The sequence below is a fragment of the Clostridium lapidicellarium genome (assembly GCF_041224415.1).
Lineage (GTDB): Bacteria > Bacillota > Clostridia > Clostridiales > Clostridiaceae > Clostridium_B > Clostridium_B lapidicellarium.
Genome location: NZ_JBGFFE010000001.1, coordinates 288,358 through 346,028, shown reverse-complemented (window position 1 = coordinate 346,028; position 57,671 = coordinate 288,358). Strand labels below are relative to the sequence as shown.

The following is a 57,671-nucleotide window of genomic DNA, read 5'->3' as shown; positions in this document are numbered from 1 at the left end:
TGGTGAAGATTATAGATAATAACTAAGATTATAAAAAATAAAAATAAATAATTTGATAAAGGAAGGATTGGTAAAATGTTAAAGCCAGAAGGTATAATTACTCCTATAATTACTCCTATGATGGAGAATGAGGAAATCAACGAAGAGGAATTAAGGTTTCAGATTAATAGACTAATATCAGCCGGAATATATGGTATATTCTGTCTTGGTACGAATGGAGAGGCATATGCACTAAATAATGAAGAAAAATTAAGAGTGATAAAAATAACTGTCGATGAGGTTAACAAAAGAGTTCCAGTATATGTAGGTACAGGTTGTATAAGTACGAGGGAAACTATAAGTTTATCCCAGAAAGCTAAAGAACTTGGAGCAGATGCTTTATCAATTCTGTCACCGTACTATGTAGCTGTTACACAAGAAGATATATATAATTATTTTAGTGAAATTGCTGAAAATGTTAATCTACCCATTTTACTCTATAATATACCAGGAAGGACAGGTAATAATATAAACTATAAGACTGTTGCCAGGTTGGCAAAATATAAAAACATCGTAGGAGTTAAAGATAGTAGTGGAAATTTTGACAATACTCTGAGATATATAGAAAATACAGATGAAAGATTGTCAATACTATCGGGTAATGATTCTTTGATATTATGGACTTTGATGGCTGGAGGTTGTGGAGCAATAGCTGGAACTTCAAACTTGTTTCCTGAGTTGTTGGCTAAAATATATAAATTATGGAAAAAAGGAGATATTGTTCAAGCTAATATTTTACAAAAAAAATTGAGACCCATAAGAGATGTTATGCAGATGGGCAACCCTAATTCTGTTATAAAAAGAGGGATGAGTTTTCTTGGGTATAAAGTTGGATTAGCTAGAAGACCTGTAAGCGGGGTTAATGATAAATTGGATTCGGCACTAAAGAAAGCTTTAGAATTATATAAATAAAATATTGGATCTCAGGAGGTGAGAAAATGAAAAAAGTAGTTATTTCACATAGGCTCTATGAAGATGGAATGAAACTTCTAGAGGGAAATGTAGATATTAAAATAACTAATAACGGAAATGCGGAAGAAATAGAGTCTGATTTGGTTGATGCTGATGCCTTTATAATTCGAATAGGTCATATTGATAGAAAATCAATTATGAAGGCTAGAAATTTAAAAGTTATAGCTCGACCTGGAGTTGGTGTAGACAATGTAGATATTGATGCAGCTACTGAAAAGGGAATTCCTGTTGTTATTGCTCCAGGGGCTAATACGCGTTCTGTTGCAGAACATACTTTGGGTTTGATATTTGCTGCATCAAAAGATATTGTGCACAGTGATTTTGAAATGCGAAATGGTAATTTTGGAATAAGGAGTAGTTATAAAGCATTTGAGCTTTTGGGTAAGACTCTGGGTCTTGTAGGTTTTGGAAATATAGGCCGTGAAGTTGCGAAGTTATGTCAGAATATAGGAATGAAAGTAGTTGTATTTGATCCATTTGTAAAAAGTGAAATCATTGAGGAAAGTGGTTATAAATATGAAGACAGATTGGAAAAACTTTTACAAAAGTCAGATGTAGTTTCAATACATGTACCACTTACAGGCGAAACTAGGGGAATGATAGGCAAAAAAGAATTGAATATCATGAAATCAGATTCAGTTATTATAAATTGTTCTCGAGGAGGGATAGTTAATGAAAATGATTTAATTGAAGCTCTAAGAAATAATGTAATACATAGTGCCGGATTGGATGTGTTTTCAAATGAACCTTTAAGTAAGGAAAGTCCATTTTTCAAACTCAAAAATGTTATTGTTACTCCCCATATGGCGGCTCAAACTAAAGAAGCTGCTGCTGCTATGGCTACAATGGCTGCAAAAGGCGTACTTGATATTTTAGATAATAAAAAATATGAATATGTCGCAAATAAGGAGGTATATAACCATCCCAAATGGAGAAATATTCATTAATATATTGTGCAGCTGATATAAAAATTTAGTTGCAGGTCAATTAATATGTAAAAAAATTATAATTGGAGGGTATGTTATGCCATTGCTAATAGTTTTAATAGGGATTATAGTGTTGCTTATACTTATGATTCACTTTAAAATCAATGGGTTAATTTCGCTAATTGTAGTATCATTATTTGTTGGTATTATGGAAGGAATGCCAATATTAAAAGTTACTAAATCAATATATAATGGCGTTGGTGGACAACTTAGTAGTATTGCACTTATTGTTGCTTTTGGTGCTATGTTTAGTAAAATGTTGGATGAATGTGGAGCGGGTCAGCGTATTGCTATGACTTTAGTTCAAAAGTTCGGGTTGAAAAGAATTCAGTGGGCTATGATGATTACCGCTTTTATTCTTGGAATTACGATGTTTTATGAACCTGCTTTTGTTTTATTAATTCCTATTGTATATAGCATATCTAGTAAAACGAAAGTTCCGTTGATTGTGGCCGGTTTTCCAATGAGCGTTGGGCTATCTGTTACTCAATGTTTTCTTCCGCCCCATCCTGGCCCAACAGCTGTAGCTAATATGTATAATGCAAGTGTAGGAAAGACATTGTTATTGGGAATTATAATAGCAATTCCTGCTGCTTTAATAGTTGGAATTTTGTTTTCAAAAACAAAGCTTGTAAGAAATGCAAAGTGTTCTATACCAGAAGGATTAACTGCTGAAAGAGTGTTTTCTGATGAGGAAATGCCAAGCTTTTCAAGTAGTTTATCCATTGCGTTAATACCTGTAGTTTTAATGGCTTTTAATACGTTTGCTGAAATAATACTGCCTAAAACATCAAAAATATTAGTTTATACGGCTTTTTTTGGAGATGCCCCAATTGCTTTACTGATTGCAGTTCTAATTTCTATGATTGTACTAGGTATAAGGCGAGGTAAGGACTCCGATGAAATAATGAAAAGCTTTTCTGAAGGAGTAAAATCTGTTGCAATGATTATATTAATAATTGGTGCAGGGGGTGCCTTTAAACAGGTAATTGTTGATGCAGGGGTGGCAAATTATATTAAAAACATAGTTGGAAGTTTAAATGTTTCACCATTAATATTGGCATGGTCAATTGCGGCAACTTTAAGAATTTGTATAGGATCTGCTACAGTATCCGTAAATGCGGCAGCAGGAATTGTATTACCTCTGCTCTCACTTGGAAATGTAAATCCAGAACTTATGGTTCTAGCTACAGCTTCTGGTAGTTGTATTTGTTCGCATGTTAATGATCCTGGATTTTGGATGTTTAAAGAATACTTTAATATGCCATTAAGTGATGCATTTAGGACAAGAAGTACCTATACAACTATATTAAGCTTATGTGGATTAGCTGGAGTATTAATTCTTAACATATTTATTTAATGTAGTAAGTTATGAAATAGTTAAAATCTTAATATAATAGCTTTACTAGTGAAAGGATGAAACAGATGAAGAATAAAAAACCAATATTGGGTATTACCATGGGAGATCCTTCGGGAATAGGACCTGAGATTGCAGCCAAAACCCTGGCGAAAAAGAAGATATATGATATGTGCAGGCCTATTATTGTAGGTGATGCCAATGTTATGGTACAAGCAATAAAGATCACCGGTGTGGATTTGAAGGTAAATAGAGTTTACAATGTGGGTGATGCATTATTTAGATATGGCACTATGGACGTTTATGATCTCAAAAATACGGATATGGAGCAGCTTGTTTATGGAAAAGTATCAGCTATGGCAGGGAAAGCCGGTTTTGAAGCGGTAAAAAAGGTAATCGAACTTGCACTGCATGGAGAAATTGATGCTACCATAACAGGACCTATCAACAAGGAGGCGATGAACCTCGCCGGATTTCATTACTCCGGTCATACTGAAATATATGCCCATTATACCAAAACTAAAAATTATACTATGATGCTTGCATGCGGGAGTTTAAGGGTAGTACATGTATCTACCCATGTATCTCTGAGAGAGGCATGTGATCTTGTAAAAAAGAGCAGGGTGTTCGAAGTGATAAAGCTTGCGAATGAGACATGCAAAGATCTCGGAATATGCAGTCCTAGAATTGGAGTGGCAGGTCTGAACCCGCATGCGGGAGAAAACGGCATGTTTGGTTTTGAAGAGAAGCAGGAAATAGAACCGGCCATAGAAGAAGCAAGAAAAATTGGAATAAATGCCGAAGGACCCATACCTCCTGATACAGTATTTTCAAAAGCTAATGGAGGCCAGTATGATATAGTAGTTGCCATGTATCACGATCAGGGACATATTCCAATGAAAGTTGTTGGATTTAACTGGGATGAGCAAAGAAAAAAATGGACTTCGGTCAGCGGTGTTAATATAACTCTGGGTCTTCCTATAATAAGGGTTTCGGTGGATCATGGGACAGCCTTTGGAAAGGCGGGAAAGGGCACGGCCAATGAAGAGAGCCTTGTAAATTCCATAGAATACGGCGTTAAACTTGCCAATTCCAGAAAATTATAAATTGTACCAATGTAAAAATACCCGGGAATATTCGTATTCTCCGGGTATTTTGTAATTTGAATCTAAATGTCTGAACTTTTGATTGTCATGGGTTATAATAAAAGAGAATGTATATTTTAATTATTGAAAGTAGTGTGGAATAATTATGTGCGGTAAATTGAAAAAGGTCAGCAGGGGAGTCGATCCCGAGGACAGACGGTGGTTTTCAGAAGAATCCATTTCAAAGCTTCAAAAAGCTCAACAGGAAATAGAATGGCTTATTGACAGGGGTTACAAGGTATCTCCCGTTCTGAAGATGGTTGGGAATCATTATCAATTTTCTGTCCGGCAGCGAAATGCTTTAAAACGGTCAACTGCTTCTTCTGAAGAGGTGAAGTTGAGGAAGTCAAAATGTGTCTGCATTGATTCTTTGAAGGACAAATGCCTGTATATAGATGGATTTAATCTTATTATTACATTGGAGACGGCATTTTCAGGTGCCCCCGTAATATTGTGTAATGATGGAACCTACAGGGATCTGGCAGGACTTAGAGGAACTTATCGTATTATTGACAAAACCGATTATGCATTGGATGCTGTGGGGAGGAAGATTGATGACATGCAGATTCGCAGGGTAAACTTTCTTCTTGACCGGGGTGTGTCAAATTCAGGCAGGCTGAAAAAATTTATACTGGAATATTCTGTAAATTGGCATGCCTGTGTGGAAGTAAATCTTATGGATGATGTGGATTCTTTTCTATATGAGAAGGATAGAGTGGTGACAAGCGATTCCATAATACTTGACGAGTGTTTCAGCTGGTGCAATCTTGCAAGGACTACTATAGATGACTGTGTACCTTGTGCACGTATAGTGAATTTGGGCGGTGAAAACAATCAAAATTCAAAGTCCTGATCTGAGCTTTGAATTTTGGTTTTTATTTTAAAAATTTTTTCAAGACACCTTTCAGCTTCCCGGGGGAAAGTGGTTTTGAAATATAGTCATCCATGCCATTTTCGTCGTATATTTCCCTGTCTCCCGACATTCCGCAGGAAGTCATTGCCACTATAGGTATATGTTCCTGGCTGTAGGTTTCATTTTTCCTTATTATCTTTGAAGTTTCAAGCCCGTTTAATTCGGGCATCTGTACATCCATGAATATTAAATCCACATGAATGTCTTTTAAAAGTTTCAATGCCTGTTTTCCCGTGTAGGCGCATTTGTAGCTGTAATTTAGATTTTTTATCATATTGCAGGCTATTTTCATATTTATATCATTGTCTTCTACCAGGAGAATAGTCTTGTTTTTATTTTTTCCCGGATTGGGTGGAAAGTTGCTGGATTTTTCACTGAAATCAAGGAAAAACTCTGAGGTAAAATGAAATGTGCTTCCCTGGTTCTCCACGCTTTTGAACCATATATCACCGTTCATAATCTTTATCAGTTCTTTTGATATGGAAAGTCCAAGTCCCTTGCATGGGGAATTTTTGCTGTAGGATTCGTTTTTAATTCCGATGCCCGTATCTTTTATGGTAAATTTCAAGACTATTTTTTCGCTTACCTGGGATAATAGTTTGACTTTAAAGGATATTTTTCCGCTTTGTGTAAATTTGAGTGAGTTGTTGAACAGATTTATCAACACCTGTCTTAATTTCAATTCATCTCCGGCTATTTTATAAGGTATGAGAGAATCGATACAGTAGGTAAAACCTATATTTTTTTTCTCGCAGGCAAGTGAAACCTCCCGGACGAAAAAGTCTATCATATTTTTGAAATTGAATACTTTTATGGAAAGGTCGATATTGCCCGCTTCTATTTTGGATATATCTAAAATGTTGTTTACTATATCCAAAAGGTGCTTTGAAGAATTTTCTATTATTTCAATATAAGTCCTTTCGTCTTTTCCGATGTTCATCAATTCAAGCAGTTCTGTAGCTCCTATGATGCCGTTTAGTGGAGTTTTGATTTCATGACTTAGGTTGGCCAAAAATTGACTTTTGGCTTTATTTGCATTTTCCGTTTCCATTTTTGCATTTTTTACCTCCTGTCTGGCCTTATGAAGTTCGCGGCAGTTGGTTTTCAATTTTTCCTTTACGGTTAACAGTTCTTTATATAGGGAAGATAACTCTTCGTATTTATCTTTGTTTATTATAAATCTGTTCTGGCTTTTTCTGTTATTTGTTTTATCCATAAGTTTAAATTCCTCCCAAAATTATATTATATTTTTTCAATTAAAAATTTTTCCGCTTTATCCGGGGAAAGTGGTCTGCTGAAATAGTATCCCTGAATTATATTGCATCCAATTTCTGAAAGCAAGTTCAGCTGTTTCTTGGTTTCAACACCTTCGGCGATTATTTCATAATTCAATGATTTCGATAGATCAATCATGCATTTTATTATGGATTTATTTTTTTTATCATATATATTGTCAATAAATGACTTATCTATTTTTATTGTATTTATTGGCAGTGTGGTCAGGTAATTTAATGAAGAATAACCTTTCCCAAAATCATCTATGGAGATTTTGACTCCTGTTTTCAGAAGTTTGTTTATGGTTTCAATTTTATAATTGAATAGATCTATTAAAGTGCCCTCCGTTATTTCAATTTCCAGCAGGGAAGGGGGAATATTGTATTTTTCATATGTAGTTATGAATTTGTCTGCAAAATCATCTTTCTTTAACTGGATTGGGGAAACGTTTACCGAGATCTTTTTTAATATGTAGTTTTTTGAGCCCATTTCACAGATTGTCTTGCACACTGATTCCAGGACCCATTCTCCAATTTCTACAATATTTCCTGTCATTTCAGCTATGGGAATAAATTCAGAGGCGGGTACGAATCCGAGCCGCGAATTCTGCCATCTGAGCAGAGCTTCAAATCCTGTTATCTGATTTTTTGCAGTATTTACCTGGGGCTGGTATTGTATATAAAATTCTCTATTTTTTATCGCAGTTTTCAATTCCTCTTTGATATCATTTTTTCTGCGGTAGGAATTGAATATACTGCGCTGGAAAAAAGTGAATGTATTTTTCCCCTTAACCTTTGCCCGGTATAATGCTAGGTCGGCATATTTGTATAATTCGCTTATATCCCTGCTGTCTTTTGGAAATAGGGTGATTCCCATGCTTATTGTTACATGTATTTCATTGTTCTTGACTTCAAATGGATTTTTTAAATAGCAGAATATCTTCTCACATAACTTGAGCAGTTCATCAGGTGAATTGAATTTCTTAACCAATATCATGAATTCGTCTCCGCTTATACGGTACATTTTTCCAAAACCTTTTATACAGGCGACAATCAGCTGTGAAAAAATTATCAACAGCAGATCGCCGTAATCATGACCGAGAGTGTCATTTACCAGTTTGAAATTATCTATGTCTATGAACATCAATGCACCTTTTGAGGAATTGTTCAGGGCTGTTTTGAGGTCGTTTACAAATAAGAGTCTGTTTGGGAGATCTGTTAGGGAATCATAATATGCCAGGTGATTTATGTGTTTTTCCATTGCCTTTTTTTCCGTAACGTCTTTTATAGCTCCAGATATTGAGCTGATGTTTCCCTGCTGGTTTCTAAAAGCTTTTCCCCTTATGAATATGTATTTTACTTTTGCAGTATTGGTTGAAATTCTGAACTCACTTTTATACAGTGAAGCATTTCCGTTGAGGAAAAATATGAGATCATTTTTTGCACTTACCATATCGGCATTGACGGCAGTTTTCTGAATAAAATCAAAGGGATCCTCGAAATCACCCGCGATATTTTCAATTATACGATTAAAATTATTGGAAAAAAACAGTGTGTTATTTTCTATATTCCATTCCCAGAGCACTATATCTGCCCCTTTCAGAGCCCTTAAATAAATTTGTTCGTTTCCTTTATTATGACCATGCATGCTTAAACCTTCTTTCAGCTTGAATTTAAATGGATTTGCTTTTATCTGAAGGCAGTTCCTCAACAGATTTTAATTTTCTCTCTATAGTTCTGGATTTTCTTGAAGCTGTTTCTATAGTATTGCTGGCTTCCTGAAGTTTTTTCTGGGCTTTTTCAAGAATACCGCCAAATTTGGAAAATTGAGTTTTAACAGCACCTAAAAGTTCCCAGACTTCACTGGAACGTTTTTCGATTGCAAGAGTCCTAAATCCCATTTGAAGACTGTTTAAGAAGGCTGAAATTGTGGAAGGACCCGTTATTACGATCTTGTAGTCCCTCTGCAGTTTTTCCATGAGGCCGGCTTCTTTTACTACTTCTGAATAGAGGCTCTCTGTGGGCAGAAATATTATTCCGAAATCCGTGGTGTTTGGAGGATCTAAATACTTTTTATTGACATCCTGGGCTTCGGATTTTATTCTGGTAATAAGGGCTTTTTTCGATTGCTCAAATAGAGATTTGTCCCCTTTTTCTTCCGCGTCCAGTAATTTTTGATAATCCTCCTGGGGAAATTTTGAATCGATAGGCAGGTATATAAACTCTCTTTTCTCATCTTTAGATGGAATTTTAATGGCAAACTCCACTCTTTCACTGCTGCCTTTTTTTGTTGCAACATTTGTTTTATATTGTTCTTTTGTCAAAATATCATCCAATATGGAATTAAGTTGAATTTCTCCGAATATACCTCTTACCTTTATATTTGTAAGGGCTCTTTTTAAATCATCGACACCGTTTGCGAGGCTCCCTATTTCACCCAGCCTCTTGTAGAGTATTTCCAGCCTTTGACTTATGGATGAAAATGAGGTGCTGAGTTTCTTGTCAAGAGATTTGTTGAGTTTTTCATCCACCAAGCTTCTCATTTCATCCAGTTTTTTACTGTTCTCGTTTTGCAGTCCTAGAATTCGTGTTTCTATTGTTTCTCTCATTTTGTTAAGACTTTTTTCATTTGAATTTGTAAGTGATAAAAGCTGCTTTGAAAAACTGTCGAGCTGGTTTTTCTGTATATCGGAAATATTTTTAAGATTGTTCGAAAGCTCCATATTGCTCTCGGTTTTTAAAGAGCTGTTTTCCTGTCTGTTTCTCGAAAATTCATCTTTTATTGCAGAGCCCATATTTGTAAACAAATTTGATATATCTTTTGAATTGATATTATTGTTCCTCTTAACAAGCAGTGTAAATGTTAAAATTATATTTGCTATTATAAGTAATATAATGAAAATTTCCATAAAATCACTCCATTTGTCAGTCTACTGTATTAATTATAATATTGTTTTTTTAGAAAATAAATAGTTTAGTAGTATTGTATTGCAAATTTTGATAAAATTAATATATAAAGGGGTATTAGCCTGTTGGTTTATGTGATAAAATATCTTATATGAAAGAGAGAGGATTTTTATGGATGATAAAGAAAGCAGAATTGTAAATTTTAATGATATTAAAAATAAAGCCCGGGAAAAAGATGTTCAGAAATTTGAAGACTATGTGTATGGGCTTTCTTATGATATGTCTCAGGGAAGACTTTCTATGAGTGATTTTTATAAAAATATTCAAGAATATATGGAGAAAAACAACATATCTCAGGAAAAATTATTTAATATCCAGAAGGAACTTATGAAAAGATATGGATTTGACATGGAAGATGTGGCAAGGCAGATGAAAAGCATGGGCATTGATGTGCCTTCCATGGAAGACAGTAATAATTATGAAGACCTGAGGAAGAAGATGAGTTTTCAGGATAAATATAAAAGCAAAATGGGAAGCATGGTAATGGTTACCTATCATGTAAAAAGTTCCCTAAATGATTTGGATGTATTTATAAGTGATGAAAAACTTCTCTTGAAGAGCGGCGGGAAAATAGATCTTAAAGATCCTGAATTGAATGAATTCTTATGTTCTTATAAAAAAGTGGTGAAAAATAAAAAGCTTCAAGTATCTCTATGTGAAAATACAAAAACTTTTCAATATTGATTTCAGAGAAGGTGGTCCCTGTGGAAATATTTCCACAGGGACCACCTTGATTCTGGAATCTATAGTATGTCTTTCAACAAATTCATGTCTGTAATGGGTTTGCGGCAGGTGAAATTTTCACAGATGTATACGGTGGTTTTCCCCCTTATGGCCATGTAATTCTTGATGTAAGGAAATATATTTTCCAAATTCTCATTTAGATGGGAATACAAAATTGAAATGGAAAATGGATTATATTTTTTGTTTATCAGGGCCACTGCTCTTTTCGTGTCTTCAGTATTGCTGCCGACCGATAGAATAATTTGCCTGGTTGGATATTTGTAAAACAATAGTCCGCACAGTAAAAAGGAATATGACGAGGGGAAACTGTTTATCTCACCGGCAAAGTTTTTAAGTAGTTTTTCAATTTTATCCTTGAAGTCATATACCGGAGTTAAATGTGACAATCTAATCATATTCAGCAGGGCTGCAGAATTCCCGGAGGGAATTGCACCGTCATATATTTCTTTCGGCCTGGTGATCAGCTGTTCGCTGTCGCTGCTGTAGAGGAAGAAACCTCCGTCTTTTTCATCCCAGAAAAATCTTATGAGATCTTCATTTAACCCGAGAGCTTTTTCAAGGTATTCTGGATTGTAAGTCGATTCATACAGTTCTATAAGTCCCCAGATTAGGAAGGCATAGTCGTCCAGGTAACCGGCAGGGGAGGGTTTCCCCCTGCAGTAGCTTGCCAGCAGACGCCCGTCTTCTCCAGTTAGTTCCTTAAAAATGAAATCCACTGCTTTTTTTGCAGCTGCGGTATATTTTTTATTGTTCAAAACTCTTCCGGCTATAGACAGGGCTGCAATCATAAGTCCGTTCCAGGAAGTCAAAATTTTGTCGTCTTTAAATGGATGGACCCTATTTTTTCTTACTTCGAATAATTTTTTTCTGCAGTTTTTCATGGAGTTCAAGTCTCCATTTGGAATGGAAGAACCTACTAGATTGGGTATGCTTTTGCCTTTAAAATTGCCGGAAGGTGTTATGTTGAAATAGTAACAGAATTTATTGCCGTCTTTGTCTCCCAATATCTTTTTTATTTCCTCCGGAGACCATGTATAGAATTTGCCTTCCTCACCTTCGGAGTCCGCATCTTCTGCAGAATAAAAAACACCTTTATTTGAAGTCATGTCCCTTAAAACATAGGTGAGTATATCCTCTGCTGTTTCCGAATACCTTTTGTTTGATGTTATCTGGAAAGCTTCTGTATAGGCCATGGCCAGCAGTGCATTGTCATAGAGCATCTTTTCAAAATGCGGAACAATCCATTTTCTGTCCGTGGAATAGCGGCTGAATCCATATCCTACATGATCGTATATTCCGCCTCTTTGCATGCAGTCCAATGTTTTTTCCACCATTTCAAGGGAGGAGCTGTCTTTAGTTATGTAAAAATACCTCATGAGGAAAAAAAGATTATGGGGAATAGGAAATTTTGGAGAACTGCCAAATCCTCCGTACAGGCTGTCGAAACTGTGCTTTAATTCAGAAAAAGCCTCTTGTGATATGTCCTTTGAAATACCTCTTATGGGATTCTTATTTGATTTTGCTATTGAATTTATTATGGAGCCGCTTATCTCCGACAGCTGATTTCTATTGTCTTTCCAGGCTGAGGAAAGGTATTCGAGTATGCTTTTCAAGCCCAGAGATTCATCTATATCCTCATTTGGAAAATAAGTTCCGGCAAAAAAAGGTTTCTGATCCGGAGCCATTATTACTGTAAGAGGCCACCCGCCACTTCCTGTAAATGCTTGACAGACTTTCATATATACACTGTCTATATCGGGCCTTTCTTCTCTATCCACTTTTATGGAGACAAAATTATCGTTTAGTATTTTGGCCACATCTGAATCTTCGAAGCTTTCATGAGCCATAACGTGGCACCAGTGACACGTGTTTTTCATGAACCAATTCAGCTATACCCAATAGATAAAAAGACAGGCTTATCTTCTAACTTAGCCTTGTTAAATGCTTCATCTCCCCAGGGAAACCAGTCCACAGGATTATAGGCGTGTTGTAATAGATAAGGACTTTTCTCATTAATTAATCTATTGGGTATATTTGTTGAATTATTCATAACACCACCTCCTCTTTCTAAACTTGATTATAGTGTACCCTAAATAAAGTATAATATAACAGCCTCAAGCCTTTCGAATATAAAGATGTAAATTGGAGTGGACAGGCAACCCCCGGGGGTCATGAACAAATCGTGAACAAATACAGTGGGCAGAATCGGTGCCAGTTTGTAGAAATGAACTGGTGGCAAGGTTTATTTTGAGCGGAGTTTCAGCTGATGATTCGGAAATCGGAAATGAACCTGGATTTGTGTGAAATTAGGATTTACAGCTGCAAACTTTCATCAATTGTACATTGTCAATTGGCAATCGCATGTTCAGCTTCTAAGTCTATATCCTGCGCCCCAAACTGTTTCTATATATTGCGGATGTGATGGGTCAAACTCTATTTTTTCCCTTATTCTTCTTATATGTACTGTGACTGTGGCATTGTCTCCCATTGAGTCAAGTCCCCATATGTTTTCGAATAATTCTTCACGGCTGAAGACTATGTTGGGGTTTTGGGCCATGTAAAGAAGGAGATCAAATTCCTTTTGGGCCAGGAAAACTTCAGTTCCATTTACGAATACCTGCCTGGAGTCCTTTAATATTTCGAGCCCTCTTATGTTTAATTTGGAAAACTTTAAAGTGAATTTATTTTTTATCCGCTCATAGTTTTTAATGTGGGATTTTACTCTTGCAACCAGTTCGCTTGGGCTGAAAGGTTTTGTGATATAGTCATCCGCACCTAAAGTGAGACCCTTTATCTTGTCTATTTCCTCTTTTTTGGCGGAAACCAAAAGTACGGGAATGTCTTTTTTATCCTGTATGCTGCGCAGAATACTGTATCCGTCTATTTTGGGAAGCATTATGTCCAGAATTAAAAGATCAAATTCGAATTTTTTGAGTGTATTTAAGCCTTCCATGCCATCTGTACATATTGTAACTTCAAATCCTTCCAGTTCCAGGTAATCCCTTTGGAGTTCCGCTATGCTCAAATCATCTTCAATTATTAAAATTTTTTTCATAATTACCTCTCTTGTCCATAGTATTTGCAATTTTACCGAGGGATATTATTATGCTTGTACCATCGGTTCCATGGGAAATAGCCCATATTTTTCCATTATGACCTTCTACAATCTGTTTTGATATGGCAAGCCCCAGACCGCTTCCATCTATACTGTTTCTCGATGGGTCCTCCCTGTAAAATCTGTTGAAAATTTTATTTGCATTATTCTGGCTGATTCCGCAGCCATTGTCTCTTATTTCAATTATAATACTTAGATTGGTTTCTCTCAAAAATATAGTTATCTGTCCGCGGGTTTTGTCCATATATTTTTTTGAGTTGCCTATGATATTTAATATTACTCTCATAAATCTTTCTCTATCTATCATAACATATTTTGAATTTTTAAGATCATTTTCCAGTTTGATTTTTATGTTGGATTTTTCAAGCTCGGGTTCATTTTCTGAAATATAATAGTTGAAGTATTCTACAATATCTGTTTTTTCATAATTGAAGGGAATTTGTTTGAGATCTAGTTTGGAATATAAGAGCAGATCATCTATCATGGAGTTCATCTGCCCTGCTTTAGAATATATGGTTTTCAAATAGTGTTCCAGTTTTTGTGGAGTACTTGCCACTCCGTCCAAAATTCCCTGTACATAACCTTCTATAGAAGTTATGGGGGTCTTTAAATCATGGGATATGCTTGATAGGAGCATTTTCCTGTTTTCATCGTATTTCATCCTCATTCTCACAGAATCCCTGAGTTGTATTCGCATTTTTTCAAAATCAGCACAGAGTTCCCTTACCTCTCTGTCTCCGCTTTCCACAATTCTGAAATTCAGGTCACCCCGGCTTATTTCCGCCGTAGCTTTTTTTAAAAGGGTGATGGGTTCCAGTATCTTTTTGGAAAATATATAAGATATGATTACACTCATTGAAGCAAAACTGATAAGAAATGTAAGCAGTATGGTTATGATAAAATTTTTAAGAATATTCGATCTCACTGCAGATGGAACTAGAAATATAACTTTACCGGGAGTTCCGTCCCTGAATATCAAGGGGAATCTGTCAATTGAATAGTAAATATTATCTATCTGCAGATGATTTTTCAACTTTCTGTCCGATTCCCTCAAAGATTTTGCTATGTCGATTTTCTCCAGATCCTGTGAAGAAAATTCGACATTTCCGTTTTTGATTATTATAATTTTCCCGTTTACAGCGGAAAGTTTTTCAGTCAGATATTTTTGAAATTCCCGATCTCCCTTTATACTTTTGGTACCTGATTTTGCTATATCGTTGGTTACATCTAACAATTCCGATTTTACGATGGAAACTTTTTTGAAATCATTGTAAGTTATATTGGTGTTGAAAAATTTTGAGGAAACAAATATAAATATCAGGGCAACTATACCTGTAACCATGAGTGGAACTATTATTGTCAGGTTATTGTAGATGATAAGGCGTTTTTTTATATCCATTTTTATTCCTTTCATTATGTTAGAAATCTTTATTGTCAAATATGTAGTATCCAGCTGTATACAATATTATAGCATAGCTTAACATCATCATGAATTCCCGAAAAATTTTTAAAAGAGGAATATTGTCCATGATCCACAGATTATACCATCCGAACATGGATGTAAAGAAAATTCCAGAATAAGCAGGAAAGAAGATTTCCATTGATTTGAAGGCAATGAATACAAGTATCGACAGAAAGAATACTGCTATTCCATTTTTAAATATATTTGCAAGCAGGACAATCACAAGACATAGAATTACCATGGGAAAAAGGGTCACTATATAGGAAATTGTTATTTTAAATATGTCTGAAAGATTGAAGGAATTTGAATTAAATATAAGGCCCGATATTATGGAAAATATCATGGACAACACCAGTATGGAGAATATGAATATGCATATGGATGCTATTTTCGCCGAATACAGTTTCAATCTGGTAATGGGTCTTGTCAGGGTTATTTTCATGGTGTTTTGAGAAAATTCACCGCAGAAGCTATCTATAGTCACGAGTGCTACAAAAAGAGGAAGCAGGATGTTTATAATTATGGAAAGAATGAGCAGGGGAAATTCACTGCTGGAAACTCCCTGTACGCCAAAATTATTTCTTACAAGTGATATGAAAATCTGCCCGAATACGATAAAGATCAGGGAAAGTACGACTGCTGCCGCAGCTTTTTTCTTTTTATATAATTTTTCAATTTCGTTTATCAAAGCTTGTTTAAATTCTATCATTTCTCTCTACCTCACTGATAAAATAATTTTCAAGGGAAGCATAGCTGTTCAATATGTTTTCTGTACTGTCTACATTGATAACTCTGCCGTTGTATAGTATTCCAACATGTTTGCAGGTCAATTCAATGTCATGAATAAGGTGGCTTGAAATGAAGAAGGTGGTTCCCTCATTTTCTGCCAGGTTCTTGATGATATTTCGTACGTTTATCATTCCCTCCACATCCATGCCGTTTAAGGGTTCATCTAAAATTACGACTCGGGGCTTTGACAGGAGTGAGGATGCAATTCCGAGTCTCTGTTTCATTCCGAGGGAAAATCTTGCGGGTTTTTCATCCTTGTATTTCAGGAGCCCTACAGCGTCTAGAATTTCCATAATTCTGCCGGTATCCACATCTTTATAATATCTTGAAAATTGTCTTAAGTTTTCAAAAGCTGTTAAATATGGATAGGCTTCTGCGGTTTCAATGATGCATCCCACATTGTAGATTGCCTTTTCAAATTCTGTCAAAATACTGTGACCTAGTATCTTCACATCACCTCGATCCGGTTTCATGAGGCCTGTCATTATCTTCATGGCCGTGGTTTTCCCGGCACCGTTCGGTCCCAGAAAGCCGAATATATCCCCGCTTGAGATGTCAAGATTTATATTGTCTATACCTCTCCCGTTTTTATATGTCTTGCATAAGTTTTTTATTTCAATAGCGTTTTCCATTTATACACCTCTTTTTTTGGAAGATCTTCGGATGACACCGAAAATCTTCACCATAAAAATTGTTACTTGAATACTTTATTGTACTGGGAATCGTAATTTGTAAGGGCATTCCCATCTATGCTGAATTGTATGCCTGCATAGTTTGGGTTGAGATGTAAATTGCCTTTTACAGGTTCTTTTGAATCTGCAGCTGCAGTTATCTCTGCATTGAAATCATCACCGCCATTTTTTTGCTTGTCAAAATTGCCGCTGAAATTCAATTTCTGATTTTCGTCTTCATAGCCGCTTGTATATTTTGATTCATAAGTTCCGCTTACAGTATTGGTGTCTATTTTTTCGATAGTTATTGTACCTTCGCCGATTTTTATGAATTCCCCATTTTTTTCAATTACTATATTCTGAGTATATGTCCCAAGGTATTTTTCGGGATTTGATAATTTATTTACTTCAGAGGATTTGGCGGTTTGTACTATTGTCTTTTTACCTGAGAGATCAGGCTTTTTAATTGTAGTTGAATCTATATTGCTTGTTTTAAGCAGCAGTTCAAAAGTTAAATTGTGGTTTTGTCCATTTTTGTCAGTGCCTGAAATTATTCCCGAGCCGAGTACGGTTCTTATTAAGCCATTTTTGTCAACAGAAGCAGTTCCCCTGACATTTTTTACAAATATATTATTTGTAAGTTCGGGAACGTTGATTGTGTCGCCGGATCTTCTAATATCTTCGGCAAATGAATTTTTGAATTGAAGGGATACCAGTGCATTTATTAGCGACGGGATCTGAGTGCTGTTTAGGGAACCGGAAATTTCCCTTGAACCGTCCTGCTTTACGTTTACTGAAACAGAATCTTTGAGATTTCCAACAATGGCATCTGCTATCTTTTCAATATCTGAAGCCCTGTCTTCATCGAAGGGATTCGTCATACTCCAGTTTGTGCCGTCTGTATAATTGGTTACATAATAGGAGGGGGAGTCTTTGGGTTTATTTATTACACTGTTCCTGTCCATATAATAATAATTTTCAGCTTTTTTTGAGCCGCTGTAAACTGTACTTATATCCTCCTTTGATTTATTTGACAGATCGTATCTGGATATATTGTCACCGGAATATACTGTACTGGTACCGTCCTTTACGGCAAAGGACATATCTACAGTATAGCTTGAAAGTCCGCTGGTGCAGGCTTTTGCAGTGTATTTCACAGAATCCTTGAGCTGGTCATAGCCGCTTTTGGATGTAACTTCGGCAAAAGCTGTAGTGGCAAACATTACTATTCCTATGGTAAAACTTATTACCACAGCTGTTTTTTTACCTGGTTTCATTTTTACATCTCCCTGTATTTTATTTGGAAGTACCTCCTTATTATATTTTAAAATACATATCTCTATTTTATATAAACTAATTATAAACAAAACCTAAACTCTTTAACTGACCAAAAACGATATTTGTATTATAATAAAATCATTGGATTATAAAAGAAAGAAGTGATAGATGTGGAAAATAAAATTGTACAGGGTAAATCTACAGGAGAGTGGGAAAGGCAGTTTCCTGTAATAAGTGACATTGTATCTACAAAAGAAGTTTTTTGGGCGAACCCGAAGGTAAGAAAATTTTCAAGTGCCATGAAGAATATTTCGCTTGGCGAGAAGGATGTGAAGGATGCTGAAAAAAGGCTGAAAAGATTTGCGCCTTATATTATGAAGGTTTTTCCTGAGACACAGAAAACCGGGGGAATTATAGAATCTCCTACTGCAAAAATACCTTTCATGCAGAGAAAAATTGAAGCAATGTTTGACGAAAAACTGCCGGGACAGATGATACTGAAATGCGATAATGAGCTTGCCATTTCAGGTTCCATCAAGGCCAGAGGAGGTATTTATGAGGTACTGAAGCATGCAGAAGATCTGGCAGTTAAAAATAATCTGCTGAAGGAAAATGACGATTACTCTGTTATCGACAGCAGCGAATTCAGGAAGCTTTTTTCAAAGTATTCCATTGCAGTGGCGTCAACGGGAAATTTAGGCCTCAGTATAGGCATCATGAGTGCAAAACTGGGATTTAAGGTATATGTACATATGTCTGCAGATGCAAGACAGTGGAAAAAGGATCTTTTAAGGAGCAAAGGTGTGACGGTAGTAGAATATAAGGAGGATTACAGCAGAGCAATAGTGGAAGCAAGGAGACAGTCCCTTCAGGATCCAGACATGTATTTTGTGGACGATGAGAATTCTACCGATCTGTTTCTTGGGTACGCCGTAGCGGCTTACAGGTTAAAAAATCAGCTGGAAGAGATGAATATTGCAGTTGATGAAAATCACCCGCTGTTTGTTTATCTTCCCTGCGGAGTAGGGGGAGGACCTGGGGGAGTTGCCTTCGGACTTAAATTGGTTTTCAAAGACAATGTGCATTGCTTTTTCGCAGAGCCAACTCATTCGCCCTGCATGCTCCTCGGGCTTGTAACAGGCCTTCACGACAAAGTATGTGTCCAGGATTTTGGAATTGATGGAATCACCGAGGCAGATGGGCTTGCTGTTGGAAGGGCGTCCAAATTTGTGGGGAAGACTATGGAAGAACTGATAAGCGGCTGTTATACAGTAAAGGATGAAAAACTTTATATGCTTTTAAGCACACTTATAGATTCGGAAAATATTTCATTGGAACCCTCGGCTCTGGCAGGAGTACTGGGTTCGGTTCAATTACTTAAAAGTAAAGCTGGCAAAAAATATATAAAAGATAATAATCTGAAAGACAAAATGGAAAATTCCTGCCACATTGCCTGGGCCACGGGAGGAAGTATGGTTCCGGAGGAAGTAATGAAATCCTATTATAGAAAAGGCAGGGATATCCTCCATAGAAGATTCCCTGACAGATAACCTGAAATAAATATCTTGTTTTACCTGATACTTTCAATTTTGACATAATACTGTCCCTGGGGTGATTTTACAGGGACACTGTCACCTGTTTCATGTTTGTATATTGCAGAGCCCAGGGGGGATTCTATACTTATCCTGTTATTCATGGGATCTGCTTCTATGGTAGTTACTATTTCAAATTTTTCGGCTTTTTCTTCCCCTGAAAATTTCAGACATACTGTTTTACCGATTCCAACCTGATTTTTTGAGGTCGTATCTTTTATGAGCTTTGAAGTTCTTATCATTTTTTCGAGATAGCGTATTCTGCTTTCATTGTGGGCCCTGTCTCTTTTGGCGGCCTTGTATTCGAAATTTTCACTCAGATCCCCCTGGGCTCTGGCTTCTTTTAAGCTTTCATTTATATTGTGTCTTACTACTACTTTTCTATGTTCAATTTCCACTTTTAGTTTGTCTATAGCTTCTTTGGTAAGATAATTGTACACAGTTTTAAACACCACCTGAATTTATTGATTGTTTTATATAGATAATAACATTTCTATAATGGTATTTCCATTGTGCTTTATAAATTTTGATGGTATTTTATTATTGTAATTCAAAAATTATGATGAAAGAGGGAATACATATATGAAGTTGTTGATAAAAAAGATCAATCCGGAAGCCAGAATTCCTTTTTATGCCCACAGCGGAGATGCGGGGCTTGATCTGTTTTCGGTAGAAGAGGTACTTATAAAACCGATGGAGAGAAAACTTGTACATACTGGAATAGGTATTCAGCTGCCTTCAAATACTGAAGCCCAGGTGAGACCCAGAAGCGGGCTTGCCCTGAAATATGGGATTACACTTCTGAATTCACCGGGAACTGTGGATGAGGGATACAGGGGTGAGATAAAAGTACTCATGATAAACCTGAGCAGAGAATCTTTCCTGGTGGAAAGAGGAATGAAAATTGCCCAGATGGTGGTAAAACCTGTAAAACAAGTGTCTGTAGAAGAGGTGGATGAGCTAAGTAGCACGGATAGGGGACAAAAGGGCTTTGGATCCACGGGACTTAAATAGGGATATTGAGAGGGAGAAATTCTAAATCCACTGGGTTTTGCCCCAGGAAATTATTTCAGATACAGATTCTCTTAAGGATTTTAAAACTACGCCTGCTATCATTTCTCCCATTAGGACATGTTTTCCACAGTAATCTATGTTTTGACCAGTGCCTGTAAAAAGTACGCAGGAATCCGTACCTGTACCTGTTGCAGTTTTTTTACTTACAGGGCTCAATATATTGAAATCCTGCATTATGCAGGTCTTGGCTTCCGTGATTATCATGATGGCCTCTACCATGGCAGCTTTCGACAGTCTGGCATTTGTACCTAAAATTATATTTATAGTGCCGGGTTTTGGATTTTGTGAGTTAAAACTTTTCCAGTCAGCCGGATCTCCTGCCCTCCTTGCATTTGATATTCCCATGGTTATGAAACTCTGCACTATTACACCATTTTTATCTGCACGGACGCTTCTGAAGGATTTCATGTTTGCAGCAGTCATCATGCCCACAGATTTTCCCTTCCATTTTTTTGATTCTATATATTTCTCTATGGTAGTTTCCGGGGAGGGAAATTTATTGCTGCTGTCCGTACTTTTGTTTTGGGGAATTTTCATGTTGACTATATTGCTGGCTTTGGTGAAACCTCCGTTTAATATGGCGGAACTCAATATTTCCACTGGTTTTGAAAAATCAATATGGACATGATCTTTTGTTACTTCCAGTCCGGCGCTGTTGAACCCCAAATTCTTTCTTATCTCCCTAACTGAAATCAAAAGTCTGTCCCCTGTGATCTATAGTTAGACATTTTGTAGAAGAATGTTTTAAGAGTTCTGCAAAATCCCCGGTTATATAGGTATTGTCCCAAAAATGCATCGGTATGAAAAATTTAGGATGAATCTGGTCTATAAAATATTTTCCACCCAGGGAATAGCGCTCTTCCAGCCTTGGATCCACCGGGAAAAATGCAAAGTCAATTTTTTCACCCTTTATTTTCCCCACTTCCATCTTGAAATTTTTTTCAGCAGATATCTGTTCACCATTTGAATCTTCCTTCCACTGCCATAAATTCAGGTCGCCGGCATGAAATACAGTGATTCCGTCAAGCTTTATTAAAAATGAGATTCCCACATCGGTAGAACCATAAGCTTTTATATATATATCACCCAGATCCAGGCTTTCATAGCGGGAGAGCCTATAATAATTTTTAGGAGGCTTTCTTATTTTTATATCACTGCTCAATATGTACCTTGTCTCAGGATTTACTTTCTGCCACTTCAATATTATGGGATTGAAATGATCTGGATGTCTGTGTGAACAAAAAACCAGCAGGTTCTTTTTATCCCTTATGAGATCTTCTGAAATGAGCCCGTTTTCCAGAGTATGCTTGTGAGAATCAAAAGAATCCATATAGTAATCAAATATTAGAAAATGAGAGGGAGTTTCTACGGCAAAACTACTGTGGTACAGGTAATGAATTTTAATATTGTAATTTTTCATGTGTCCACCTTCTTTTTGATTTAAATTATTTTTATTATATCACAAAGGGAGGTCAGATTTTATACTGAGGTTAACATATGTGAAAATATAGGATATAATTATATCAAGCATGCTGCTGATTCAATTTATATTTATGGAGGATGATAAATAATGAAATTTGTATTTGATCACAATAATATAAATGTTTTGAATTTGGACAAAAGTATAGAATTTTATAAAAAGGCTCTTGGCTTTAAGAAAACCGGGAGAAAGGAAGCGGAGGATAAAAGCTTTACACTGGTTTTTATGGGAGATGGAGTAAAAAATTACAAAATAGAGCTTACCTGGCTCAGAGACAGAAAAGAGCCGTACAATTTGGGAGATAATGAGGTTCATATGGCAGTAAGAACGGACGATATAGAAGCTGCACATGAGTATCATAAAAAAATGGGCTGTATATGTTATGAAAACAAAAAAATGGGACTTTACTTCATATCGGATCCCGATGGTTACTGGACAGAAATTTTACCTGTTGAATCTTAAAATATGTAAATTTTCAATCTATTTGTACGAGAATTTATATAGGAATAAAATTATTGTGAATAAGACTTTTCCCCTGGGGTATAATTACAGAAAAACCAACAGGGAGGTAAAAGTTTTGAATAGTGTAACTCTTATTGGAAGACTTACTAGGGATGCAGAAATTATTAAAATGGAGAATAATTCTAGGAGTGTAATTAAATTTATTTTAGCTGTCAGCAGGGATTTTATAAACAGCAGCGGTGAAAGGGGAGCTGATTTTATTCCAATTTCCTACTGGACCAATAAAGGGGATAAATTGTGCTCTTACTTGAAAAAAGGAAGACTTTTAGGTGTCAACGGTAAAATATGCACTAGAAATTATGTAAAGGATGGAGTAAAAAAATTTTCTACTGCTGTAGAGGCAAATAGAATTCAGTTTTTAGAGTACAAGGGTGAAGCTTTGGCTTGATTTTTAAATTCAGGTGGAGTTTGATTGAGAATATTTTCTCCACCCGAATTTTATAAGAACTTGTTCCAAAATTTTCACTTATTGACATTAAATTATTTCAGCTGGTAGAATATAGAATAAAGTGATTTAAAGAGGGGTGGAAGTTATTATGGGAAGTGATAAGTCAGAAAAGATACTCATTGATAAAAATTGTATAAATACATTGATTCTGGAATTAAAAAATATAAAGATAAGCACTGGAGAAAAATCCACGAGGAAAGCAGCAGAAAAAATGTTGAATTTAATACAGGGAGAACTTGACGACAGCAATATTTCTCTTAAGCAGAGAATACTTGAAAAGATGAAGGAAACTAAAAGTACGGATCCAAATATGAATGCCAATTTATATATATTGTACAGGAATTTGGACAGCGGGCAGATAAGCGAGGAACAGGCACTGGAATTATTTAGAATGTATGTGAGAATAGAGCCTTATAATAGGACTATATAGAACACAAAATGAAAAATGTTTTAAATTCCACTAAAGCATTTTACAGTAGCTTTCGATAACATTAATGTAGTACGTCGAAAAGGCAAGTATCAACTGTGAAATTTAGAAGGAACTGCAGCCTTAAAATAAATAAGAGGAGTGGAATTTTATGAGAATAAGCTATAATATGCCGGCGCTGACTATGAATTTTCTTCAAAATCAGGCTCTGATTAGACAGAGTGAAAACTCATTCAGGCTGTCAAGCGGCTTTAAATTGAACACTGCCAGGGACAACCCCAGCGGAATAGTACAGAGCCAGAATTTAAAATTACAGATAGGTGGACTTCAAACTGCAGCTAAAAATGTCCAGGATGGCGTCAGCATGCTTCAGACTGCAGAAGGCGGTCTTCAGGAAATTACTGGAATGATTCAGAGGATAAGGCAGCTTACACTGCAGGCAGGCAGCGGAACGACTACACCATCGGATAGGAATGTGATACAAAATGAAATAGATCAGATGCTGGATGGAATAAGTACTATGGCAGATCAGACTGAATTCAACGGCTTAAAACTGCTGGGACAAAATGGGGGAAGTAAGTCTATAAGTGTGTCTGTAGGAGCTAATGCGGGAGAAAATACGGATATACCACAGCTTGACCTGACCAATAATGAAAACAGTGACGTCGCAGACCTGTATTCTATCAAAAGGGACAAAGGTAAGGATATATTGGATGGCAATGTAGGCGATACATTACAGGCCATAGATACGACCCTTACTAAAGTTATCTCCTTCAGGAGCAAATATGGTTCTCTGGAGAACAGGTTTGAGACCAATTATTATAATATGCAGGATTTGACTGACCAGATGATCGAGGCAGACAGCAGTTTAAGCGATGCGGATATGGCGGAGGAAATAACTGATTATTCAAGAGAGGGCATAATTATAGAAGCTTCCAATGCCATGATTGCCCAGGCAAATAAACTTCCCCAGGATGTGCTTAGAATATTGGAAAATGTCAAATAGTGTTTTTAGACTGTAAACTACTTAAATATAAAATATTTTATATTTAAGTAGTTTTTTGGCATTTTTTGGCTGAAGAATTGGATTTTAATATGAAATAACATAACTATAACACAGCTGTAACATAAGTAGCAGAAAATAGAAAATATAGTATATGTCTATGTATGTTATTAATGGTAGAAAAGAGGACATTTTTACAAAAATTATACTATGATATCGTAAATTTTTGTTTTTTAATTAAAATTTATATTAAATAGAAAAAATTTCATATAATTGTAGCATTAACATGCAATTTTGTGATATTATAGTTTATGTTGGAAAGCAATTTTAATTGAAAATAAAATATAATTAAAATTAAGACATGATTAAATTAAATATGACTAAAAATATTTCCTCTGTGAAATATTTTCTAGAAATTTGTGGAAAAATATATAAAATAATAGAAATGGAGGGATAATAGTTGAATGTATCTCAAGTGCCTAATGATGAACTGACGTATGACCTGCTGCAAAGGGGATTGGATGCATCCCAGGCGAGGGGTACTGCAATAGCCGATAACATATCTAATATAAACACAAAAGGATACAAGCGGAAATATGTTACCTTCGAGGAAAACTTAAAAAAAAGCATGGATGATCTAGAACTTAAAACGGATAATGAAAAACATATGAAAATAGGAAATGATTACGGTGACATAGATATGAATACGGACAACAGTACCAGTATGCGGGAAGATGGAAACAATGTTGACATAGATAATGAAATGGTAAACCAGTCAGCTAATGCTCTCATGTACAATGCACTTGTAAATCAGATAAACAGCAGGCTTTCTATGAGACAGTATGTAATAGATGGAAGGTAGGAGGATGTATTATGATTGAAGCTTTCAATACATTGAGAATAAGCGCCAGCGGGCTTTCTGCGGAAAGGCTCAGAATGGATACCATAGCTTCCAATATGGCCAATGTTGAGACTACAAGGGGTGCCAATGGACAGCCTTATAGGAGAAAGGTGGCGGTGTTTCAGGAAAATCTTCAAAGCGAGCTGAATAAAAATGGACAATACGAAGTTGTACCTAAAGGTGTCAAAGCTGTAGGAGTTGTGGAAGATGCTTCACCATTCAAGCAGGTGTATGATCCTACCAACCCAGATGCAGATGCCAATGGCTATGTATCAATGCCCAATGTAAATATATTGAATGAAATGTCGGATATGATGGTGGCTACTAGATCTTATGAAGCAGATGTAAGTGCCATTGATGCAGAAAAGAGCATGTTTTCAAAAGCTCTTGAAATAGGAAAATAGAAAGGGGAGTGAATACATATGAGAATAAACGAATTTGTGCCTGACAGCAAGGTGTTTGATTTTAACAAATCGGTGCAGGGCAGCAATTTAAAAAATGGAAATATAATTGGCAGCAATAAAAACAGCAGTGTAACAGGTGATACGAATACGAGCAGCAGTATATCGGATTTTGCGTCAGTGCTGAAGGACAAGCTGGATGATGTAAACAACCAGCAGATACAGGCGGATAACAGTACTAAAGAGTTTGTAGAAGGGGATAGAACGGATATACATAATGTCATGCTGGATACGGAACAGGCTAAACAGTCACTGGAGCTGGCAGTACAGATTAGGGACAAACTTGTGGATGCATACCAGGAATTGAATAGAACACAGTTTTAGAAGGAGTGCTTAATTGATGGGCAAGCTATCGCAATTTTTTAAAAACTTAACAGATAAATGGAAGAATTCTAGTAGAAATAGAAAGATAGCTTTTGGGATTATAGCCGTAGGAATTATAGCAGCAATTATATTTGGAGGAGTGTCTTTGGGAAAGAAAAAATATGCGGTGCTTTTCTCAAATATGAACCAGACTGACTCGGCAGCGGTGTATAAAAAGCTTCAAGATGACAAAATAGATGCCAAAGTAGAGGGAAATTCAATCTTAGTGCCTAAAGATGAAGTGGATGCTGACAGGATGAAAGTACTTTCAGAAGTGCAGCTTACCAATGGAAGTCAGGGATTTGAGCTATTTGATAAGAATAATTTGGGAAGTACAGATGCTGAAATCAAAATAAATTATCAAAGGGCGCTTCAAGGCGAACTGGAGAGAACGATAAAAGCTCTTCCTCAAGTTGAAGATGCCAGGGTGCATCTTGTAATTCCCGACGATACGGAATTTGTGAAAGATACCCAGCCGGGAAGTGCTTCTGTGACTTTAAAGTTGAAATCGGGACAGAATCTCAGCCAGGATCAGGTAAAAGCTCTGGTTGCACTTGTATCTGGTGGTGTAAAAAATCTGCCCAAGAAAAATGTGCAGATAATAGACGACAAAATGAATCTTCTAACCAGGGATTTGTATCAGGATAATGGCAGCGGTGCGGAAGACAGTACCGTTCCTGCTGAAAAACAACAAAAATTGCAGCAGCAATACGAAAAAGATCTTGAACAGAGACTTTTGAGCATGCTTGAAACTGTATACGGTAAAGGTAAAGTTCAGGTGAGGGTAAATGCAGATCTGGATTTTGATGCGGTGCAGCAGGATGCTACAACCTATGATCCAAACAGAACGGCAGTGGTGAGCGAACATACGGTAAACAGTACGAATACCGGCGGTACAAATAATGCAGGAGCCAGTCCTGTAGATAATAATATGAGCAACACCACCACTACTACAGGCAATAATGGGAATTCAACCGACAACGAGGTTACCAGAAATTATGATGTGTCCAAAACAGAACAAAAAACTATAAGAGCGCCCGGAAGTGTCAAAAGGCTTACTGCTTCTGTGGCATTGGACGGGAATGTGGATGATGCTACGAGAACTTCCATAAGAAATCTTGCAGTTTCTTCCATAGGGTACGATGCAAACCGTGGAGATACCATAAATGTAGAAGGTCTGCCTTTTGACACTACTGCACAGGACAATGCGAAAAAGGATATGGATGCCATGAACAAGGCAGAACAGCTGGCTAAGAGAAACAGGCTTATTGCCATCATAGGTGGTCTTGCGGCTGTGGCAGTTGCAGCCATAGTTGGAGTCATACTCTGGAGAAGAAAGAAGCGTGAAGAGGAAGAAGACTTGTTTGACGAAGAGATGGAGGAACCTCAGCCTATAAATGAAGCTGCAGAGGATGAAACCCAGGTTAAGGAGAAACCTAAATTTAAACCTGTGGAACTTGAGACGGAAAATGAAGATGTCCACCTTGAAAATGAGATAAAGAAATATGCCAAAGACAAACCTGATCAAGTCGCAGACATAATAAAGTCCTGGTTAGCGGAAGATGAGAGGTGATAGAAGATGGCTAGAGACAATCAAAAGAAATTAACTGGAGTGCAGAAAGCTGCCATATTATTTATAACTCTTGGACCAGAAGCCTCTGCAGGTATAATTAAAAAGCTGCCGGAAGCTGAGATACAAAAGATAACTTATGAAATAGCCAATATAAGTTCTGTAAAGTCAGATCAGAAAAAGGAAATACTGCAGGAATTCGTTCAGATGAACAAGGCCAAGGATTATCTGCTGGAAGGTGGAATAGAGTATGCCAAGAATCTTTTGTCAAAGGCTCTTGGAAGTCAGAGGGCGGCTGAAATATTGGATAAGGTTACAGAAGCAACCCAGCAATTTAGACCCTTTGCTATAGCTAGGAAAGCAGATGCCCAGCAGCTTTTGAATATAATATCTGATGAACATCCGCAGACTATAGCACTTATACTCTGTTATCTTCAGCCGGATAAAGCCGGCCAGATACTCTCGGCACTTCCGGAAGGCGAACAGGCAGAAGTATCCTATAGAATTGCTACAATGAGTACTACTTCCCATAAGGTGGTAAAGGAAATAGAGAAGGTACTTGATGACAAGCTGTCTTCCGTAGTCAAGTCCGATATGAGGGTAATTGGCGGTGTCCAGACTATTGTGGATATATTAAACCAGGTAGACAGGGCTACTGAAAAAAATATTACAGAAGGTCTGGAGAAGCAGGATGCGGAACTGGCGGAGAAAGTCAAGGAATCCATGTTTGTATTTGAAGATATTGTCACTTTAGATGATGTATCCATTCAGAGGGTACTCAGAGAGGTGGATTCAAAAGATCTTTCACTGGCGCTTAAAGGATGTTCCGAAGAGGTGGCTGAATGTATTTTCAGGAACCAGTCAAAGAGAGCTTCTGCAGCACTAAAGGAGGACATAGAATTTTTGGGACCTGTAAGGCTGATGGATGTGGAAAAAGCCCAGCAGGGTATTGTAAATATTATAAGGAGACTGGACGAAGCCGGAGAAATAGTTATGGCAAGAGGTGGAGAAGATGCAATCATCGTATAAAATTATAAAAGGTGACAGCATAGACGAGGAGGGCACTCAAAATATAGTGACTGTGTTTAAAAAGCATTCCCCTCCCAAACGCAGGCACAAAAATAAAGACAGCTCACCCTCAAGAAATAATTATGATAGTTTGCTGCATACCATGATGGAAAAAGCAGCCGAGGACAGAAAAAAAATAATTTTAAGGGCCAATGACGAGGCTGAAGAAATCAAAAAGAAAGCATATGATGCTGCCAGTAAAAAGGGTTATGAAGAAGGCAGGAAAAAAGGAAGAGATGCCGGCTTCAAAAGTGCATATGATGAAGGCTATGTAAAGAATGTAAAAAAGGCCGAGGCCGAAGGCGAGGATATAAGAAATAAAGCAAGTGCCGTATTGAAGAATGCAGTAGATGAAAAGAAAAGATATTTGACAGAGAAAGAAGAAGAGATCAAGAAATTTATAGTAAATGCAGTGGAAAGTGTCTTAAAAGATGAAGTTAGAAACAAGGACAGTTTGAATAAAATGGTGTTTGACGCACTTTCCCAGGTCAAGAATTCAAAAACTTTTATTATAAAGAGCAGAGGAAAGTACTGCGGCGAGTTTAAGAAGCAGGTGGATATGTGGAAGGAACAACTGCCCTTTAGGGGTGACATATTTGTAATATCGGATGAATCCCTGAAAGATGGCAGCGTAGTTATAGAGAGGGACAGGGGGAAAATTATACTGTCTGTAGATATAGCTATGAAAAAATTGAGGGAGATATTTGACAGTACAAGCAATTAGTGAATTTTTGCCGTGAGGGTGATGATTTGGTGATAAATTTAAACTTTCAGGAATTAAATAAAGAGGTAAGCAGGGCTAATTTTTCCTATCAGGAGGGAACTGTGAAAAAAGTCATAGGACTTACTGTGGAAGTTGAGGGGATAAAGGCCTTTATTGGAGAAGTATGCACAATATATAATGAGCAAAATCGTAAAATTGAGTGTGAAGTTGTTGGATTTAAGGAAAATGACATAATTCTCATGCCGTTGGGGGAACTTACTGGAATTTCCACGGGCTGCAGGGTTGTCCCTGAAAGAAGGCGCTTAAATGTACAGTGTTCCGAGGAACTGTTTGGAAAAGTTCTTGATGGACTGGGAAATCCTCTCCAGGGAGAACCAATAAAATCCGGAAGCTTTTATGAACTTGATGCAGAGCCGCCGAATCCACTTAAGAGAAAGAGAATAAACAATCCCATTTCTACGGGTATCCGTGCCATAGATGGTTTTTTAACCTGCGGGGAAGGCCAGAGGATAGGCATATTTGCAGGAAGCGGAGTGGGAAAGAGCACAACTCTCGGTATGATTGCAAGATATGCCGAGGCAGATGTTAACGTGATAGCACTTATAGGGGAAAGAGGAAGGGAAGTTAGAGATTTTATAGAAAAGGATCTTGGTGAAAGCGGTCTGAAAAAGTCCGTCATAGTATGTGCAACTTCCGATAAATCAGCACTTGTCAGGCTGAAGGGTGCTTTTACAGCCACTGCTATTGCAGAATATTTCAGGGATAAAGGCAAAAAAGTTATACTCATGATGGATTCTGTCACCAGATTTGCCATGGCACAGAGAGAAATAGGACTGGCTGTGGGAGAGCCTCCTGCTACCAAGGGATATACTCCTTCCGTATTTGCAAAACTTCCAAGGCTTATGGAAAGGGCCGGCATGTCGGATAGAGGATCTATAACTGCTTTTTATACGGTTCTCGTAGATGGAGACGACATGAATGAGCCCATTGCAGATGCAGTCAGGAGTATATTGGATGGGCACATAGTGCTGTCCAGAAATCTTGCCAATAGGAACCACTACCCGGCTATAGACATACTTGCCAGCATAAGCAGGCTCATGCCCGAGGTAACTACGGAAAAACACAGGGAAAATGCCTCACTGGCACGTGATATGCTGTCTACTTATAGAAACTCGGAAGACCTTATAAACATAGGCGCCTACGTCAAGGGTAACAATAAAAAAGTGGATAGGGCCATAAGATACCATGATGACATAGTTGGTTATTTAAAACAGAAAATGGATGAACACTCTACTTTAAAAGAAAGTGTAAACAGGCTGGAAAATATGTTCGATTAAAATTGGGGAGGAAAAACCTATGAAATATAAATTTAGATTGCAGAAACTTCTGGATATGAGGATTGACAGGGAAGATGAAAGCAAAGTGGAATTTCAAAAGGCCCAGAGCGAGAGGCTGAAGGTAAAGGAAAAACTTGACCAGCTGGAAGAAAAATATGATGAATATAAAAACAGACCTCTGCCCGTATCCGCCATGGAGCAAAAAATAACACACATATACATAAATACACTTGGGCTGAACATAGATGAAACCTCAAGGAAACTGGCCGTGAAGGAGAAAATTGTAAGTGGCAAGAGAGAGGAATTAAAACAGAGGCAGATTGACAGGAAAACCGTAGAAACACTTAAAGATAAAGGATACAGAAATTTTATAAAAGAACAGAATAAGCTCGAGCAGAAATTGAATGATGAGTTTGCCCTTCATAGTTTTATAAGAAATCTAAGGCAGGGTAATGATTTGACATAGATTGCCCGGAAAGGAGGTGAATTAAATGGCCGATTTAAGTGCTGCAGTACCGATAAATGTTACGGGAGTTTCTAAGGATACAGTTTCAAAAATTGCCGGCATCAGCTCCAATGTGAAAAAATCCGGCAGTACTTTCAAGGATGCCTTGAAAACTTCACAGACTGCTGTGGACGGTGTTTCAGCTGATATGGGAAATAAAAGTAAAACTTCATTTGAAAAACTGGAGGGACAGCTTAAGAAACTGGGGCTCAGTCAGGAAGACATAAAAAAGGTAGAAGATGAAGTTTCAAAAGGGAATGTAAATATCGACAGCTTATCTTATTTGCTCAATATTCTTCTTGCCTACAATGGGAATTTAAATGATATGGGAGATGAGCTCATTGATAAGATAAGTGACAGCCTGAGCGATAGTATAAGCAGCGACATTTTAAAAAATCTTCAGTCCATAATTTCAGAAAATATGACTTCAAATAAAAATATGTCGGGCAAGAATATTATAGACAAGATAGTGGAGAAAAATGTCGGCGGGCTGTCGGATATTCTGCAAAAGCTTGGAGCAAGTGAAGAATTCAGTGAGAAACTAACTGCAAAACTGGGAGACAGTATTCTGTCCAAAGTATCGCAGGGTGCAAATCTGGAGCAAAACATATACAACAAAATAAAAAGCGAGATAAATTCAGCTCTGGCTTCCCAGTTAAATAAAAGTAATACGGATTCCAGTCCTGTTGAATTTAAAATGCAAGATATTGCCCAAAAGGGACAGTCAGCTTTAATTGATGGAACTGAAGCATCTGCCGCTGCCGCAAATAAAAATGTATCCCAGGATAGTCAGCCTAATTTGGAAGATGTCACAGCATCTGTACAGGACAAAAGCATGTCCCAGAGTAATTCTGACAAGTCAGGCGGCAAAGATGCTGGAGATATGACAGGCAGTGAAGAGAAAATACTGAAAAATATAGTTCAGGATGGAAGAGAAGACAAAGTTTCCAGGGCCGCCAATTTCATGACACAGTTTTCAAACGTAAAAGGAAATAATACCGTGGGAAATCTGTCCAATCTGCCGGGACTGGTAGTGAATAAAAATTCCTTTGATTCCGATATAATAAAGGCCTTGAGGTACATGGACATAAATAATATAAAGACTATGACTGTCAAAATAAATCCAAAGGAACTGGGAGAGATCACAATAAGCCTCGTGATGGAAGAGGGAAAACTAAATGCGGTGCTCACTGCTTCCAACAAGGATGCCTATAACCTTTTGAATTCGAATCTTCAGGATTTATCCAACAGGCTTCAAACAAATGACATAAAAGTGCAGAACTTTTCGCTGAACCTGAATAACGGGGACACAACTTATTTCAGAGATGAAAGCGGAAGGGGACAGCAGGGCCAGAAAAATGGCCGGGAAGGAAATCTGTTTTTTGACAGCGGTGTATCCGACGTATCCGGCATATCTGATGGAAAGACATTCACGGACAATGATTACGGCGAAAACAATGTAAATGTACTAGCTTAATTTTAGAGAGGAGGTCGGGTGATAATGGCTATATCAGTCGATAATAATTTAAACCAAAACTATAATATGAATACAGCGGCGGCAACTTCGGAGAAAAACGACAGCTCTATAGATGACAATACTACTTCAGGAGTTTCATCCAGTACCGACAAGGGAACCAGCGTGGTGAGATCCAATGGAGAAATAGACAAAAATATGTTTCTCAAAATACTTGCGGCAGAACTTGCCAACCAGGATCCAACAGACAGCAATTCCGAGAGTGCAACACAGTATGTCAGCCAGCTGGCACAGTTTTCTTCACTTGAACAGATGGCCAATTTAAACAGCACCAATAAATTGAATTCGGCAAATTCTCTTATAAATAAATATGTCACTTTCAGTGATTTGGCCGATGATGGGGGCAATTACAGCGGACAGGTTGAAGGTGTTATAAAAGACGGTGACGACATAAGCTTGAATACCCTGATAGGGCAGGATTCAAACGGCAACGGCGTATACAAGTCTTTTAATCTGGATGATGTAGTTAAAGTAGACGACCTTGGAGATGCATTTGATCCAACTGCAAACAACAATTTGCTTTTAAATGCCACTTCACTCATAGGCAAAAAAGTGGAGATAAATGAAAAGGACAAGGATGGGAATGACTACAGCGGTGTAGTTCAATCTGTATCCCGGGGCACCGGCGGAGTTATCGTAAAGGTAAAAACCGGAGACGGCGAAACCAAGGATTTCTATTTTGATCAGGTTTCCAATGTGGAAAATGCCTAGCATGCAGGTGCAGCAAGTATATGGGATATAAGATCATAAACGGCAAACTGCATTTCGCACAGGATATAGCTGCTGCATACGGCAGCAGAAGCAGTGTAGATAGAGCCAGCCGCCGGGACAATGTATCTTTCAGGAATACTTTAAAAAAAGAGGTAGATAAATCAAGCAGTTTTACCATATCGAATCATGCTGCAGAGAGGCTGAAGAGCAGGCATATAGTGCTGGGTGAAAATGATATGGAAAATATAAATTCCGCCATCAACAGGGCGGAGGAAAAAGGATGCAGGGAATCTGCACTTCTCTACGGAAATACGGTGCTCATTACTTCCATAAAAAACAGGACTGTGATTACAGCCATGAACAAGGATTCGGATAACGACAGTGTTTTTACGAACATAGACAGCATGGTGATAGTGTAAATTAAATTATTTTGAAACTGGCCGGACCAATTAGCGGGAGCCAGGTTCTGCGGAATGAATGAAACAGGACGAATACATTTTATTAAATTGGAGGGAAATATATATGTTACCATCTTTGTATTCAGGAATAAGCGGCCTTAAGGCCAACCAGCAGAAATTGAACGTAGTTGCGAACAACATAGCAAATTCCACCACTACGGGTTTCAAGACCCAGAGCATGAATTTTGAGGATACGTTGAGTCAAAACCTTTCAGACCCAAGTGCTCCAGCTGCAAATACTGGTGGAGTCAATGGTAAACAAAGTGGTCTCGGAGTTAAAATCGGCGGTATAAATGCGGACTTTTCAGAGGGCAGTCCACAGACTACCAATAGAAATCTGGACTTTATGATAGATAAGGCAGGTGATTATTTCGTAGTTAAATCGGGTACCCAAGAGTATTATACAAGGGATGGATCATTTGTACTTGATAATCAAGGTAATCTTTTAACGACAGATGGATTGTATGTTCAAAAAACTGGTGGAGACAAAATCACAATACCAGTTGATGGAACTGTTGAGTCTTTTTCTGTAGGACAGGACGGAACTATAACTATTAAAAAAACTGGTGGTACTGTTGATGATACTCAGAAAATTAGGCTGGCAACTTTTCAAAATGAAGGGGGACTTAAAAAGATGGGAAACAATCTTTATTCTATGTCTTCAAACTCCGGCAATCCGATTTATAGTGATACTAATCCGGCAATCTTTGGGAACATCATACAGGGTTCCCTCGAGATGTCAAATGTGGATCTGGCACAGCAGTTTACAGATATGATAGTTGCCAGCAGGGCCTTTGAGGCAAATGGAAAGATAATAACGACAGATGACGAGATACTTCAGGATCTTGTTAATTTGAAGAGATAAAATTTGTTTGAATCTGGCAGATTTTCGGCTTATGCCGGAAATCGCCCTATTGATATTTGAATTTCAAATAAAAATACATATTGATTGTATCCAATACCCAATAATGTTAAAATTTATTCGAAATTGTTATTTCAGCTCACAACTTAAAACAAGGAGGTTTTTTATGATAAAACTTACGGGATTGGATGACAAGGAATTTGTTATAAATGCAGATCATATAGAAAAATTGACGCAGACTCCCCAAAGTGTGATAACTCTTACAAATGGAAACAAATATGTGGTGAAGGAGACAAATGACGAGATAATAAAAAAGGTCGTGGAGTATAAGAGAAAAATATACAGGGGGGATTATTCCAAATAGGCATTTTAAGTGGCTTGTACATAATATTGTAAGGAGGAAGTATCATGGAAGATGGAGTGGAAAAGAAAGGAAAATTGAATTTTAAAATAGTTTTGATAACATTGCTTGTTTTGATCTTGGCAGGTGCAGGAGCTTATTTTGGATACAGCAAATTTTTAAAGGGAAATGACAAGAGTCCCAATGTAGCTGCACAAAACAGCACCTCTCCGGTACAGACCCAGCAGGTGTCGAATCAAACCGGTCAGACTGCCCAGGGGGGCGGCAGCAGTTCAGGTTATCTGCAGCAGGTTGTTTCCAAATATACTTTTGACTTAAGTGATTTTACTGTCAACCTTGCAGATGAGGGCGGCAAGAACTATTTGAAAATAAGTGTGTTTCTCGGGTATGACGATAAGAAATTAACTGAGGAACTCACGGATAAGAAGCCCATGATAAGGGATGCCGTCATAGATATTCTGAGGGGCAAAAAGGTGGCCGACATAGATCCTAAATATATGGACAGCATAAAAATGCAGATCATACAGAAGATAAACCCTATGCTGGAAAATGGAAAATTGAATAACGTATATTTCAGCGATATACTTACCCAATAGATTCCATTGGAATGGAGAATTTTAGATGGACTTACAATTTTGGTGGATGCTGTTCAAGACAATTTTATCGCTGCTTTTCATAGTTTTTCTCATATATATTTTTACCAAATTTGGAGGTGGAAAACTTAAGAAAATTCAAGGCGGCAGATATATAAAAATACTTGAAAGAACTCAGATTTCCAAGGAAAACAGCTTGCTTGTGGTGAAGATTGGTGAAAAGGGATATGTGATTTCATCTTCAAGTGGAAGAGTTGATGTGATCTGTGAGCTGACAGGTGAAGAATTATCGAAGATTGAGGACACGAAAAATACTTGTGAGTATAAAAATTTCAGGGATTTATATACGAAAAGTGGACTTCAGAATTTAACAGACAAGATCAGCCGCAGTATTTCAGCTAAAAAATTCAAAGGGAAAAAGGAAGATAAAGATGGACGTTAAGCACAACAAAAGCATTATGGTTATTTCATTTTTAATATTTGTTTTTATTATTTTGGCAGGCTTTGAAGCACATGCGGCGGCTCCTACCGATTTTCCAATACCAAATGTAAATGTATCTGTGGACAATGCTTCCACACCGCAGCAGTATGTAGGTACTATAAAATTGCTCATAGTGCTCACTGTCTTGACACTGCTTCCGTCTTTCATAATGATGATGACAAGCTTTGTGCGAATTATAGTGGTGTTTGGATTCTTAAGAAGTGCCATGGGAACCCAGCAGTCACCTCCAAATCAGGTATTAGTGGGACTTGCACTTTTTATGACAATATTTATAATGCTTCCCGTTTATGGAAAAATAAATTCCACGGCCATACAGCCCTATTTAAACAATAGGATAACCCAGGAGCAGGCCATAGAAACAGGGGCCAAACCGCTGAGGGAGTTTATGCTGAAACAGACAAGGAAAAAGGATCTCAAGCTTTTTGTAGACAATGCCAAACTGAACTACAAGGTTACCAAGGACAATGCACCTCTTTATGTGGTGATTCCGGCCTACATTATAAGCGAACTGAAGACGGCTTTCCAGATAGGTTTTCTGCTTTATATACCTTTTATGATAATAGATCTGGTTGTATCCAGCGTACTTATGTCCATGGGAATGTTCATGCTCCCTCCGGTTATGATATCACTGCCTTTTAAATTGCTTTTGTTTGTCATGGTAGACGGCTGGTATCTGCTGGTAAAGTCTTTGATTATAAGTTTTTCGTGAGGTGAATTTAAATGAGTGAAAATATGGTAGTAGGGGTTATAAAAGATGCTATACAGACAGGACTTTTGATTTCAGCTCCAATACTGATAGTTTCAGTGTTGGTGGGTCTTATAATAAGTATATTTCAGGCGACCACACAGATACAGGAGCAGACACTTACTTTTGTGCCCAAGCTTATTGCTATTGCTGTGGTCGGGCTTTTTACCGGTGCATGGATGCTGAATATGATGGTTGGTTTTACTCAAAGGATTTTTACATATATAGCACATATAACCCAGTAGATTTGTCAGCGGCATTATAATTTGAAGTTAAGCAGTTACGGGGAGGATTGGTTTGATAAACACACTGTATTTTACAGCTTTGATACTTGTTAGTATTAGAATGTTTTGCTTTTTTATGATGGTTCCCATATTTTTCCCAAATGGCACTCCCAATATAGTCAAAGTGGGACTGGCACTGGTTATGGCATATATACTTTTACCGGGCATAGACTATTCTGCAGTGAACAATATAGACAGCACTATTCCGTTTGTGTATAACTGTGTGAATGAAGCTGCGGCAGGCCTTACCCTGGGTTTTTTGGTGAGTTTGTGTTTTACGGCTTTCAGGATTGCAGGAAGCTATATGGATCTGCAGGTAGGACTTTCCCTCATGAGCATGTTTGATCCCAATTCGGAAAGTACATCCACTCTTTTGGAACGTCTTATGTACTGGTTCAGCATGGTGGTTTTTCTGGCAGTAGATGGACATCACATGCTTATAAAATCGCTTATTGGAAGTTTTGATACTATAAAACTTGGGAGCTTTATGCTTTCCCAGGGTTCAATTACCCTCATAATAAAAGCTTTTATTACATACTTTTCCATAGCGGTGAAAATAGCAGTTCCCATACTTATCATAATGCTTGTGGTAAATTTGACCATGGCCCTCATAGCAAGGACTGTGCCGCAGCTCAATATAATGATACTGGGACTTCCAATACAGATACTGGTGGGCATGGCTTCTTTTTGTGTTGCACTTCCCATATTTCTACAGCTTATGGAGAAAGCTTTTTATGCCATACCGGATTCCATAAGGGGGTTTTATCATACCCTGCCTCTGCTTATAGTATTTGCTTCGGATGACAAAACTGAGGAAGCCACTCCCAGGAAAAAGAGTGACGCCCGGAAAAAGGGACAGGTTGCAAAAAGCAAGGAAGTTACTTTGGCACTTACTCTCCTGGCTTCTACGGTAGTCATATTGTTCCTGGGAGGATATATAGGTTCCCAGGCCAAGAGTACCATGGCGGCATTTTTGAACAGCTATCTTTTAACTTCTTTAAATTATAAGACTCTCCGGGGAATAGCCTTTATAACCGTATGGAGACTTGGACTTATGTTTTTGCCCATAGCTGTCCCAATATTGGTTATGGGAGTTATAGCAAATCTGCTCCAGACCCGCGGAGTCGTATCGATGCAGCCGCTGAAGCCGGATCTTTCCAAGCTGAACCCTATAAACGGCTTTAAAAGAATGTTTTCCGCAAGGGCCGTGATGGAACTGTTTAAGGACACATTGGTAATCGCCATAGTCGGAATTGTGGGATATAAATTTATAAAGGACAATTATGCATACATAATGACGCTGAGCAGTTTGAACTTTGAAGGTGTAGCCAAGGCCCTGTCCAAGCTCACTGTAGACATATTTTTTAGGATAACTGTGATAATGATTGCCATAGCTATTATAGATTACATATTTCAAAACTTTCAGTACAACAAGGATCTCAAGATGTCAAGAGAAGAGGTAAAGGAAGAGTACAAGCAGGATGAAGGAGATCCGCAGATTAAAAGCAAGATAAAGCAAAAACAGAGGGAAATAGGCATGAGGAGAATGATGCAGGAAGTACCTAAAGCTACGGTCGTGGTTACCAACCCCACCCATGTAGCTGTAGCTCTAAAGTATGAAGATGGTGAAAATGATGCACCGCTGGTGGTGGCAAAGGGGCTGGATGCAGTTGCCTTTAGAATAAAGAAAAAAGCTGTAGAAAATGATGTACCTATAATTGAAAATAAACCTCTTGCAAGACTTATATACGACGAGGTGGATATTGGCAGGGAAATTCCTGTAGAAATGTACCAGGCGGTAGCGGAGATATTGGCACTGGTTTACAAGATGAGGTGATATTTTGGAAAGAAGCAGAAGCAGATTTAAGTTAAAAGATAACGCAGGTGTACTTATGGCACTTATGGTGGTAATGATAGTATTTATGATCATAATTCCACTTCCGGCAAAATTACTGGATATACTTATTGCCTTTAATATAGCACTGTCCATAATTATAATACTTTTAACCATGTTCACTACGGAGGTATTGCAATTTTCGGTGTTCCCGACACTGCTCCTTGTAACTACGCTCTTCAGGCTGGCATTGAATATTTCTTCTGTAAGGCTGATACTCAGAGATGCCTATGCAGGGGAAGTCATAGATTCTTTCGGGGAATTCGTAGTTGGCGGAAGTTATCTGGTTGGAATAATAATATTTTTGATAATCATCATCATACAATTTATTGTAATAACCAATGGTGCCAACAGGGTTGCAGAAGTGTCAGCAAGGTTCACACTGGATGCAATGCCTGGAAAGCAGATGAGTATTGATGCGGATTTGAATTCGGGGCTGATAGACGAGAAAGGGGCGAGGGTAAAGAGGTCAAAGCTTCAGAGAGAAGCGGATTTTTACGGTGCCATGGATGGAGCTTCCAAGTTTGTCAAGGGAGATGCCATAGCCGCCCTGGTAATTGTAATGATAAATATAATAGCAGGGATAATTACGGGTATAGTCATCAAGGGAATGGATATTTCCCAGGCTGCCCAGACTTATACGAAACTTACCATAGGAGACGGTCTTGTGTCTCAGATTCCGGCACTTCTTATTTCAACAGCCTCCGGCATACTTGTAACCCGTTCTGAAAGTGACGAGGACTTTGGAACTCTGGCTGTCAAACAGCTGCTCGGATTTCCCAAGGTAATAGCCATAGCTGGTGCGGTTCTGCTGTTTCTGGCTATAATACCCGGACTTCCGCACCTGGCATTTTTGATACTTGCGGCAGCCTGCATCATAGCTTCCTACCTGCTGCACAAGGATGAAGTTGAACAAAGTGCCAGCAAGGCGGCGGTGCAGAATCAAAAAGCGGCCAAAGTGGAAAATAAAGAGCCTGAAAATGTCATGAATCTCATATCGGTGGAGCCTATGGAAATAGAAATAGGCTACGGGCTGATACCCCTCGCAGATGAGAGTTCGGGAGGAGATCTTCTCCAGAGGATAACTTCGGTGAGAAGACAGTGTGCCATTGAAATGGGTATAGTGGTACAGCCAATTAGAATCAGAGACAACCTGCAGCTTAAAACCAACGATTATGTAATAAAGATAAGGGGAACCATAGTTGCAAAAGGCGAGCTCATGCCCAATATGCTGCTGTGCATGAATCCGGCTGGTTCTAAAATTGACATCCAGGGTATAAGCACCAAGGAACCTTCTTTTGGACTCCCGGCTATCTGGATAAACAGGGATCAAAGAGAAGAGGCCGAGATAAAGGGCCTGACGGTGGTGGATCCTACAACAGTTTTGATTACACACCTTACAGAGACCATTAAGAATCATTCCTATGAACTTATGGGAAGGCAGGAAGTCAAGCTCATATTGGATTCAGTCAAGGAAAAATATCCTACAGTAGTTGAGGAACTTGTCCCGGATTTGCTCACCATAGGCGAAGTCCAAAAAGTGCTTCAGAACCTTTTGAGGGAGAGGGTGCCTATAAAGGACATGGTAACTATTCTGGAATCCCTTGCGGACAATTCGAGAAATACAAAAGATATAGAACTTTTGACAGAGTATGTGAGATTTGCCCTGGGCAGGAGCATTTGCAACTCGTTTATAGATGAAAATGGAACAATCACTGTTATTACATTGTCTAAGAATTTGGAAAAATTAATAGGGGATAATATTCAAAAATCAATGCAGGGATCTTTCCCGGCCATAGATCCGGATACTACGGGCAAAATATTTAAATCCCTCAGGAAGATGCTGGATTCAGTTTATTTTTATGAAAATCAGCCTGTAGTTTTGGTTTCACCAAAGATAAGGGCACCTTTTAGAAGGCTGATTGAGATGGTATTTCCCTCAGTAAATGTGCTGTCGTTAAATGAGATACCAAATGATGTGCAGATAAAAACTGAAGGGGTGGTTTCAATATAATGGTTATTAAAAAGTACAGGGCTAACAATATGAATGAAGCTATTACCAGGATCAAATATGAACTGGGCAGCGAAGCTGTTATCATAAGCCAGAGAAAAGTGAGAAAAAAAGGCATAGTGGGGTTTTTCTCCAAGAAAATACTTGAGGTCACTGCTGCTGTTGACAACAAAAAAAGAGAAGAAAATATGAATTACGGTGTTAGAACATTGAAGAAAATAGTAGATAATGGGTTAAAAAATAACCAGCAGGAGGATAAGAAAAAAGATGCGGTGGGAGGAGCTTATGAGAGCAGCCTGGTGAATAAAAATAACGATGAACTGATAAAAGAAGTACAGCAGATGAAGGGCATGCTTACTAAAATGATGAACAATCCCTGTGTAAATGTCGGGAAAAGCGAGCTCCAGGTAAAACTTGAAAACAGCGATTTAAATGAAAAAGTTATAAAAAAAATATTGGGCAATATAAATATCATGGAAGACGATAGAAAAGACGAAGAAAAATTAAAAGAAGTAGTGCAAAATATGGTAAAAGTGGATAATAGAAAGCTTTCCCATGCAGTAGTGCTGATAGGTCCTACCGGTGTGGGAAAGACTACTACCATTGCCAAACTTGCCGGGAGGATGGCCCTTGTAGAAAAGAGAAAAATCGGACTTATAACTATAGATACATACAGGATAGGGGCGGTGGAGCAGCTTAGAACTTATGCGGATATAATGAACATACCTTTCAAGGTTGTATTCACCATGAAGGATATGGAAAAGACCCTCAGGGAAATGGACAGCTGCGACACTATTTTAATAGATACTACGGGAAGAAACAGCAAGAACAAAATGCAGATATCGGAGTTGAGGGCATTTATAGACAAAGTCAGGACGGATAATATACATCTGGTGATAAGCTGTACTACAAAAAATAAGGATATAGATGCCATAGTGGAAGGCTATAAGCAGCTGAATTACAGTGATGTGATAATTACAAAGCTGGATGAAACCTGTACCTACGGTTCCGTATTGAATATTCTGCAGGCGGCCAAAAAACCTATAAGCTTTGTAACCACAGGGCAGAATGTACCTGAGGATATAAAGTCCATGAGTTCGGAAGAGCTTGCGAAGCTGGTATTGGGAGAGGATATCATATGCTAGACCAGGCAGATGAATTGAGAAAATTGGCTTCAATAGACAATAAAATCAAAAAAAGAAGGGTCAAGCGTACTGCAGGCCCCAGGGTGATAACAGTTACTTCGGGAAAAGGTGGAGCCGGGAAAAGTAATTTTGTGGTGAATACCGCTATAGCACTGCAGAAGATGAAAAAAAAAGTTCTTATATTGGATACTGACATGGGAATGGGGAACGACCATGTGCTTATGGGATTTTTGCCGAAGTACAGCATACACGATGTAATTTCCGGAAATAAAAAGATAGATGAAATTCTTGTAACAGGACCTTTTGGAGTGAAATTACTTCCAGGAGGGACGGGAATATCAAAGATTGATGAGATAACTAAATCACAGAGAGAAAATTTTATAGAGAAATTATCTCTTCTGGGTGATTTGGATTATATATTGTTGGATACAGGGGCCGGCATAAATAAGAATGTGCTGGGGTTTATAGCTTGCTGCAGTGAAGTTATTGTAATTACTACACCGGAGCCTACATCTCTCACGGATGCCTACAGCCTGGTTAAAGCTATAAATTGCCTGAAACTGAAAAATTCAGTGAAAATCGTTGTAAATAAAGTCATGAGCATTGAAGAGGGAAGGAAGACTTTCAATAAATTCAGCGGTGTGGTAAATAAATTTTTGAGCATTGATGTTGAATATCTGGGAAGCATGTCGGAGGACAAAAAGCTCGTGAGGGCAGTGAGAGAACAGACGCCTTTTTTAATAAGCTACCCCAGCTCGAGAATTTCCAGAGAAGTGAATTTTATAGCAAATAAGCTGAACGGAGTTAAAACGGATAATGGTGAAAATGGTATCCAGAATTTATTCAAAAAGATTTTTGATGTTTTTTCTTAGAAAGGAGGGATAAAGTGAAGTGTAATGTCGAGTTTGCTGTAAACGACAGGATTGAAATAGAAATAGGCGGTCAAATCTATAAAAGCAATATCCAGGACCTTTCAGATGATTATATAGGTATAAGCATACCGGTAAACAATCATAAGTATGTAGCTCTAAAAAAGGGAGATAAAATAGATGCAATATATTATTCCGGAAAAAACATATATGGTTTCCATACAATAGTCATAGGACGCAGAATAGAAAAAATATTTATAATAATGATAAAAAGACCCGAGGAGATAGAAATTATTCAGAGAAGGAATTTTGTAAGAGTTCCAGTATTTTTAAATGTATTATGTGCTGTGGTACCTGCAGCAGGGGATCTTCACAATTTGGACAATCAGGTGGAGGTGTTCAAAGCCTGTTCCCTGGATATGAGCGGCGGTGGAATGAAAATAGCCGCCGACGGCAGGTTGAAATATAAATTGAAGATTGGTGACATCATTATGGTTACTATTCCCATGAAGGATGACAGCTTGACTGTAAGGGGAGAGATAGTCAGAATTGACAGAAACAAAAACAAATCCAAATTGGTAATTGGACTGTCTTTTGTAGATTTGGACAAGGTAAACAGGGAGAGAATCATAAGGGTATTGTTCCAGGTGATGCGTGAACATATAAGAAAAGGAGCAAAGGAGGATTAAACATGGGTTTGGCAAATAAGTTGGATGTAAAAGATATGAAAGAAGAGCTGGTGAAAAAATATCTTCCTCTGGTAAAGTACATTGCTGCTAGAGTTATAATTGGAAAGACCAAATATATAGAATATGAGGATTTAGTCAGCTATGGAATGCTGGGATTGATGGATGCAATAAATAAATTCGATAAAAGCAGGGGCATGAAGTTTTCAACTTATGCGTCTATAAGGATAAAGGGATCCATGATAGATGAATTGAGGAGAAACAGTCCCATTTCCAAGGGCTCAATGGATAAACTCAACAGATATAATAGTGCGGTGGAGTCTCTTCAAAAAGAACTGGGAAGGGAACCCAAAAGTGTTGAGATAGCTGATAGGCTCAATGTTTCCCTGGAGGAAATGACACAGATTGAAAATTATATAAATTATATATCCATAGTGTCTCTGGAGGATTTGATATTTTCAGAAGAAGATGATATACCTCTCATGGGGACTATAGAGGATCCTAAAAGTCCAAGCCCTGAAAGAGATCTGGAAGAGAAGGAAAAACTGGAGTATTTGACCAGAGCTTTGGAACTTCTAAATAAGAAAGACAACCTGGTTCTCACTTTGTATTATTATGAGGGAATGACACTGAAGGAAATAGGCCATATTTTAAGTGTATCTGAGTCCCGTGTGTGCCAGCTCCACAGCAGGGCTATCATGCATTTGAGGAAGGCTATGATAAAATTGAAATATATACGTAGTTAATAACTTGATAGAAAGGAAATTTTTTATGATTCCATTTACATTGATTGCAGTGGGGATAATTTTGATAGCTTTGAATTTGAATGCGGTATTGAAGGAAAAAAAGTCTTTTAAAGGACAGCTGGATTCCAGAAAAGATAAGATGGAAGATTACAGGATAGAAATTGGCAAAATGAGAAAGGAATTTGCGGAAACGGTATTTGAACTTCAGGAGGAGATTAAAAATTTAAAGGATGAAAATAAAAACAGTGCAGATAAGATGATATTGTATGACAGCTCCGGCAGTAAAAAAACTGGGACCGCAAAACGTGCAGAGAGTAAAAAAACTGGGGCTGAAGCTGAGACTGAAAAGAACGATATAAAGGATGTAAACAATGTTAAAGTTGATGAAGTGAAAAATTTACTTGGTAAAAATGTGTCAATAGATGAAATATCCAAAAAGACTGGTATAGGCAAGGGGGAGGTTTTATTAATAAAAGAATTATACATAAAATAAGGAAAATTTTTGATTTTCTCAGTGACAGAAAGCTGCTTATAGGTGTGGGAATAGGAATTTTATTGGCTACATTTATCATGAGCGGAGTAAAGATCCAGTACCAGATGAGTAAGAGCCAGATAGAGGATAAGGCCAGATCCATTGGAATGCAGTATCCTGACGAGATGAAGGTAATTAAGTAATAGGTGGGGTGATAATAAATGATCAGAAGTTTTTATACAGCAGTATCCGGAATGATAACTCAAGAAGCAAAACAGGATGTTATAACAAATAATTTGGCCAATGTAAATACCGTGGGATTTAAAGAGGACACTCTTGAAGTAAAGCCGTTTAACGATGTACTTTTGCAGAACTATGACAAGGTAGTGGCAGGAAAAAATGTGAGAAACGTCATAGGAGGCATAAGCCTGGGAAGTGGAGTGGATTCAGTTCAAACTGGGTTTACAGAAGGTGCTGTACAATCTACCGGTGTATCTACGGATTTTGCAATAGATGGAAGAGGTTTTTTCACTGTCAGAAGGCCTGACGGAAATGAATTTTATACTAGAGACGGACATTTTCATGTAAACATAAATGGAACCCTTGTAGATGATTCCGGCTATGAAGTTATGGGCAGGGATGCAGCTACGGGAAATGTAGGTGCTATAGATGTGGGAAATGGAAAGATAACCTCGGATCCCTACGGGAATATAAGTATAGATGGAACTCCCAGATATAAGATTTACACTGTGGATTTTAACGACTACAATGCCCTGACCAAAGTGGGCGACAATTTATACAGCGGCTCGAATCCTGTGGAGTACAATGCGGTGGTAAGGCAGAATTGCCTAGAACGATCCAACGTCAATGTAGTAAATACAATGTCCGATTTACTTACGACTATGAGAAGTTTTGAAACGGATCAAAAAGCTGTACAGTCTATTGATGAAACTTTGGACAAACTTGTGAATGAAGTGGGCAAAGTATAGGGAGGTTTTGTTTATGCTTAGATCTATATGGAACAGCAGAAGCGCTATGAATGCACAGCAGGAGAAACTTGACTGTATATCGAACAATATAGCAAATATAAACACTGTCGGTTACAAGAAAGAAGATGTGGACTTTCAGGATCTGATGTATGAGACACTTAGGAGAGTGGGATATCCTACTAATCCGGATGGAATTAACACAATTAACGGAACAGGGGTAAAAACTACAAATTGGATAAGTGACACTTCCCAGGGGAGCGTTAGAGAAACCGGCCTTAGAACGGATATGGCCATAGACGGGTCGGGATTTTTCAGAGTTACACTCCCAAATGGTACGCCAGCCTATGAGAGGTCCGGCAATTTTAGTATAGATGCATCCGGAAATTTGGTGGATGCGGACGGAAATAAACTTGAAGTGAATTTGACCCCGGAGGGAACTGCCCTTTTCAATTCGGGTACAGTATTTAAAGATGATAATTTTACTGTAGACACAAAGGGCCGTATATACATGAATGTCGGCAATAATACCATATTGTACGGCAAAATAAATGTTTATAATGTCATAGGACAGGACTCCATGAGATCCATAGGGGATAATTTATTTGTGCCCCAGGACGGTGCACAGATGGTTTTAAATGACGGCGCCGATGTACTTCAGGGATATCTGGAACAGTCAAATGTGGATTTAGGCCAGGAGATTACCGATATGATACTGGCACAGAGATCTTTTGAGCTTGCCTCCAAGGGTCTTACAACTGCAGATGAAATGTGGGGACTCATAAATAGCATGAGAAGATAGACCCTTTTAAACTTTTTATGTAAACATATGAAATACAGCTGCATATAATGTAGGGATGTAATATTTTTGAGGGGAGTTAAAATATGTATAGATGTCCAATTATGGATTCCAATGAATATATGGGGAAAGATGACATGTATGATTGGGATGATTACGACTATCCGCAGTATATGTACCCGCCTAATATGTACAGGATGTGTCCGATGCTTTTGAATAGTTATTTTGATCCGTGTATGAGGTGCATGCATCAACAAATGAATCCAGCAACATATTCGCCAGACTGTGATGTTGACAGACCGGATAGAGAAACCAAAGGGTATTATAAGCCTGAGGACAGTATGTCTGATCTGGAAGAGGACGAATCTGACAATTTGAAAACGAAGGATAAAGAGGGTAAGAAGGATGACAACAGCGGCTACAGGGCTAAAATAAGGACAGTGGACATGTCGGAGATTCAGGACTAAATTCTAAACTTAAAAAACAAAGGGAGCTTTGATTGCTCCCTTTGTTTTTTAAGAAAGTGCTGCAGTGAGCGGTGGAATGACCTGTTTTTTTCTCGAAAGCATTCCTGGAATATAGACACTTCCATCTTTCAGTTCCTTCCCGAAGGCTTTTGAAATCACATCTTTTTGTCCTCCTACTGCAATTAATTCGGAGCCGTTTTTCAATATGTTCGTTACCATAAGTATTACCAGATCAAAATTTTCATTTTTGCATTTTAATTTCATGGAATCTATTACCCTGTTCCTTATGGAATTAAATCCTTCTGTGTCCATGGTGGAAACCTGACCTACGCCCAATTTTGTCCTGGATATATTGAATACTTTAAAGTCCTCATTCAATATTTTGTCCGGAGTTTTTCCCTCCAGTGAGGAAGCTGCTTTAAACATCTGCATTGAAAAGGGTTCTGGATCTATACCTGCTATGGCAGACAGCTTTTTCAGCATTGATTTATCCTTGTCCGTGGAAGTAGGGGATCTAAATAAAAGAGTATCCGAGATTATGGCAGAACATAAAAGCCCTGCAGCCTTCCGGGAAGGTTCTATTCCATTTTCAAAGAACCTCGATGCCACTATGGTGGCAGTACAACCTATTGGTTCATTCCTAAAATATATGGGGTTTCCCGTCTGTATGTCTCCTATCTTGTGATGGTCAAGCACTTCGAGTATTTCTGCATCTTCCAGTCCATCTACCGACTGGGCTTTTTCATTGTGATCCACAAGTATTATCTTTTTCCTGTTCGGAGATTTGAGATTTTCCATTGAAACAATTCCCAAAACTTTGTCTTCAGAATCCACTATTGGGTAATTTGCATATCCGTTTTTGAGTGCTGTGCCTTTTGCGTCATCCACAAGATCGGTGCTCTTGAAGGATATTATATTGTCTTTTTTCATTATACGGTTTACGGGTACGTTCTTGAGATCAGTGCCGCGGCCATCTTCGTTCTTGCAGCATGAACTCATGTCGGACCGGGATATGATGCCGGTTAGCTTGCCTGAATTGTTTACTACCGGCAGTATATTTGTATTGCTTTTGCTCATTGTCTCCCGGACAGTTTTTAAAGGGGTTTCCGGCGAGATGGTATTTACGCTGTCGATATTTACGTCGGAAATTCTCGGCTTGACACTGTCAACGAGTTTTTGGGGCTCTATTCCGAAATGATCCAATACGAATTTGGTTTCACTGTTTAAATTTCCCAGCCTTATGGGAACCGCCTTCACTCCCGTTTTGTTTTTAAATTCTGCATAAGCTATTGAAGAGCATATGGAATCCGTGTCAGGATTTTTATGCCCTGTGATGTATACAACGTCATTCATAATTTTTCCTCCTAAATGTATGTGAATAAAACAATATTTACAAGTTAAATCATTATTATGGATTATTATAAATATTATAACAAAATCCAGAATAATTATCTACCTGGTGTTTAAAACTTCCAAAATTATCATCTGGCAGTAAATTGTCAATTGTCAGCTGATAATTGTAATAATGCAGTACAAGGAGGGCATATATTTAATTAACGTAGAGGGAATAATTACTTTGGAGGGGTAAAATTGATTAATGAAAAAGAGATAGAAGGCGGTCTCACCCAAGTCGAAGCAGAGAGAAGGTTGAAAAAATACGGGCTTAATACTATTGAAAAGAAAAAAGGGGTATCTCCTGTAAAGATATTTTTTTCCCAGTTCAATGATTTCATAACCTGGATTCTCATAGTGGCTACGGTGATATCCGGTTTTATGGGGGAGAAAGCGGATGCTATAACCATACTTATTATTGTAGTTATGAATGCCATACTGGGTTTTGTTCAGGAATTTAAGACCGAAAGATCTCTGGAAACACTGAAAGAACTGGCTTCTCCTACCTCAAAAGTTCTAAGGGACGGCAAAATCAAGGTTATAAATGCACAGGAACTGGTAATGGGGGACATAGTGTTTTTAGAATCCGGAGATAAAATACCGGCAGACTGTATTTTGCTGTCCAGAGGCAATTTTATGGTGGACGAATCTCTTTTGACCGGAGAATCAGAGGGGGTTTCCAAGAGCAGTTCCGGAAAGAACAATTCCATATATATGGGGACTGTAGTTATTAAGGGAAAGGGAAAGGCAAGAGTAGTACAGACAGGTATGGAAACTGAAATGGGAAAGATAGCAGGCATGCTTCAGGACATCGAAAAAGACAGATCCCCTCTTAAGGAAAAACTGACATCTCTTGGGAAAGTGCTTGTTGTGGTATGTATTGTAATATGTATTATAGTGACTTTAGCCGGTGTTTGGAGAGGTCAGGATAAATATGAGATGTTTCTGGTGGGGGTAAGCTTGGCTGTGGCGGCCATTCCTGAAGGACTTGCAGCCATAGTCACTGTTGCACTGGCACTGGGGGTGTCCAGGATGCTCAAAAGAAATGCCCTTGTTAGAAAGCTGCCCGCCGTTGAGACACTTGGATGTACTTCCATAATATGCAGCGATAAAACGGGAACACTTACTGAAAACAAGATGACTGTAAAAGCACTGTATTTTAACGGAAAGATGCACAAAAGCGATACCGGGAAACTTCCTGACAATACGATGATGAAAAAAGCTTTTACATATTGCAACGACTGTAATTTTGACATAAAAAAAGTTGATATTTCAGAAGCTCTAATGGGTGATCCTACGGAAACAGCTTTGATAAAAGCGTTTTTTAAGGATGCAAGGGCACTGAAAAAATTTATGGATAAAGCTGAAAGGGTCTATGACATACCTTTTGATTCGGATAGGAAAATGATGTCTGTGATAATGAAGGAGGGCTCTAAAAAGGTATGCTACGTGAAAGGGGCTCCCGAAAGGGTGATAAATAAATGCAAGTATATATTGGACAGGGGACAGGTAAGACTGCTTACCGCAGGTGAAAAAAACAGAGTTTTAAAGGCAGTGGAGAACATGACTTCAAGTGCATTGAGGTGTATAGCAGCTGCTTATAAGGACAGTAAAGTTGCAGCCGGGAGAACTCTGGAGACCAACCTTATTTTTATAGGAATAGCCGGGATTATAGATCCGCCGAGGAAAGAGGCGAAAGATGCGGTGTTGAAATGCAAGCTGGCAGGTATAAGACCGGTCATGATAACGGGGGATCATAAAAACACGGCTTTTGCCATTGGCAAAGAACTTGATATATGCAGTTCACAGTCTCAGGTTATAACAGGTGAGGAATTGGATAAGTTAAATGACAGGCAGCTTTCCGACAAAATACAGAAAATCTCCATATTTGCGAGGGTGAATCCAGGACATAAATTGAGAATTGTTAAAGCGTTCAAGGCCAGAAATAATATTGTGGCCATGACAGGTGACGGTGTAAATGATGCCCCGGCAGTTAAAGAAGCGGACATTGGAATTTGTATGGGGATCTCGGGAACGGATGTCACCAAGGAGGCTTCCTCGATGATACTTTTAGATGACAATTTTGCCACTATAGTATCTGCAGTAGAGGAAGGAAGGGTTATTTATGACAATATAAGGAAGTTCATAAGATATCTGCTGTCCTGCAACTTGGGAGAAGTATTGACCATGCTTCTGAGTTCAATATTTTATCTGGATACACCACTTTTGCCTATACAGATATTGATGGTAAATTTGGCCACGGATGGTTTGCCTGCCGTGGCTCTTGGAGTGGATCCGCCGGAAGGGGACATAATGAAGGGAAAACCGAGGGCTAAAAATGAAAGTATATTTGCAAGGGGACTCAGCGAAAAGATCATTGTGAGAGGGGCGCTTATCGGAGTGTGCACTGTGTTTTCCTTTGTCATGGGCCTGTACCTGGGATTCGGCCTTAAAACGGCAAGAACCATGGCACTTTGCACTCTCATCATATCCCAGCTGATACATGTATTTGAATGCAGATCCGAAAAACATTCTATATTCCAGATAAATTTATTTACTAATCTATATCTTCTGGCTGCAGTTGCCACGTCTATAATAATGCTTTTGTGTACAATTTATGTACCGTTTCTTCAGATGGTGTTCCACACTTCGCCGCTTGTGGTTTCGCAGTGGTTTATAGTTTTGTTTTTCTCGGGTATAATTGCACTTTTAAACAGCTTGTATTTGTATTTCAAATCCAATAATTAGATCTGTATGTATGTAATGGGGAATGCTTCGGCGTCCCCCATTAAAATATCTCATATTTATCAGATTGTAATTAAATATTTTTATAAATTGATATATTGTCAATATGTGCGTAAAATAAAGAATAAAATGAAATAAAAATATTATAAAATTGAAAACTCAAATAATTTCCAACATTGATTTTTTATCACTTTTGTGCTGAAATATAAAAGGGAATTACTTTAAATTTTTAGTATTAGGAGGAGATTGCAGATGGAAGACGGAACGTTGAAAGACGTTGAACCTGCTGAAGTATTTAAGTATTTTGAAAAGATCAGCAGTATTCCCAGGGGTTCGGGGAATGAAAAGGGAATCAGTGATTATCTGGTTTCTTTTGCGAAAAAGCATGGCCTGGATGTCATACAGGACGATGCATTGAATGTGGTTATAAAGGCACCGGGTTCCAAAGGGTATGAAAATAGTCCCGGCATAGTAATTCAAGGCCATATGGACATGGTATGTGAAAAAAAGCCTGGGACAGAGCATGATTTTATGGTGGATCCCATTGAGCTGAAAGTAGTAGATGACATGCTCTATGCATCAGGGACAACCCTTGGCGCAGATGATGGTATAGCAGTTGCCATGGGACTTGCAGTTCTGGCTTCGGAGAATATATCCCACCCGCCAATTGAACTTGTCGTTACAACTTCTGAAGAAACGGGGATGAATGGAGCTCTGGCGCTGGATCCTAAAAATGTATCCGGCAGGACGCTTATAAATATAGACTCGGAGGAAGAGGGAAAGCTGCTTGTAAGTTGCGCGGGAGGATGTTCGGCAAGAATAAGTTTTCCAATAACATGGAAAAATTTAGATGGTGATTTTGAGACTTATGTGATTGGAATTGAAGGCCTGAGAGGCGGCCACTCAGGATCGGAAATACATAAGGGAAGGGCCAATTCAAATAAACTGCTGGCCCGTCTGCTTAGAAATTTGAGGCCTCAAATTGATTTCAGCTTAAGTTCTATAGAAGGTGGATCAAAACAAAATGCCATTGCCCGTCAGGCCCAGGCTGTTGTATGTGTCAATAAAAAGGACGGATCTTTGTTGAAAAATAGGGTTTCCAGCCTGGAAAAAATATTCAAGGACGAATTTAAAACGGCGGATCCGGATTTAAAAGTTGTTTTGAAAGCTGCAAAAGAAAATGCCCAAAAAGTTATGCCTGTGGAAACTGCAGAAAATATAGTGAATTTTCTGTACTTGATTCCAAATGGAGTTCAAAGCATGAGTATGGATATAGAGGGCCTTGTGGAAAGCTCTTTAAATTTGGGAATAGTTCAAACTAAAGAGGACACTGTTGAAATCATAAGTTCGATAAGGAGCTCTTTGGGAAGTATAAAGCGGAATATATTTGATATTATATCTGCTGCAGCTGATCTTACAGGAGGAAAGGTAACCGGGGAGGCATCCTATCCTGAATGGAAATATAACCCCGATTCTAAAATAAGGGAGGTTTTTATAGATGTTTATGAGAGGTTATTCGGTAAAAAACCTCTGGTGACCGCGATTCATGCAGGTCTTGAATGTGCACTTTTCGAAGAAAAATTCAACGGACAGCTGGACATGATATCTCTCGGCCCAACCATGTTTGGAGTCCATACCGCAGATGAACATTTGAGTATATCTTCCACACAGAGAACGTGGAAATATCTGGTAGAAGTATTGAAATCTCTCAAATAGATAATAAACTTTGACTGTAAAAAAGGAGGTACTTATATGAATAAAAAATTGTCCACAGGTGCATATGGCGGTGTATCTGGTAAAGATTATGTGCCATATGTCTCCAGCGGATCCAAATCCGGCGGCAATGGTAAAGTGCTTATAATCGGTATTATCTTAGCTGTACTGTTTGCGGCATCTACCGCATATTCGGGAATGAAAGCAGGACTTACAGTTGCTGCCGGTATACCCGGCTCCATATTGGGTTCCGTATTTATAGCTATATTTGCTAAAGAAAAGGGCATACTTGGCAAGAACCTGCTGCAAGGTATGTCGAGCGGCGGCGAATCCATTGCCAGCGGCATAATATTTGTTTTGCCGGCAATTCTTCTGATAGGTTCAAAAATTTCTTTCCTGGAAGGTTTTGTTGTTGGCGTGGGCGGGGCGCTGTTTGGTATAGGAATAGCTTCTCTCGTCTACAATTATCTGATAATTCAGGAACACGGTAAATTGATGTACCCCGAATCAATGGCCATATCTGAAACACTTGTTGCTTCAGAAGGTGCCAAGGGTTCGATCAAGTACATGGGAATTGGATTTGGAATAGGCGGTGCCTTAACTGTTTTGACAAGTTCATTTTTAAACGTAGCTAACAACGTCATAAGCTATGTAAATGAGTCCTTTTACAAGTGGAAATTTGAAGTTGAAGTCAATCCGCTGCTCCTAGGTATAGGATTTATAGTTGGTATAGATGTATCTTTGACTATGTTTGCCGGTTCACTATTGTCAAATTTTGCCGTTATGCCATTGATAGGTTATTTTGCTTCCCTGGGGCACGGTGCCTCGGCTGTCTGGAACAACCCCCATGTTGCCATAAATGCCATGCAGGTTAAGGATATAGCAGGCAGTTATGTGAAATATATAGGTGCAGGGATGATGCTTTCAGGCGGTTTTATAAGTGCCGTAAGACTTATACCTACCATAGGACACTCTGTAAGGGAAACTCTCAATGCTAAATCCTCAGAGGAAGGTAATGGTGGCAGCTCTTCTGCTGAAAACCTTATATTGATTGGTGGAATATTAATAGGCTTTATAGGCGGTTTTCTGATATCCGACGGGAATATAGTTATGGCACTTGTTGCTTCCATTTTGTCACTGCTTTTATCACTGCTGTTTGTTATAGTTTCCGGCCGTTTGACTGGTACCATAGGAACTTCAAATCTTCCCGTATCCGGCATGACTATAGCTTCCATAGTTATAGTAACACTGCTGTTTGTGGGAATGGGCTGGAAAAGTGTTGCAAATAACAGATCACTGCTGCTGTTTGGTACATTTATAGTTACTGCCATATCTGCAGCCGGCGGTTACTGTCAATCACAAAAGGTTACCTTTATAATTGGCGGTGACAGAAATGAAATGCAGAAATACTTTGCTGTAGCCAGTGTAGTTGGTGTTGCGGTAGTTACAGGTGTCATACTGTTACTGTCAAGCCAGCTTGCAATGACTGGTGACAATGTACCTTTTGCATTGCCTCAGGCCAATTTGATGTCAACATTGACAGGAGGCATAATGTCGGGGAAATTACCTTGGGTTATGATAATTGTAGGTGTTATCATGGGAATTGTCCTGTTCCTGTTGAAGCTTCCAGTAATGACTGTTGCAATAGGGTTCTATTTGCCGATATCTACGACTTCCATAATACTTGTAGGTGCATTTATCCGCCTGTTCGTAGAAAAGATTTCCAAGAGCAAGAAGGAAAAAGAAGCTAAAGTTTCAAATGGGATAAGCTTGTCTTCTGGCCTTGTTGCCGGCGGTTCCATAATAGGTCTTGTTGGCATAATACTTCAGGTGTCAGGTGTTATAAAGGGAAATGCCCCGAGCGGGTTTGCTTCTTCTAACGGCATGGCATTTATTTTGCTGATAGTACTTGTGATAGCTTCTGCAGTACCTATAATTAAAAGCAAAGCGGAAGATGCTGAGTGACAATGGATATCAATGAAGAGGATTTGAACATGGTATTTAAAATTCCGGATAATCTGGAATATGAAGTCGATAAAGATGGCATTGTGACTGTACTTGAAAAACAGGATCATAAAATACAAAAATTTTTTAGAAAGCTCAGATTCAAAATCCCACAGTATAAAAAGATTACCATGGATGAATTTGGAAGCTATGTGTTTTTACAGATAGACGGCAGTAAAACTGTGGAGGATATCGGGAAGAACCTGGAGAAAAAGTACGGTGATAAAGTTCAGCCTCTTTATGAAAGACTGCTGATATTTTTAAATTATATTGAAACCAATTGTCATTATATAGAAAAGACTGATTTGCAGTAAAAAAAGACGGCGGTATGAAAACCGCCGTCTTTTTGATATTTTATAATAAGTTTTGTGCAGGTTATTTAAATCGTTGGACTCTTCTCTGTACTTTAGGCATTTTGCCTTCCATGGGCACTAAATCTTTTTTGGTAGACATATTTCTTACATTCAAAAGCTGTATGAATTCCCTTGTTTCTTTCTTCTTTTCCTTGTTTTTCTTTATACTTTTACTTTTTAACCCCTGAAGCAAAAGCAGATTTCCCTGTTTTATAGATATGAAATCAGGTTTTTTAAACCACCTTTTTTTTACATAAGAGCATCTGACTATATTTTTGCTCCTTTCAGGCCTTACTAGAAGAGATACCTCCAATTTATTGAATATCCATAGTATAGTTTTTCTCTTTATCTTAACGGATATTGCAGTTCCCTGTACCTGTGTCAATCTGTCACCATATTTTTTCAAATAGGATTTTGTGTAGTAGTGTGCAATTTTATCTTTAAAACTCATGTGTATACAAACTCCTTTGTAACTTTTATTTATGTATTGTATAAAAATTCTATTATATTATACCATAGTATATTTGTTTTTAAAATATAGGTCCTGAAATTCGTTCCTAAATTCCGCCCTGAAGAATACTATTATATTAAGCACTTATATAAGCACTCAAAAGGAGGAAGAGTATGGATAGGAGACTGCCTAAAGAGAAAATTATATATCATTTTAAATTAGATGACGTAGATTTTAATTTTAAAAATAAGACAGATTCAGGTGATGGACTCGATGCTGAATCCGAATATGGTGAAATATATGAGAAAATTAAAGCTTCATTAAATATAGATAAAGAAGGATATAATATATATATCATAGAAAATTTTTCAAAAAACAGATTGAAAAATATTATGGGCTTCATAGACAAAATTATGGAAAATAAAAAAAGCGTACAGGATATATGCTATATAGTAGTTAAAGACAACAGAAGGCCAAAGACGCTTTTTTTACCTGCAGGTAAGGGAAAAAAATTAAAAAACATGCTGGCCAGAATACAGAACCTGTATTTCAGGTCCACTTATGAATTTTACAATGATTCCGGGAATAAACAGAAGGAAATCCTTAAGAAGGATTTACAGATAAAGAGGAATAATTTGATAAATAAAGTTGTGGAAATGTGTGAACATGAAGGGTTTAGTTTGAAAATTACCGAAGGAGGATTTAGTTTCATACCTCTTAAGGAAGATGGCAAGCCCATGAATGAAGAGGAATATGAAATGTTGAAATTGAAGGACAAGGAAGAGATACTGGATAAAGTGGAGCTGCTTAAAAATAATACGGAAGATATACTGGAAAAGTTGAAGATTGTTGAACTCAGCCAGATTGAAAGAATTAAACTTCTCATAGGCGAATATTTCAGTAAAAAGACGAAGCAAATTAAAGAAGAATATCTCAAGGTATTTGACAAGAATAAAGAGGCTTTAAAATTTTTAAATGAAGTGTGCGGCAATATAGAAAATGAGATAAAGGATATTTATTCTATAAACTATGAAGATGATAAAGAGAGCATAATGAAAATAATCTACAGATATTCGGTAAATGTGCTGGTGGATAATAGCAGTAGAGATAGACCTCCAATAATATTTGAAGAGGATCCAAGTGTCAGCAATTTACTCGGAAGTATAGAATATGAGAGCAAGAATGGAAATTACATTACAGATGTCAGTCTTATTGCTCCAGGATCGATTCTAAAGGCCAACGGCGGGTGCCTGATACTTCGGGTAAGTGATCTTTTAAGTAATAAGGGGGCTTATTACTATTTAAAAAAATCTATTATAAATGGCAGGGTCGACTTGAATTATAACAGGGGGTATCTGGAATTGTTATCTTTAAGCGGGCTGAAACCGGAACCTATAAAATTCGATGAAAAGATAATACTTATAGGGGATTACAGGACTTACGATTTGTTATACAGGTATGATGAAGATTTTAAAAGTATGTTTAAATTAAGGGGAGAGCATAAATCCCTTTTGAAAATAGATAAAAATACCAAGGCAATATTTTTGGAGAAAGTTTTTTCAATATACAAGGACAACGGCCTGCATCCGATTAATGAAAGTGCAATAAGAGAACTGGCAAAGCTTTTATCTAAGAAGGCCGAAGACAGAAATAAATTGTTTATGGACGACTATGAACTTGAAAGAATTTTACTGCTTTCTG

The 57,671-nt window shown here is 37.9% G+C and carries 60 protein-coding genes (2 of these 60 only partly in view); 45 read left to right on the top strand and 15 right to left on the bottom strand.

Features of this window, described 5'->3' with window-relative positions:
- The 6 genes from AB8S09_RS01810 to AB8S09_RS01785 all read left to right on the top strand — a co-directional run.
- Positions 1-26, top strand: partial view of a four-carbon acid sugar kinase family protein gene (locus AB8S09_RS01810; protein ID WP_369868363.1) — the 3' end only. The gene continues 1,279 nt to the left of window position 1, outside the view; only the last 26 of its 1,305 coding nucleotides appear in the window; its start codon lies off the left edge, out of view; the stop codon is at positions 24-26.
- A 49-nt stretch (positions 27-75) separates the two neighbouring features.
- Positions 76-951 (top strand): 4-hydroxy-tetrahydrodipicolinate synthase, encoded by an 876-nt coding sequence (dapA, locus tag AB8S09_RS01805; protein ID WP_369868362.1) that lies wholly within the window; start codon positions 76-78, stop codon positions 949-951.
- A gap of 26 nt (positions 952-977) precedes the next feature.
- Complete coding sequence (locus tag AB8S09_RS01800) at positions 978-1,958, top strand: hydroxyacid dehydrogenase (RefSeq protein ID WP_369868361.1); 981 nt, start codon at positions 978-980, stop codon at positions 1,956-1,958.
- Between the two features lie 76 nt (positions 1,959-2,034).
- The gene (locus tag AB8S09_RS01795; protein ID WP_369868360.1) at positions 2,035-3,357 is read left to right on the top strand and encodes a gluconate:H+ symporter; all 1,323 of its coding nucleotides are present in this window, start codon (positions 2,035-2,037) and stop codon (positions 3,355-3,357) included.
- 65 nt (positions 3,358-3,422) lie between these two features.
- Positions 3,423-4,460 carry a 4-hydroxythreonine-4-phosphate dehydrogenase PdxA gene (pdxA, locus tag AB8S09_RS01790; RefSeq protein ID WP_294181505.1) on the top strand — a complete coding sequence of 346 codons (1,038 nt, stop codon included), beginning with the start codon at positions 3,423-3,425 and terminating at the stop codon, positions 4,458-4,460.
- 145 nt (positions 4,461-4,605) lie between these two features.
- Positions 4,606-5,352, top strand: a complete 747-nt coding sequence (locus AB8S09_RS01785) for a DUF434 domain-containing protein (RefSeq protein WP_294181503.1) — start codon at positions 4,606-4,608, stop codon at positions 5,350-5,352.
- Positions 5,353-5,374: 22 nt separating this feature from the next.
- Here AB8S09_RS01785 and AB8S09_RS01780 read toward each other — a convergent pair whose 3' ends face one another.
- The 3 genes from AB8S09_RS01780 to AB8S09_RS01770 are packed head-to-tail and all read right to left on the bottom strand — an operon-like array spanning position 5,375 to position 9,595.
- The gene (locus AB8S09_RS01780; RefSeq protein WP_294181502.1) at positions 5,375-6,628 is read right to left on the bottom strand and encodes a response regulator; all 1,254 of its coding nucleotides are present in this window, start codon (positions 6,626-6,628) and stop codon (positions 5,375-5,377) included.
- A 26-nt stretch (positions 6,629-6,654) separates the two neighbouring features.
- Positions 6,655-8,334 carry a sensor domain-containing protein gene (locus tag AB8S09_RS01775; RefSeq protein ID WP_369868359.1) on the bottom strand — a complete coding sequence of 560 codons (1,680 nt, stop codon included), beginning with the start codon at positions 8,332-8,334 and terminating at the stop codon, positions 6,655-6,657.
- Between the two features lie 25 nt (positions 8,335-8,359).
- Complete coding sequence (locus AB8S09_RS01770; RefSeq protein WP_294181498.1) at positions 8,360-9,595, bottom strand: DNA recombination protein RmuC; 1,236 nt, start codon at positions 9,593-9,595, stop codon at positions 8,360-8,362.
- Between the two features lie 169 nt (positions 9,596-9,764).
- Here AB8S09_RS01770 and AB8S09_RS01765 point away from each other — a divergent pair, with 169 nt between their 5' ends.
- Positions 9,765-10,337, top strand: coding sequence for a DUF3867 domain-containing protein (locus AB8S09_RS01765; RefSeq protein ID WP_294181496.1), 573 nt, complete (start codon positions 9,765-9,767; stop codon positions 10,335-10,337).
- 59 nt (positions 10,338-10,396) lie between these two features.
- On the opposite strand, the gene AB8S09_RS01760 is transcribed toward AB8S09_RS01765, so the two are convergent.
- The 7 genes from AB8S09_RS01760 to AB8S09_RS01730 form a co-directional block, all read right to left on the bottom strand.
- Positions 10,397-12,274, bottom strand: coding sequence for a thioredoxin domain-containing protein (locus tag AB8S09_RS01760; protein ID WP_367112677.1), 1,878 nt, complete (start codon positions 12,272-12,274; stop codon positions 10,397-10,399).
- 8 nt (positions 12,275-12,282) lie between these two features.
- On the bottom strand, positions 12,283-12,447 hold the full coding sequence (locus AB8S09_RS01755; protein WP_367112676.1) for a DUF255 domain-containing protein: 165 nt from the start codon (positions 12,445-12,447) through the stop codon (positions 12,283-12,285).
- A gap of 315 nt (positions 12,448-12,762) precedes the next feature.
- Positions 12,763-13,452, bottom strand: coding sequence for a response regulator transcription factor (locus AB8S09_RS01750; RefSeq protein WP_294181494.1), 690 nt, complete (start codon positions 13,450-13,452; stop codon positions 12,763-12,765).
- Positions 13,430-14,911, bottom strand: a complete 1,482-nt coding sequence (locus AB8S09_RS01745) for a sensor histidine kinase (RefSeq protein ID WP_294181607.1) — start codon at positions 14,909-14,911, stop codon at positions 13,430-13,432. Before AB8S09_RS01745 ends, AB8S09_RS01750 begins: the two co-directional genes overlap by 23 nt.
- 19 nt (positions 14,912-14,930) lie before the next feature.
- Positions 14,931-15,683 (bottom strand): ABC transporter permease, encoded by a 753-nt coding sequence (locus AB8S09_RS01740; RefSeq protein ID WP_294181492.1) that lies wholly within the window; start codon positions 15,681-15,683, stop codon positions 14,931-14,933.
- A complete protein-coding gene (locus AB8S09_RS01735; protein WP_294181489.1) occupies positions 15,670-16,395 on the bottom strand; it encodes an ABC transporter ATP-binding protein in 726 nt (241 codons plus the stop codon). The genes AB8S09_RS01740 and AB8S09_RS01735 overlap by 14 nt, the downstream gene beginning before the upstream one ends.
- A 62-nt stretch (positions 16,396-16,457) precedes the next feature.
- Complete coding sequence (locus AB8S09_RS01730; protein ID WP_294181487.1) at positions 16,458-17,711, bottom strand: hypothetical protein; 1,254 nt, start codon at positions 17,709-17,711, stop codon at positions 16,458-16,460.
- Positions 17,712-17,882: 171 nt separating this feature from the next.
- Between AB8S09_RS01730 and dsdA the strand changes: the two genes are divergently transcribed.
- Positions 17,883-19,262 carry a D-serine ammonia-lyase gene (gene dsdA / locus AB8S09_RS01725; protein WP_294181485.1) on the top strand — a complete coding sequence of 460 codons (1,380 nt, stop codon included), beginning with the start codon at positions 17,883-17,885 and terminating at the stop codon, positions 19,260-19,262.
- 20 nt (positions 19,263-19,282) lie between these two features.
- On the opposite strand, the gene greA is transcribed toward dsdA, so the two are convergent.
- Entirely contained in the window at positions 19,283-19,744 is a 462-nt protein-coding gene (gene greA, locus AB8S09_RS01720; RefSeq protein WP_294181483.1) for a transcription elongation factor GreA, read from the bottom strand.
- Positions 19,745-19,886: 142 nt separating this feature from the next.
- Between greA and dut the strand changes: the two genes are divergently transcribed.
- Positions 19,887-20,318 carry a dUTP diphosphatase gene (gene dut, locus AB8S09_RS01715; RefSeq protein WP_294181481.1) on the top strand — a complete coding sequence of 144 codons (432 nt, stop codon included), beginning with the start codon at positions 19,887-19,889 and terminating at the stop codon, positions 20,316-20,318.
- A 21-nt stretch (positions 20,319-20,339) separates the two neighbouring features.
- Here the strand turns inward: dut and AB8S09_RS01710 are convergent, their stop codons facing one another.
- Together AB8S09_RS01710 and AB8S09_RS01705 are read right to left on the bottom strand one after the other, a co-directional pair.
- On the bottom strand, positions 20,340-21,074 hold the full coding sequence (locus AB8S09_RS01710; protein WP_294181480.1) for an adenosylcobinamide amidohydrolase: 735 nt from the start codon (positions 21,072-21,074) through the stop codon (positions 20,340-20,342).
- Positions 21,061-21,798 carry an MBL fold metallo-hydrolase gene (locus AB8S09_RS01705; protein WP_294181479.1) on the bottom strand — a complete coding sequence of 246 codons (738 nt, stop codon included), beginning with the start codon at positions 21,796-21,798 and terminating at the stop codon, positions 21,061-21,063. Before AB8S09_RS01705 ends, AB8S09_RS01710 begins: the two co-directional genes overlap by 14 nt.
- Before the next feature lie 150 nt (positions 21,799-21,948).
- On the opposite strand from AB8S09_RS01705, the gene AB8S09_RS01700 reads away from it, so the two are divergent.
- From AB8S09_RS01700 to AB8S09_RS01550, 31 genes are all read left to right on the top strand, one after another.
- On the top strand, positions 21,949-22,320 hold the full coding sequence (locus AB8S09_RS01700) for a VOC family protein (RefSeq protein WP_369868358.1): 372 nt from the start codon (positions 21,949-21,951) through the stop codon (positions 22,318-22,320).
- A 115-nt stretch (positions 22,321-22,435) separates the two neighbouring features.
- A complete protein-coding gene (locus AB8S09_RS01695; RefSeq protein WP_294181476.1) occupies positions 22,436-22,768 on the top strand; it encodes a single-stranded DNA-binding protein in 333 nt (110 codons plus the stop codon).
- Between the two features lie 148 nt (positions 22,769-22,916).
- Positions 22,917-23,258: a hypothetical protein gene (locus AB8S09_RS01690; protein ID WP_294181474.1), complete on the top strand. Its 342-nt coding sequence runs from the start codon at positions 22,917-22,919 to the stop codon at positions 23,256-23,258.
- A gap of 148 nt (positions 23,259-23,406) precedes the next feature.
- A complete protein-coding gene (locus AB8S09_RS01685; RefSeq protein WP_294181472.1) occupies positions 23,407-24,261 on the top strand; it encodes a flagellin N-terminal helical domain-containing protein in 855 nt (284 codons plus the stop codon).
- A gap of 457 nt (positions 24,262-24,718) precedes the next feature.
- Positions 24,719-25,120, top strand: a complete 402-nt coding sequence (gene flgB / locus AB8S09_RS01680) for a flagellar basal body rod protein FlgB (RefSeq protein WP_294181470.1) — start codon at positions 24,719-24,721, stop codon at positions 25,118-25,120.
- Between the two features lie 11 nt (positions 25,121-25,131).
- Positions 25,132-25,563 carry a flagellar basal body rod protein FlgC gene (gene flgC / locus AB8S09_RS01675; protein ID WP_294181468.1) on the top strand — a complete coding sequence of 144 codons (432 nt, stop codon included), beginning with the start codon at positions 25,132-25,134 and terminating at the stop codon, positions 25,561-25,563.
- A gap of 18 nt (positions 25,564-25,581) precedes the next feature.
- A complete protein-coding gene (fliE, locus tag AB8S09_RS01670; RefSeq protein WP_294181465.1) occupies positions 25,582-25,944 on the top strand; it encodes a flagellar hook-basal body complex protein FliE in 363 nt (120 codons plus the stop codon).
- A gap of 16 nt (positions 25,945-25,960) precedes the next feature.
- The gene (fliF, locus tag AB8S09_RS01665; RefSeq protein WP_294181462.1) at positions 25,961-27,556 is read left to right on the top strand and encodes a flagellar basal-body MS-ring/collar protein FliF; all 1,596 of its coding nucleotides are present in this window, start codon (positions 25,961-25,963) and stop codon (positions 27,554-27,556) included.
- Between the two features lie 6 nt (positions 27,557-27,562).
- Complete coding sequence (fliG, locus tag AB8S09_RS01660) at positions 27,563-28,582, top strand: flagellar motor switch protein FliG (protein WP_294181459.1); 1,020 nt, start codon at positions 27,563-27,565, stop codon at positions 28,580-28,582.
- Positions 28,566-29,345 carry a FliH/SctL family protein gene (locus AB8S09_RS01655; RefSeq protein ID WP_294181457.1) on the top strand — a complete coding sequence of 260 codons (780 nt, stop codon included), beginning with the start codon at positions 28,566-28,568 and terminating at the stop codon, positions 29,343-29,345. The genes fliG and AB8S09_RS01655 overlap by 17 nt, the downstream gene beginning before the upstream one ends.
- A 29-nt stretch (positions 29,346-29,374) precedes the next feature.
- Positions 29,375-30,682, top strand: a complete 1,308-nt coding sequence (fliI, locus tag AB8S09_RS01650; protein ID WP_369868380.1) for a flagellar protein export ATPase FliI — start codon at positions 29,375-29,377, stop codon at positions 30,680-30,682.
- Between the two features lie 19 nt (positions 30,683-30,701).
- Positions 30,702-31,148, top strand: a complete 447-nt coding sequence (gene fliJ / locus AB8S09_RS01645) for a flagellar export protein FliJ (RefSeq protein WP_369868357.1) — start codon at positions 30,702-30,704, stop codon at positions 31,146-31,148.
- Positions 31,149-31,173: 25 nt separating this feature from the next.
- Entirely contained in the window at positions 31,174-32,664 is a 1,491-nt protein-coding gene (locus tag AB8S09_RS01640; protein WP_369868356.1) for a flagellar hook-length control protein FliK, read from the top strand.
- A 24-nt stretch (positions 32,665-32,688) separates the two neighbouring features.
- Positions 32,689-33,432, top strand: a complete 744-nt coding sequence (locus AB8S09_RS01635; RefSeq protein WP_369868355.1) for a flagellar hook assembly protein FlgD — start codon at positions 32,689-32,691, stop codon at positions 33,430-33,432.
- Between the two features lie 20 nt (positions 33,433-33,452).
- Entirely contained in the window at positions 33,453-33,851 is a 399-nt protein-coding gene (locus AB8S09_RS01630; RefSeq protein ID WP_294181449.1) for a TIGR02530 family flagellar biosynthesis protein, read from the top strand.
- Between the two features lie 103 nt (positions 33,852-33,954).
- Positions 33,955-34,755: a flagellar hook-basal body complex protein gene (locus AB8S09_RS01625; RefSeq protein ID WP_369868354.1), complete on the top strand. Its 801-nt coding sequence runs from the start codon at positions 33,955-33,957 to the stop codon at positions 34,753-34,755.
- Positions 34,756-34,918: 163 nt separating this feature from the next.
- Entirely contained in the window at positions 34,919-35,116 is a 198-nt protein-coding gene (locus AB8S09_RS01620) for a flagellar FlbD family protein (protein WP_294181444.1), read from the top strand.
- A 44-nt stretch (positions 35,117-35,160) separates the two neighbouring features.
- Positions 35,161-35,709 (top strand): flagellar basal body-associated FliL family protein, encoded by a 549-nt coding sequence (locus AB8S09_RS01615; protein ID WP_294181442.1) that lies wholly within the window; start codon positions 35,161-35,163, stop codon positions 35,707-35,709.
- 25 nt (positions 35,710-35,734) lie between these two features.
- Positions 35,735-36,148, top strand: a complete 414-nt coding sequence (gene fliO / locus AB8S09_RS01610; protein WP_294181440.1) for a flagellar biosynthetic protein FliO — start codon at positions 35,735-35,737, stop codon at positions 36,146-36,148.
- Between the two features lie 16 nt (positions 36,149-36,164).
- Positions 36,165-36,917, top strand: coding sequence for a flagellar type III secretion system pore protein FliP (gene fliP / locus AB8S09_RS01605; RefSeq protein ID WP_294181601.1), 753 nt, complete (start codon positions 36,165-36,167; stop codon positions 36,915-36,917).
- Between the two features lie 11 nt (positions 36,918-36,928).
- Positions 36,929-37,198, top strand: coding sequence for a flagellar biosynthesis protein FliQ (gene fliQ, locus AB8S09_RS01600; protein ID WP_294181438.1), 270 nt, complete (start codon positions 36,929-36,931; stop codon positions 37,196-37,198).
- 52 nt (positions 37,199-37,250) lie between these two features.
- Positions 37,251-39,074, top strand: a complete 1,824-nt coding sequence (locus tag AB8S09_RS01595; RefSeq protein WP_294181436.1) for a fused FliR family export protein/FlhB family type III secretion system protein — start codon at positions 37,251-37,253, stop codon at positions 39,072-39,074.
- Between the two features lie 55 nt (positions 39,075-39,129).
- Positions 39,130-41,145 carry a flagellar biosynthesis protein FlhA gene (gene flhA / locus AB8S09_RS01590; protein WP_369868379.1) on the top strand — a complete coding sequence of 672 codons (2,016 nt, stop codon included), beginning with the start codon at positions 39,130-39,132 and terminating at the stop codon, positions 41,143-41,145.
- Positions 41,145-42,287, top strand: a complete 1,143-nt coding sequence (gene flhF / locus AB8S09_RS01585; protein ID WP_294181431.1) for a flagellar biosynthesis GTPase FlhF — start codon at positions 41,145-41,147, stop codon at positions 42,285-42,287. The genes flhA and flhF overlap by 1 nt, the downstream gene beginning before the upstream one ends.
- The gene (locus AB8S09_RS01580) at positions 42,281-43,159 is read left to right on the top strand and encodes a MinD/ParA family protein (RefSeq protein WP_294181429.1); all 879 of its coding nucleotides are present in this window, start codon (positions 42,281-42,283) and stop codon (positions 43,157-43,159) included. The genes flhF and AB8S09_RS01580 overlap by 7 nt, the downstream gene beginning before the upstream one ends.
- Before the next feature lie 14 nt (positions 43,160-43,173).
- On the top strand, positions 43,174-43,845 hold the full coding sequence (locus AB8S09_RS01575) for a flagellar brake protein (protein WP_294181427.1): 672 nt from the start codon (positions 43,174-43,176) through the stop codon (positions 43,843-43,845).
- Between the two features lie 2 nt (positions 43,846-43,847).
- Positions 43,848-44,588 carry a FliA/WhiG family RNA polymerase sigma factor gene (locus AB8S09_RS01570; RefSeq protein ID WP_294181425.1) on the top strand — a complete coding sequence of 247 codons (741 nt, stop codon included), beginning with the start codon at positions 43,848-43,850 and terminating at the stop codon, positions 44,586-44,588.
- A gap of 25 nt (positions 44,589-44,613) precedes the next feature.
- Positions 44,614-45,081, top strand: a complete 468-nt coding sequence (locus AB8S09_RS01565) for a hypothetical protein (protein ID WP_369868353.1) — start codon at positions 44,614-44,616, stop codon at positions 45,079-45,081.
- A 200-nt stretch (positions 45,082-45,281) separates the two neighbouring features.
- Positions 45,282-46,049, top strand: a complete 768-nt coding sequence (locus AB8S09_RS01560; RefSeq protein ID WP_294181421.1) for a flagellar basal-body rod protein FlgG — start codon at positions 45,282-45,284, stop codon at positions 46,047-46,049.
- Between the two features lie 13 nt (positions 46,050-46,062).
- Positions 46,063-46,848: a flagellar basal-body rod protein FlgG gene (locus tag AB8S09_RS01555; RefSeq protein WP_294181419.1), complete on the top strand. Its 786-nt coding sequence runs from the start codon at positions 46,063-46,065 to the stop codon at positions 46,846-46,848.
- Positions 46,849-46,931: 83 nt separating this feature from the next.
- Complete coding sequence (locus tag AB8S09_RS01550) at positions 46,932-47,312, top strand: hypothetical protein (RefSeq protein WP_369868352.1); 381 nt, start codon at positions 46,932-46,934, stop codon at positions 47,310-47,312.
- A gap of 48 nt (positions 47,313-47,360) precedes the next feature.
- On the opposite strand, the gene AB8S09_RS01545 is transcribed toward AB8S09_RS01550, so the two are convergent.
- Positions 47,361-48,665: a putative manganese-dependent inorganic diphosphatase gene (locus tag AB8S09_RS01545; RefSeq protein ID WP_294181416.1), complete on the bottom strand. Its 1,305-nt coding sequence runs from the start codon at positions 48,663-48,665 to the stop codon at positions 47,361-47,363.
- A gap of 240 nt (positions 48,666-48,905) precedes the next feature.
- Between AB8S09_RS01545 and AB8S09_RS01540 the strand changes: the two genes are divergently transcribed.
- From AB8S09_RS01540 to AB8S09_RS01525, 4 genes are all read left to right on the top strand, one after another.
- On the top strand, positions 48,906-51,452 hold the full coding sequence (locus tag AB8S09_RS01540) for a calcium-translocating P-type ATPase, PMCA-type (RefSeq protein WP_294181600.1): 2,547 nt from the start codon (positions 48,906-48,908) through the stop codon (positions 51,450-51,452).
- A gap of 249 nt (positions 51,453-51,701) precedes the next feature.
- A complete protein-coding gene (locus AB8S09_RS01535) occupies positions 51,702-53,165 on the top strand; it encodes an aminoacyl-histidine dipeptidase (RefSeq protein ID WP_369868351.1) in 1,464 nt (487 codons plus the stop codon).
- Positions 53,166-53,201: 36 nt separating this feature from the next.
- Positions 53,202-55,127, top strand: coding sequence for an OPT family oligopeptide transporter (locus AB8S09_RS01530; RefSeq protein ID WP_294181412.1), 1,926 nt, complete (start codon positions 53,202-53,204; stop codon positions 55,125-55,127).
- Between the two features lie 2 nt (positions 55,128-55,129).
- Positions 55,130-55,480 (top strand): PqqD family protein, encoded by a 351-nt coding sequence (locus AB8S09_RS01525; RefSeq protein ID WP_294181410.1) that lies wholly within the window; start codon positions 55,130-55,132, stop codon positions 55,478-55,480.
- Between the two features lie 61 nt (positions 55,481-55,541).
- Here AB8S09_RS01525 and AB8S09_RS01520 read toward each other — a convergent pair whose 3' ends face one another.
- Positions 55,542-55,970: a hypothetical protein gene (locus tag AB8S09_RS01520; protein ID WP_294181408.1), complete on the bottom strand. Its 429-nt coding sequence runs from the start codon at positions 55,968-55,970 to the stop codon at positions 55,542-55,544.
- 173 nt (positions 55,971-56,143) lie between these two features.
- Here AB8S09_RS01520 and AB8S09_RS01515 point away from each other — a divergent pair, with 173 nt between their 5' ends.
- A protein-coding gene (locus tag AB8S09_RS01515) for an AAA family ATPase (RefSeq protein WP_294181405.1) crosses the window boundary here: on the top strand, positions 56,144-57,671 show its 5' portion. 806 nt of this gene lie beyond the right edge of the window; 1,528 of the gene's 2,334 nt are visible here — the first part of the coding sequence; it begins with the start codon at positions 56,144-56,146; the stop codon falls past the right edge of the window.

Bases quoted from the DNA above. Each gene is read 5' to 3' on its own strand.
- dapA (WP_369868362.1), top strand. From the start codon at position 76: ATGTTAAAGCCAGAAGGTATAATTACTCCTATAATTACTCCTATGATG.
- AB8S09_RS01800 (WP_369868361.1), top strand. From the start codon at position 978: ATGAAAAAAGTAGTTATTTCACATAGGCTCTATGAAGATGGAATGAAA.
- AB8S09_RS01795 (WP_369868360.1), top strand. From the start codon at position 2,035: ATGCCATTGCTAATAGTTTTAATAGGGATTATAGTGTTGCTTATACTT.
- pdxA (WP_294181505.1), top strand. From the start codon at position 3,423: ATGAAGAATAAAAAACCAATATTGGGTATTACCATGGGAGATCCTTCG.
- AB8S09_RS01785 (WP_294181503.1), top strand. From the start codon at position 4,606: ATGTGCGGTAAATTGAAAAAGGTCAGCAGGGGAGTCGATCCCGAGGAC.
- AB8S09_RS01780 (WP_294181502.1), bottom strand. From the start codon at position 6,628: ATGGATAAAACAAATAACAGAAAAAGCCAGAACAGATTTATAATAAAC.
- AB8S09_RS01775 (WP_369868359.1), bottom strand. From the start codon at position 8,334: ATGCATGGTCATAATAAAGGAAACGAACAAATTTATTTAAGGGCTCTG.
- AB8S09_RS01770 (WP_294181498.1), bottom strand. From the start codon at position 9,595: ATGGAAATTTTCATTATATTACTTATAATAGCAAATATAATTTTAACA.
- AB8S09_RS01765 (WP_294181496.1), top strand. From the start codon at position 9,765: ATGGATGATAAAGAAAGCAGAATTGTAAATTTTAATGATATTAAAAAT.
- AB8S09_RS01760 (WP_367112677.1), bottom strand. From the start codon at position 12,274: ATGAAAAACACGTGTCACTGGTGCCACGTTATGGCTCATGAAAGCTTC.
- AB8S09_RS01755 (WP_367112676.1), bottom strand. From the start codon at position 12,447: ATGAATAATTCAACAAATATACCCAATAGATTAATTAATGAGAAAAGT.
- AB8S09_RS01750 (WP_294181494.1), bottom strand. From the start codon at position 13,452: ATGAAAAAAATTTTAATAATTGAAGATGATTTGAGCATAGCGGAACTC.
- AB8S09_RS01745 (WP_294181607.1), bottom strand. From the start codon at position 14,911: ATGGATATAAAAAAACGCCTTATCATCTACAATAACCTGACAATAATA.
- AB8S09_RS01740 (WP_294181492.1), bottom strand. From the start codon at position 15,683: ATGATAGAATTTAAACAAGCTTTGATAAACGAAATTGAAAAATTATAT.
- AB8S09_RS01735 (WP_294181489.1), bottom strand. From the start codon at position 16,395: ATGGAAAACGCTATTGAAATAAAAAACTTATGCAAGACATATAAAAAC.
- AB8S09_RS01730 (WP_294181487.1), bottom strand. From the start codon at position 17,711: ATGAAACCAGGTAAAAAAACAGCTGTGGTAATAAGTTTTACCATAGGA.
- dut (WP_294181481.1), top strand. From the start codon at position 19,887: ATGAAGTTGTTGATAAAAAAGATCAATCCGGAAGCCAGAATTCCTTTT.
- AB8S09_RS01705 (WP_294181479.1), bottom strand. From the start codon at position 21,798: ATGAAAAATTACAATATTAAAATTCATTACCTGTACCACAGTAGTTTT.
- AB8S09_RS01700 (WP_369868358.1), top strand. From the start codon at position 21,949: ATGAAATTTGTATTTGATCACAATAATATAAATGTTTTGAATTTGGAC.
- AB8S09_RS01690 (WP_294181474.1), top strand. From the start codon at position 22,917: ATGGGAAGTGATAAGTCAGAAAAGATACTCATTGATAAAAATTGTATA.
- AB8S09_RS01685 (WP_294181472.1), top strand. From the start codon at position 23,407: ATGAGAATAAGCTATAATATGCCGGCGCTGACTATGAATTTTCTTCAA.
- flgC (WP_294181468.1), top strand. From the start codon at position 25,132: ATGATTGAAGCTTTCAATACATTGAGAATAAGCGCCAGCGGGCTTTCT.
- fliE (WP_294181465.1), top strand. From the start codon at position 25,582: ATGAGAATAAACGAATTTGTGCCTGACAGCAAGGTGTTTGATTTTAAC.
- fliF (WP_294181462.1), top strand. From the start codon at position 25,961: ATGGGCAAGCTATCGCAATTTTTTAAAAACTTAACAGATAAATGGAAG.
- fliG (WP_294181459.1), top strand. From the start codon at position 27,563: ATGGCTAGAGACAATCAAAAGAAATTAACTGGAGTGCAGAAAGCTGCC.
- AB8S09_RS01655 (WP_294181457.1), top strand. From the start codon at position 28,566: ATGCAATCATCGTATAAAATTATAAAAGGTGACAGCATAGACGAGGAG.
- fliJ (WP_369868357.1), top strand. From the start codon at position 30,702: ATGAAATATAAATTTAGATTGCAGAAACTTCTGGATATGAGGATTGAC.
- AB8S09_RS01640 (WP_369868356.1), top strand. From the start codon at position 31,174: ATGGCCGATTTAAGTGCTGCAGTACCGATAAATGTTACGGGAGTTTCT.
- AB8S09_RS01635 (WP_369868355.1), top strand. From the start codon at position 32,689: ATGGCTATATCAGTCGATAATAATTTAAACCAAAACTATAATATGAAT.
- AB8S09_RS01630 (WP_294181449.1), top strand. From the start codon at position 33,453: ATGGGATATAAGATCATAAACGGCAAACTGCATTTCGCACAGGATATA.
- AB8S09_RS01625 (WP_369868354.1), top strand. From the start codon at position 33,955: ATGTTACCATCTTTGTATTCAGGAATAAGCGGCCTTAAGGCCAACCAG.
- AB8S09_RS01620 (WP_294181444.1), top strand. From the start codon at position 34,919: ATGATAAAACTTACGGGATTGGATGACAAGGAATTTGTTATAAATGCA.
- AB8S09_RS01615 (WP_294181442.1), top strand. From the start codon at position 35,161: ATGGAAGATGGAGTGGAAAAGAAAGGAAAATTGAATTTTAAAATAGTT.
- fliO (WP_294181440.1), top strand. From the start codon at position 35,735: ATGGACTTACAATTTTGGTGGATGCTGTTCAAGACAATTTTATCGCTG.
- fliP (WP_294181601.1), top strand. From the start codon at position 36,165: ATGGTTATTTCATTTTTAATATTTGTTTTTATTATTTTGGCAGGCTTT.
- fliQ (WP_294181438.1), top strand. From the start codon at position 36,929: ATGAGTGAAAATATGGTAGTAGGGGTTATAAAAGATGCTATACAGACA.
- flhA (WP_369868379.1), top strand. From the start codon at position 39,130: ATGGCACTTATGGTGGTAATGATAGTATTTATGATCATAATTCCACTT.
- flhF (WP_294181431.1), top strand. From the start codon at position 41,145: ATGGTTATTAAAAAGTACAGGGCTAACAATATGAATGAAGCTATTACC.
- AB8S09_RS01580 (WP_294181429.1), top strand. From the start codon at position 42,281: ATGCTAGACCAGGCAGATGAATTGAGAAAATTGGCTTCAATAGACAAT.
- AB8S09_RS01570 (WP_294181425.1), top strand. From the start codon at position 43,848: ATGGGTTTGGCAAATAAGTTGGATGTAAAAGATATGAAAGAAGAGCTG.
- AB8S09_RS01565 (WP_369868353.1), top strand. From the start codon at position 44,614: ATGATTCCATTTACATTGATTGCAGTGGGGATAATTTTGATAGCTTTG.
- AB8S09_RS01560 (WP_294181421.1), top strand. From the start codon at position 45,282: ATGATCAGAAGTTTTTATACAGCAGTATCCGGAATGATAACTCAAGAA.
- AB8S09_RS01555 (WP_294181419.1), top strand. From the start codon at position 46,063: ATGCTTAGATCTATATGGAACAGCAGAAGCGCTATGAATGCACAGCAG.
- AB8S09_RS01550 (WP_369868352.1), top strand. From the start codon at position 46,932: ATGTATAGATGTCCAATTATGGATTCCAATGAATATATGGGGAAAGAT.
- AB8S09_RS01545 (WP_294181416.1), bottom strand. From the start codon at position 48,665: ATGAATGACGTTGTATACATCACAGGGCATAAAAATCCTGACACGGAT.
- AB8S09_RS01535 (WP_369868351.1), top strand. From the start codon at position 51,702: ATGGAAGACGGAACGTTGAAAGACGTTGAACCTGCTGAAGTATTTAAG.
- AB8S09_RS01530 (WP_294181412.1), top strand. From the start codon at position 53,202: ATGAATAAAAAATTGTCCACAGGTGCATATGGCGGTGTATCTGGTAAA.
- AB8S09_RS01525 (WP_294181410.1), top strand. From the start codon at position 55,130: ATGGATATCAATGAAGAGGATTTGAACATGGTATTTAAAATTCCGGAT.
- AB8S09_RS01520 (WP_294181408.1), bottom strand. From the start codon at position 55,970: ATGAGTTTTAAAGATAAAATTGCACACTACTACACAAAATCCTATTTG.